This window comes from Legionella sp. km772 (genome assembly GCF_003989735.1).
GTDB lineage: Bacteria > Pseudomonadota > Gammaproteobacteria > Legionellales > Legionellaceae > Legionella.
This window is the reverse complement of record NZ_RZGQ01000008.1, coordinates 1-43,213: the sequence shown is the minus strand read 5'-3', so window position 1 is coordinate 43,213 and position 43,213 is coordinate 1. Positions and strand designations below refer to the sequence as shown.

Sequence of the window (43,213 nt, the reverse complement as noted above, 5' to 3'; positions counted from 1 at the left end):
AATCAAATAATCACTATAAAGATCAAGCATATCCATTTAATTCCCTCCCTAAAATTAAGGGCGGAATTCTAATGCTTTTTAGTCAAACTACAAGTTTATGTGCGTAACATGAGTTACTAAAAGTTTTTCTAAAATCTTAGGCGGCGATGTGACTATCGATAGTGAATACGGTAAAGGTTCGACTTTTACCCTCTTATTGCCGATGATGAGTACAGTAGGTGTTGAAAAAATAGCTCCAGGAAAATCAGCTCCGGTGACCATCGAAGAAAAGGCTGCAGTCAAAACAGTCTTAGTGGTGGATGATGACCCCAAAATACATCAATTAATGCAAGAATCTTTAGAGAAGGCCGGTATAAGAGTTCTACATGCTTTTCATGGCGAAGAATGTTTGTCTTTAGCAAGAAAATACCAACCCGACTTGATTACCTTAGATGTGATTATGCCGATGATGGATGGCTGGACCACTTTATCGGCTTTAAAATCAGATCCTGCTTTAGTAAACATCCCAGTGATATTAGCTTCTATGTTGTTGGAAAAAGATCTGGGTTTTGCTTTAGGAGCTGTTGATTATCTCAATAAACCGCTTGACCCCAATCTTCTATTGAAGAAAATTGAGCAGCTACTACCCCAGGATGCCATTAAATCAGTATTGATTGTCGATGATCAAGAAGATGCGCGCAATATTATTCGTCGGTTCATTAAAAAGTCGGGTTGGGAAGTCTTAGAGGCTAAAAATGGCCGCGATGCTTTAGCGGTTTTAGCTCACCATTTCCCCTCTATTATTCTCCTGGATTTAATGATGCCGGAGATGGACGGTTTTGCGGTCATTCGAGAATTGCAACAACATGAGAAATGGGCGCAAATTCCGGTAATTATTTTAACCGCGAAGGAATTAACGCAGGAAGAGCGTGATTTTCTAATGACTTCGAGCAAAGTGGTGTTGCAAAAAAATGCTTACAGTCGCGAACAACTTATTGCAACCTTAACTGAACAAATTGGGCATATAATTAAAAATCGTTAGGAGATAGTGCGATGACGATAAAAATATTAATTGTGGAAGATAATGAACTAAACCTCGATATGTTATCAAGGCGTTTGCAACGCAAGGGCTATGAAGTGATTAGTGCCATTGATGGTGAAAAAGGCGTGATGAGGGCCAAAACTGATAGCCCTGATCTCATATTAATGGATTTAAGCCTCCCCGTTTTAGACGGCTATGATGCTACCCGACAGCTCAAATCGGACTCAGATACCAAGGCTATCCCGATTATTGCCTTAACTGCCCATGCCATGGTTGGTGATCGGGAAAAAGCCGTAGCGGCAGGTTGTGATGATTATGAGGTAAAGCCAATTGAGCTACCACGGCTCCTTGAAAAGATTGAGAAATTAGTGAAAACTGGTTAATGAGATAGCTAACGTATTTAGGAATAACTAATGGCTTTCAATAAAAAGAAAGAGCTGGAGCTTGAGAACACGTCAATGCGGGAGCGCGAGGCCCTATTCGCCAGTTTGCGTAGTGAGTTCTCAACCCCACTAGATGTTATTGTCGGTTATTCTGAAATCTTAGTTGATGAACTTAGTTTCTATAAACTCGAGCACTATGAAGCTGATCTTAAAAAAATCCTTCAATCAGGAAAAATCTTACAAAATCGAGTCGATGAAGTATTAATTTTTGGCGCCAATACTCGGAATGCCAAAGAATTTAATTTAAAAAAATTTAGTAGTGAGTTGCAATTTAACTTACTTACCCCGCTGAATTCTGTTATTGGTTATTGTGAATTGCTACTCGACGAAGAGCTTACTCTTGCCCAAAAACCATTTTCCATCGACATTGAAAAAATTCTCGCAGCCGCTAAATTATTTGTTAACTATATCAATGAGATAGACAAATTAGCGCAAGTACAATGGCAAGGTACAGCCTTATTAGCAAAATTTGAAAAATCGAATCTTGTTGTTCATGATGTTATTATCTCTATTCCTCCACTTGAGAAGAAAAGTGCCTATAAGCCTAAGCCCGCTAAAGGCTCAATTTTGGTGGTGGAAGATAATGACCTGGCAAGGAATTTATTAATTCGTCGTCTTGAGCATTATGGATTTAATGCAACACCTTGTGCTGATGCTTCCAAAGTCCTCAACGAAATAGATAGAGGCAATTTCGATTTAATACTCTTATCGATAATCACCTCAGGAATAAGCGGTTTTGAGATTTTAAAACAAATCATGGCTCACAGTCGTTATTATTATCTCCCAGTGATTGTTATTTCTCCGCTAAAAGAAATTGATGCGGTAGTGCGTTGCCTCGAGATGGGCGCGGATGATTATCTTCTTAAACCATTTAATCCCGTGATTTTTAAAGCTCGGGTCGAGGCTTCGATAGAAAAAAAGGTCTTACGAGATAAAGAAAAACTTTATCTAGCCCAATTAAAAGAAGCCAAGAAAAAATCAGATGAGTTATTGCTCAGTATTGTACCGAGTGATATTGCCGAACGTTTGAAGCTGGGCGAGCAAACCATTGTGGAGCGATTTCCAGCGGCCACTGCAGTATTTATTGACATCGTAAATTTTTCCATTTTGGCTGATAAACTCAATCCAGATAAATTGATTAGGTTGTTGAATAAAATATTTTCAACCTTAGACGAGTTGACGGATCAATTTGAATTGGAAAAAATTAAAACAATCGGTGATTGCTATATGGCTGTGGCTGGTGCCCCCTTAGATGATCCCTTCCATGCCGAGCGGGTTGCTAATTTTGCCTGCCGCGTCCTTGAAAAGCTGCATACAATGAATGAACATGCCAAGTATCCAATCCAGGTACGGATTGGTATTAATTCTGGCGCAGTAGTAGCAGGGGTAATTGGTAAGAAAAAATTTGCCTATGACCTCTGGGGAAAAACAATTAACTTAGCGAGTCGGATGGAATCTCATGGCGAGCCCGATCGCATCCATGTCAGTGAGGCAAGTTATCAGCTTTTGAAAGATCGCTTTGTATTTGAAGCCCGAGGTGCTGTGTTGATCAAAGGGGTAGGGGAGATGGACACCTATTTTCTCCTAAGGCGAAAAACAGAGGGTGAGTAGCCGGATTCCGTCCATCCCCAGTCAGCTTAGTTTAATCTTATTCGACTAAAAAGCTTGGTTATTAAAACAACTAGATCTAATCTTCATAGTGTTTTTAAACCCACCAAAGGGAAGGCCACATCACTTCATCTCTTGCTTGGATGATGAGACACTTCATTTTATGAAAGTTCAATCTTTAATTTTGTTGTAGGCGGTAATTGTCTTTGTAATACATAAACCTTGAATTCCAGCCCCTAGTATGAGTACACTAGAATTTTGGGACTATTTTAATACTATGGATCTTCAAAATATTGCACATATTCTCTCTTTAACCTCCACGGATAAGACTGAGGTAACGGGTATTTGTACCGACAGTCGGCAAATAAAACCAGGGAATGTATTCATTGCTATTGAGGGAGAGCTCTTTGATGGCCATGCTTTTGTTCATGAGGTAGAAGAAAAAGGTGCGGCTGCAGTAATTGTGAAAAAAAGAATAACGGATGTTTCCATACCCCAATTCGTTGTTGCCGATCCCTTGATGGCTTTAGCACAAATTGCCACAGAACATCGTAAGCATTTCCCTTGTCCGGTTATTGCCTTGACGGGTTCAAATGGCAAAACCAGCGTGAAGGAGATGATTTCCGCTATTTTGCCTAAGCCTTCGCATGCCACCAAAGGAAATTTAAATAATCATATCGGCGCACCTTTAAGCGTACTCGCCTTAACTGCAGAGCATCGTTATGCAGTATTCGAATTAGGAGCGAATCATCCGGGCGAAATTGCCCATACGGTGGCGGTAGTACGGCCTGATGTGGCTTTAATTAATAACATTGCTCCTGCTCACATAGAAGGTTTTGGGTCGATAGATGGTGTGGCGCTTGCAAAAGGCGAAATTTATCAGGGTTTAACTGCGGAAGGGGTTGCGATTGTTAATGATGATGATCACTACGCTCATTTCTGGGATGAAACTCTGCTAAACAAAAAAATCATCCGTTTTTCTTTAGAACATCCTGCTGATGTCTATACAAAAGAGGTGCGTTTGGATGCGCAAGGTCGAGGTCAGTTTACTTTGGTTCTCCCTACCGGAACAATTGACCTGCACTTACAAGTCCCTGGTTTACATAATGTACGTAATGCTTTAGCTGCGGCCGCTTCCTGCTATGCCTTAGGAATTTCTCTTGAGGCTATTAAAAACGGCTTAACCCAATTTGGTGGAGTACAAGGAAGAATGACTATCCTTAATGGCAAAAACCATTCCACGATCATCGATGATACCTATAATGCTAATTTACGTTCGGTTTTAGCTGGTTTAGAAGTGTTGGCCAAACAGCCTGGGAATAAGATTTTTGTTTTTGGGGATATGGGTGAGTTAGGAAATTGGGCTGCAGAGCATCATGAAGAAGTGGGAATAGTCGCTCGTCGTTTAGGCATCAATCAATTATTGACTTGTGGTTCTTTCAGTAAATTAAGTTCGCAAGCCTTTGGTGAAGGAGGACTTCATTTTGCAAGCCAAGATGAGGTAGTTCGTTTTTTAGACAATAAGTTGGACTCTAATACGACTGTTTTGGTTAAAGGGTCAAGATCTAGCGCTATGGAAAAAATTGTTCAGAAACTGCTTAATTGATGGTATAGGTATATGATATGCTTTGCCGCTTTTCATCTTTGGCACAGCAAAGACCCTATTAAATAAGAGGAATCATTTATGCTCTATTGGCTAACGCAGTTATTTCAAGGACAGTATCATGCGTTAAGAGTTTTTCAATATTTAACTTTTAGATCAATTTTAGCAGCGCTAACCGCTTTACTGGTCGGCTTGTTATGCGGACCCTTAATGATTCGATGGTTAAGAGGTTTGCAAATTGGTCAAATGGTTAGAGATGATGGTCCTCAAACTCATTTGTCAAAAGCTGGTACTCCCACCATGGGCGGGGTACTCATATTACTTGCAGTCACCATTAGTTGTCTGCTCTGGTGTGACTTAAAGCAATCTAATTTGTGGCTCGTATTATTAGTGACCTTGGGTAATGGTATTGTCGGTTGGGTTGATGATTACCGTAAATTAGTTTTAAAAAACAGCAAGGGTCTTCCAGGGCGGTGGAAATATTTCTGGCAATCCATGATTGCACTCATGGCGGTTTTATATCTTTACCTGACCGCTAGTTTACCCGTTCATACCCAGTTGACTGTTCCTTTTTTTAAGACGATAGTTATTAATTTAGGAATTCTTTTTCCGGTTTTAGCCTATTTTGTTATCGTTGGTAGTAGTAATGCGGTGAATTTAACCGATGGTTTAGATGGCCTGGCGATTATGCCTATTGTCATGGTAGCCGGTGCATTGGGTATTTTTGCTTATGCGTCTAGTAATTCAGTTTATTCTATTTATTTAGGGATCCCTTTTGTCCCGAATACCGGTGAGCTTACCATTTTTTGTTCCTCCATTGTCGGTGCGGGTCTAGGCTTTCTTTGGTATAACAGTTATCCCGCTCAAGTGTTTATGGGCGATGTGGGTTCTTTAGCCCTCGGAGCTGCTTTAGGTATTGTTGCCGTCGTAATAAGACAAGAGTTAGTCCTGCTAATCATGGGCGGTTTATTTGTGATTGAAACCTTATCGGTTATTTTACAAGTGGGTTATTTTAAATATACGCATGGCAAAAGATTATTTCGGATGGCCCCTTTACACCACCATTTTGAATTAAAAGGATGGTCTGAACCAAAGGTGATCGTACGTTTCTGGATTATTACTGTGGTATTTGTATTGTGTGGTTTGGCTACTTTAAAACTTCGATAGGACATATATGATGAGTAATCCTTTTTATTTGGTTGCCGGCTTGGGTAAAACTGGTCTTTCAATTGCTCGTTATTTACATCGAAAAAATAAAGCTTTCGCGGTATTTGATACGCGTAAAGAGCCAGCGGGATTACAGGAGTTTCAGGCTGAATTTCCCCAGTGCCCCATTTATGTAGAGCATTTTCCAGAAGAATTATTACACCATGTAATAGATATTATTACGAGCCCCGGTTTGCCCATAGACCTTCCCTTGTTTAAAAATGCGCGCAAACAAGGCATTGCTATTTATGGGGATATTGAATGCTTAGCTCGAGAAATACATGTGCCGGTGGTGGCTATTACAGGTACCAATGGAAAATCTACTGTAACCACTTTAGTGGGAGAAATGGCTCAGGCGGCGGGTATCAAGGTCGCTGTAGCAGGTAATATTGGTACTCCGGTATTAGATAGGCTTAATGAAAACCAACATGATGATTTATGGGTTTTAGAGTTATCAAGTTTTCAATTGGATTTAACCAGCACTCTAAGTTCTATCGCCGCCACAATACTTAATATAAGTCCGGATCATCTTGACCGTCATCACAGTATGGATGGCTATATTGAGGCAAAACAACGGATTTATCATCAAGCGCAAACCATTTTATATAATCGAGATGATACCGCGACCTTTCCAAAAACCGCGGATCGACAAGCTGCTGAACGGATTATATCTTTTGGTAATGATAATCCTCCATCCATGAATGATTGGGGATTAGTGCCTAAGGACGGGAAAATTTATTTAGCGCAAGGCGAACACTGTCTTCTTGCCGTTGACAGCTTGCGCATTAAAGGCGTACACAATTGGCACAATGCTTTAGCTGCTTGTGCTCTCGCTGACGCGGTGGGTATTCCCGTGGCTGCGATGATTCAGGTTTTAAGCTCCTTCGCAGGGCTAAACCATCGTTGCCAATGGGTAAGGACTCTTGACGGCGTCGACTGGATCAATGATTCTAAAGGAACAAATATCGGTGCAACCATCTCAGCTATTAATGGAATAGGAGGTTCTATGCAAGGGAAAATTGTACTTATTGCGGGTGGGCAAGGAAAAGGCGCAGACTTTAAGGAATTGCGTCATTCTATAGCGGGCTTCGTACGTTCAATTGTTTTGATTGGTGAGGATGCAGATAAAATGGAGGCTGCACTGGCTGAGGTCGTCCCCATTTCTCGTGCTGTATCGCTGGATAATGCGGTTACTATCGCTAAAACTCAAGCCAAACCCGGCGATGTGGTTTTGCTCTCTCCGGCCTGCGCGAGTTTAGATATGTTCCGTGATTATAATCACCGCGGGGAAGTCTTTACTGCTTCCGTTAGGGGATTATAAACACCATGCGGCCAAGACATCTAAATCAACGAGGCATGCCGGTTAGTAAACCGATATCTCTTTATGATAAATGGTTAATAGCAACTATTTTTGGTTTATTAATTATTGGCTTGATGATGGTAGCTTCTAGTTCGGTTATGGTTTCTACGAAGTATTTCCATCAACCCTTTCATTTTCTTGTAAGACAAGCCTGCTATTTATGTGCAGGATTAGCGGTTGGTTTAATTATTATTCGTACCGACAGTAGTGTTTGGGAGCGAATTTCTATGCCAATGTTAATGATTTGTATTCTTATGCTGGTCATTGTCTTAATTCCAGGAATAGGCCGCTCTGTCAATGGAAGTCGTCGTTGGCTGGCTTTGGGACCCATTGGGGTTCAAGTGTCTGAAATGGCCAAATTAACGATGATTTTTTATTTGGCTGGTTATTTAGTCCGTCAACAAAAAGCAGTAAGTGAAAGTATTTTTGGTTTTATTAAGCCGATGGTTGTTTTAGCTATAGTGTCCTTTTTATTATTGTTGGAGCCCGACTTTGGTGCTACGGTAGTTATATCCGGTACCGTGATGGCCATGCTTTTTTTAGCGGGGGTAAGATTACGCTATTATGTAGGTTTAATGGTATTAGTAATGACCGCCCTGGCCTTTTTAGCGTTCTCCTCTCCTTACCGTGTAGCCCGTCTTACTGCTTTTCTTGATCCTTGGGCTGATCAATACAACAGCGGTTATCAATTAACTCAATCGCTCATTGCCTTTGGGCGAGGGGGCTGGTTTGGGTTAGGCCTAGGAGAGAGCATTCAAAAATTATTATATTTACCTGAAGCCCATACTGATTTCTTATTTGCGGTATTGGCGGAGGAGTTTGGCTTAGCAGGGATTTTAGTAGTAATGGGATTATATAGTATACTTGTCTATAGGGGGCTCAATATTGCTTATATCGCTCATAATCAAGAGCGTTTATTTGCATCGTACACTGCCTATGGCTTGACTTTTTGGTTAGCACTACAAGCAGCAATTAATATGGGCGTTAATGCCGGTTTATTACCTACTAAAGGCTTAACTTTACCATTATTGAGTTATGGTGGCGCAAGTATGGTGATAAATTGTGTGGTCATTGCTTTATTGTTGCGTATTGATCATGAAAATCGTTGGCAATCTTTGGGATTAGGGACTGCTAATGGGTAAGGGGGAAATCGTGAGTAATTCAAGACAATTTTTAGCGCCTAGAATGGGGCATGTAGAACAAATTCATTTTGTAGGAATCGGTGGTGTTGGCATGTGCGGCATAGCAGAAATGTTGCACAATGAAGGATATCGGATTACTGGGTCGGATTTAGGTGAAGGCTATACGGTTCAAAGATTAAAGTCCTTAGGGATCAAAGTATTCCAAGGCCACAAAGTAGAACATATTCAAGGTGCGGACGTCGTCGTTCGCTCTTCAGCCGTAGATATGAATAATCCCGAGGTTAGTGCGGCCAAAGAGCTGATGATTCCGGTTATTCCCCGAGCAGCCATGCTTGCTGAGTTAATGCGTTTTAGGCATGGGATTGCAATTGCTGGAACTCACGGTAAAACTACGACTACTAGCCTTGTGAGCAGTTTATTGGCTGAGGGTGGTTTAGATCCCAGCTATGTTATTGGTGGCAAACTAAATAGCTCTGGGGTGAACGCCCAGTTAGGCAGTTCACCTTATTTTGTAGCTGAGGCAGACGAAAGTGATGCGTCTTTTTTATTTTTAAAACCAATGATGGCTGTAGTAACCAACATTGATGCTGATCATATGGAAACCTATGATGGTGATTTTGATAAATTAAGAACGACTTTTCTTGAGTTTCTACATCATTTACCCTTTTATGGTTTAGCCGTGGTTTGCCTAGAAGATGAGGAAATTAGAAGCATTCTTCCTGCTATTGAACGACCAACCTTGACCTATGGTTTCAGAGAGGACGCCCATTATCGCGCAATTGACTGGACGCAAACCGGCATATTAAGTCAATTTACGGTCATTAGACCGGCGCCTCATAAACCGCTAACTATTCAATTCCAATATCCCGGCCGCCATAATGTGCTTAACGCTTTAGCTTCTATTGCGATCGCTACTGAAGTGGGCGTGGATGATCAATCAATTATTAATGGCCTAAAAAAATTCCAAGGGGTTGGCCGACGTTTCCAAATGCTTGGTGAAAAAACTTTTCAAAATGGCTCGGCGATGGTCGTTGATGATTATGGACATCATCCGCAAGAAATTTTATCGACTATTGATGCCTTTAGAAAGGTTTGGCCCGATAAGCGTTTAGTTCATGTCTTTCAACCGCACCGCTATACACGAACTAAGTCTTTATATAGCCAGTTTATAGACGTATTAAGCTTATCAGATGAATTATTGTTATTAGATATCTATTCAGCAGGCGAAAATGAAATTCCGGGGGTTAGTAGTGAATCTTTGGCTCAAGAAATTAGAACTAAAGACAAACGGGTAACTATGGTTAATGAAGAATCACTTAAAGCACGGTTGGATGAGTTTATTAAAGATGGTGATGTGATTTTAATGCAAGGGGCTGGCAGCATTGGTCAAATGGCTGTCAACCTGATGAAAAAAATATAAATATTTAGCGGGAAAACTTTGTCGCTACGGCTGATGTTGAAGCCTTAATTTATTTAGTGCAAACTATGTTCAAGAGCAATGAAAAATTGAACCTGTATGAAGTACATATTATTGGAGATCGCTAATGTCTAAACCCGTCAACCTTGTTTTACTTTATGGCGGAAAATCTGGCGAACATGAGGTATCCTTAGTTTCTGCTGCCTCTGTTCTTAGGTATTTAGATGCCGAAAAATATCATATTATCCCTATTGCTATGGATAAAAATGGTCAATTTCATGTACATGAATACACTAATTTATTAGCCTACAAAGACAAGCTTCCCGTTGTAACTAAAGAGTCTAAGCCCTTGCCCAGTTTGTTAGTGAACGGTCAACTGGCCGTTGATGCCTCTCTGGTGTTTCCAGTGGTCCATGGCCCCTTATATGAGGACGGGTGCCTACAAGGCTTGCTGGAACTTGCCGGGGTAGCTTATGTAGGTTGTGATGTATTAGCGTCTGCTATCGGTATGGATAAAGACATGGCAAGACGTCTTGCTTGCATTAATGGCCTAAAGTCAGCCCAATATCGCTTATTATCTTGGCATAGTACTGAGCAAGAGCGCCAGGATTTTTGCCACCAAGTTGCAGGTGAGCTAGGCTGGCCTTTATTTGTAAAACCTTGCTCTTTGGGTTCGAGTGTTGGTATCCACAAAGCAAAAAATATGGCCGAGCTTCGCAATGCTGTTGATGATGCCTTACGTTATGACGAGGAAATTCTTGTTGAGCAATATGTTGAGGGACGGGAAATAGAGTTATCTGTCTTAGAAAATACCAATCCCTCTGCCGCGCCACGAGTAAGTATTGCAGGGGAAATTCGGGTGAATCATCCTGATGGGTTTTATTCCTACACGGCTAAATATCTTGAGAGTGGACAAACTGATTTAATTATACCCGCTCAGTTAAATAATCAATTGCAAGAGCGGTTAAAAGCTGCTGCGGCCGATATTTTTACTCGTTTAAAGTGTAAAGGAATGGCACGGGTAGATTTTTTTGTTAATGACCGTACAGAAGAAATTTATTTTAATGAAATTAATACTTTACCTGGATTTACTTCCATTAGTATGTATCCAAAATTATGGCAAGCAACCGGGTTAGAGTATTCTCATTTACTTGATGAGTTGATCCATTTGGCTACAATTCATCAAAATTGTCGTAAACATTTGGTGACTAATTACTTGTGAAGCAACATCGAACTAATAATAAAAATAATGATGCCAGTGGATTGCGCTATGCCTGTATCTTGTCTTTATTGATACTTAGCGCTCTAGTATTAGCGGGGCGTTTGCTGTATTTATTTATAGCCGACGCCGAACGTTTTCCAATTACAACCATTAAAGTAGCTGCAAGTTATGATCACATTACCCATAAAGATTTGGAAACTATCTTAGCTAAATATGTGGGTGCCAGCTTTTTTGCCTTACCGGTGGGCCGTTTGCAAGATGAATTTAATAATTTAAATTGGATAGATACAGCCTATGTAGAACGGGTTTGGCCTGATACTTTAAAAATTAAACTTGTGGAGAAAAAACCGGTTGCAATCTGGGGCAATTCATTGATGACGCAAGATGGTCGTTTATTTAATGAAGGGAGTATTCCTAGTGATTTAAATGTGCCCCATTTAGATGGACCCATAGAACAACAAAATGAAGTCTTACAAGTTTACGAAAAATTGAGTAAGATATTATCATCCTATAGTTTAAATGCTAGCGGTTTACAGCTCCGAGAAAACCAAACTTGGGTTTTATCGCTAGTGAATGGTACAAAAATTTATTTAGGAAAGAAAGAGTTAGAGGCGCGATTACTGCGTTTTTGTAAAGCATATCCTGCAGTGTTTGCTGAAAAAGCAGACCAATTAGCTAGTGTGGATTTGCGTTATCCACGTGGAATGGCAGTGCAGTGGAAACAACAAACGGGACGATAATGGCTAAAAAAATAGAAAAAAATATCATCACAGGCTTAGATATAGGTACTTCAAAAATAATCGCTTTGATTGGTGAAGTAACTTCTGATGGGGCCATTGAAATTATTGGCATTGGCCGACATCCTTCCCGTGGTTTAAAACGAGGCGTTGTTGTCGATATTGAGGCAACCGTTAATTCCATTCAACGTGCTGTACAAGAGGCGGAGTTGATGGCCAATTGTGAAGTGCGTACCGTTTATGCTGGAATTGCAGGCAGTCATATTAGAAGCTTGAATTCTCATGGAATAGTTGCAATTCGCGATCAAGAGGTATCTAAAGCAGATGTTGAGCGGGTGATTGAAGCGGCTAAAGCAGTTGCTATTCCCGCGGATCAAAAAATCCTACATATTTTACCTCAGGAATTTATTATTGATAATCAGGGCAGTATTCGCGAGCCCATAGGTATGGCCGGTGTTCGCCTTGAATCACGAGTTCATATTGTCACAGGTTCAGTGAGTTCCGCCCAAAATATCGTTAAATGTGTACGTCGTTGCGGTTTAGAAGTAAGTGACATCATCCTTGAGCAACTTGCATCAAGCCATGCGGTATTAACGGAAGATGAAAAGGATTTGGGTGTTTGTGTGGTAGACATTGGTGGTGGTACGACTGATATTGCTATCTTTTGCGAGGGAGCTATTCAGCATACGGCAGTACTTCCTATAGCCGGTGATCAGGTTACTAATGATATTGCGATGGCATTACGTACTCCGACAAAATCCGCGGAATCCATAAAATTAACTCATGCTTGTGCATTACCTGAACTAGCTAACCCCAATCAAATGTTAGAGGTTGCAAGTGTGAATGATCGACCCGGCAGGAAGATTTCTGCTAAAGCATTATCGGATGTGGTTTCAGCACGTTACGAGGAACTTTTTTCATTAGTGCGTAATGAATTAAGACGTAGTGGGTTTGAAGATCGTATGGCTGCCGGTATTGTTCTTACTGGCGGCGCTGCCAATGTTCGTGGTGCGATAGAACTGGCGGAGCTCTGTTTTGAAATGCCGGTAAGAAAAGGCTGCGCCGATTATGTTTCTGGTTTAACAGAGGCCACTGAAAATCCTGCCTTTGCAACAGGAGTAGGTTTATTACTTCATGGCTACCAACAGCAATATGAAGGCGGTTATAGTGCTCCGGCAATGAATGATAATGCTAAAGGTATCTGGTCGCGCATGAAAGAATGGTTTCAAGGTAACTTTTAAAAAGAATAAAGGGGTTGCATTTAATGCAACAAAATAACGATTAATCAAAGAATAAAAGCAATGCAGCAAATGCACAGGGGAGCAGGTTATGTTTGAATTAATGGAAAGCAGCCAACATGATAATAATGCCGTCATCAAAGTTGTTGGTGTTGGTGGAGGCGGTGGTAATGCTTTAGAGCATATGGTTGCTGAAAACATTGATGGCGTAGAATTTATTTGCGCTAATACCGATGCACAAGCATTAAAGGCATCTAATGCTAAAATTCATATACAACTGGGTGAAGAACTTACTAAAGGACTTGGTGCTGGTGCTAACCCTCAAATTGGCCGTGAAGCAGCCGAAGAAGATAGAGAATTTATTCGCGAAATTCTTGCCGGTGCCGATATGGTTTTTATTACTGCTGGAATGGGTGGCGGTACTGGAACTGGTGCTGCTCCGGTGTTCGCAGAAATTGCTAAAGAACTAGGTATTTTAACCGTAGCGGTAGTTACAAAGCCGTTTGCCTTTGAAGGTAAACAAAGAGCTTTGGCGGCTGAAGAAGGTGTTCGTCGTTTAGCAGAACATGTCGATTCATTAATTACTATTCCCAATAACAAATTACTCAGTGTATTGGGTAAAAACATTAGTCTTTTGAATGCTTTTAAAGCAGCTAATAATGTTCTTCTAGGGGCAGTAAAAGGGATTTCTGACTTAATCACTCGCCCCGGCTTAATTAACGTAGATTTTGCAGACGTGCGTACTGTAATGTCCGAAATGGGCATGGCGATGATGGGAACCGGTAGTGCTACTGGTGAGCAACGAGCTCGTCAAGCAGCTGAAGCTGCTATCGCATCCCCTTTGTTAGAAGATGTTAACTTCTCGGGTGCGCGCGGAATTTTAGTAAATATTACTGCTGGTTTAGACATGTCTATTGGCGAGTTTGAAGAAGTGGGTGATGTTGTTAAAGAGTTTATTTCTGATGATGCCACGGTCGTTGTGGGTACCGTAATTGATCCTGATATGACAGAAGAAATGCGGGTAACCGTCATTGTAACTGGCTTAGGGGATGCGCGGCAACGCACTCCAGCCCAACAACAACCGCAACGCGCTCGAATCATGGAAACTACAAAAAGCGATGGCTCTTTAGATTATCAACAATTAGATAGACCTGCTTTAATGCGTAAGCAAGCACAGGCTGCCGCCTCAGTGCCCACTCCCCTAGCCACTAAAAAGCAACATAGCGATGTACCTGATGTAGATTACTTAGATATACCTGCTTTTTTACGTCGTCAAGAAGAGGAAGTGTAAAAAATACTATCGAGAAAAGATTGTGTTGAATGAATGTGTTTTGTAATATAGTGCGTTTTTTCATCCAATCTTTTTCTTTTAGATGGAAAATAAAGAGTGAGTGAAAAGCAGCAACTAGTTAAAAAGATGAAAAATTAGACTAATCAATAAATTGCTGTTAAAATTAAATGGTTTGTTGTAATCCGCTCAGGACCTCATGTTAATCTTAACTGAATGGTCTGCTTTAAGCATAAGTTGTAAGATAACCTTTCAAAAAAGCTTTGGATAGCCTGGCTGTTCTTTGTTTTTTTGAAAGGTTTTCTTGTACCTTGCGCAAAATGTAGATTTTCTGATTGAGGGGCTGGGTTGTTACATGATTTTTTGCGTGTAAATAAATACTGATGAAGGTGAGCACTGAATGATAAAACAAAGAACTCCTAAAAAGGTAATCCAAGCTACTGGTGTTGGATTGCATTCCGGTGAGAAAGTGCTCTTAACCTTGCGTCCAGCTCCGATAAATACAGGAATAATTTTCCGTCGTGTAGATCTCTCACCAGTAGTTGAAATCCCAGCCTCTTATGAATATGTCGGTGATACCATGTTGTGTACTACCCTTAATCATAATAATGTTAAAATTGCTACGGTGGAGCATTTATTATCGGCTTTAGCAGGCTTAGGTATTGATAATGCCTATATCGATGTGAATGGTCCAGAATTACCAATAATGGATGGAAGTGCTGCTCCTTTTGTGTTCTTAATTCAATCCGCGGGTATCCGTGAACAGAGTGCTGCCAAAAAATATATCCGTATTTTGAAACCAATCCGAGTAGAAGATGATGGTAAATATGTTCAATTTTTACCGCATAAAGGCTATAAAATTTCCTTTACTATTGATTTTGATCACCCCGTATTCAACGAACGCCCACAAACCGTAAGCTTTGATTTTTCGGGTACTTCTTATGTAAAGCAAGTATGTCGAGCCAGAACATTCGGTTTTCTATCCGATTATGAAAAATTACGCGAGTATGATCTTGCTAAAGGTGGCAGTTTAGATAACGCTATCGTTGTCGATAACTACCGTATTCTTAATGAAGATGGTTTACGTTTTGATTCGGAATTTGTTACTCATAAAGTTCTTGATGCTATTGGTGATTTATATCTCTTAGGTTCAAGCTTAATCGGCGCCTTTGAGGGATATAAATCGGGTCATGAACTAAATAACAAGTTATTACGTGAATTAATGGTGCGACAAGACGCATGGGAATACACTTATTTTGATTCGCCAGAGCATTTACCTGCAATGCAACCAGAATTCTACCCTCTAGAAGCTTGATCCTTATTTGTCGGGATCAAGCAGCCTGGCTAAGGAATGCTACATTATAATTCTTTTTTACAGCCTTAGTGCTTGAAAAACCATTCTCGCTGGCAAAGCTAAGCAATTTATCTACCAGGCCTTGAGTTTTATCTCTTAGGCTGTCTTTTTCATTTTTAAATCGCTGCTAAACTCGACAGTAGAAACAATCACTTATATTATTAAGATCGAATTTAAAATATAACCCAGTGGAGTTGCATTGATGAAATTGAATATAGGTCTTCTTAGCCTTTCTTTAGCTTTAAGTTCTTCCGCCTTCTCCACCGATTCACCGGTTAAAAGCGATCTGGAAAATGATCCCTTGCATTTGAATTGGATTAACAAACAAATAAAACCAAGTGAAGATTTTTATACTTATGCGAATGGTTCTTGGCAAAAAAATAATCCCATACCGCCGGAATATTCTTCTTGGGGCACGTTCAATATTCTTAATGAACGGGTTTTAGATATTATTCATCAAATGTTAATTAAGGCCTCTGAAAATAAGAACGCGAAACCTGGAAGTTTAGAGCAGAAAATTGGCGATTTTTATTATAGTGGTATGGATGAGAGCTTAATTAATAAAGAAGGTTTTACGCCATTAAATACAGAATTTAAAGCGATAGAAAACATAAAAAATTTAGCTGATTTACAAAAGGAAATAGCTCAATTACATCTCATCGGGGTAGACGCTTTATTTAATTTTGGCAGTATGCAAGATTTTAAAGACAGTAGCCTCGTAATTGGTGCGGTAATGCAAGGAGGTCTCGGCCTTCCTGATCGAGATTATTACCTAAAAGATGATCCTAAATTTAAACATATTAGGGATGCTTATTTAGAGCATCTCTCAAAAATTTTTCAATTGTTAGGTGATAAACCTGAAGCAGCGGCTAATGAAGCAAAGACAGTGATGAAGATCGAGACTGAATTAGCGAAAGCATCCATGTCCCAGATAGAACAACGCGATCCACATGCTATTTATCATATGAAGTTAGTTAATGAGCTTGGAAAAGATAGTCCTAATTTTAATTGGCCGGATTATTTTGCCGCAATGGGCCAGGGACAAATTAAAATGATTAATCTAGCTATGCCGCAATTTTTTGCTCGCCTGGATAAATTATTAACCGAAACCTCCAGCGATGATTGGAAAACCTATCTGCGTTGGCATTTGATTGACCAATACGCTTCCTATTTATCGCAGCCATTTGTCGAACAAAATTTTAAAATGACTCAAGCTATAACCGGTACAGAAAAATTGCTTCCGCGTTGGAAACGCGTGGTGGGCACAGAGAGTGCGGCCCTAGGTTTTGCGATAGGTAAAATCTATGTGGATAAGTACTTTCCTCCAAATTCTAAAAAAGAAGTGATGGGAATTTTGCAAAACATTCGGGCAGTTTTAAGTGAGGATCTCCAGACCTTAAAATGGATGACTCCTGCGACTCGTACGGCAGCTTTAAAAAAATTAGAATTAATGCAAGAGCGGATCGGTTATCCAGAGAAATGGCGCGATTATTCTAGTTTGAAAATTGACAGAGGTCCCTATGTACTTAATGTCATGCGGGCGAATCAATTCCTAGTCCAACGCGATCTTAAGAAAATCGGTAAACCTCTAGATCGCACCGAGTGGGCAATGAGCCCGCAAACAATTAATGCCTATTACGATCCCTCTATGAATAATCTTAATATGCCCGCTGGAATTCTTCAGCCCCCATTTTTTGATCCAAAAGCACCTGCAGCTGTAAATTACGGCTCAGTAGGTTTTGTCATGGGCCACGAAATGACGCATGGTTTTGATGATCAAGGCGCTCAATTTGATGGTAATGGTAATTTAAAAAATTGGTGGTCCCCCAGTGATTTAACCAAATTTAATCAAGCCACCCAATGCATCTCTGATCAATTCTCTAAATACGTGGTGGATGGCGATATGCATGTGCAAGGCAAATTAGTGGTGGGAGAGGCGACTGCCGATTTGGGGGGAATTACTTTAGCGTATAAAGCCTTTCATCGTTCTAGCGAATACAAGCAAGCTAAAGTGATTGATGGAATGACTCCAGACCAACAATTCTTCTTGGGGGTTGCGCATGTGTGGGCGAACAATATGCGTCCCCAACAAATGCGTAATCAAGTGACCACTGACCCTCACCCACCAGCACAATATCGGGTGAACGGTAGTTTGGCTAACATGCCGGAATTCCAAGCTGCTTTTGGTATTCCTGATGATAGCCCGATGGTTAATAAACCTCGATGTGTGATCTGGTAGTCGTTATTGTTTAATGAAGGAAATAGTTTCTGGCTCTAGGAAAGGTTTAAGTTTTTAGGGCCAGAGTAGGCAAATTGCTACATCACGACATACAGTAATACGGCTAAAAAATGACAAATACTTCCGGCTAAAACAAACAAATGCCAAAGGACATGACTAAATTTCAAACGCTCCCAAATAAAAAATATTACGCCAATGCTGTAGCATAATCCTCCGGCGACAATATAAGCTAATCCTCCTAAAGGCAGCAATTGGTAGAGAGGTTTTACAATCAGCAAAGCCATCCACCCCATTACCAGGTAAATAATCGTAGAAAGCAGCTCAAATTTATGGACAAAAAATAATTTAAACAAAACTCCGGCGAACGCTAAAGACCATATTAGAGTAAACATGGTCCACCCTAAAGAGCCTTTAAGCGTGACTAATACGAAGGGGGTATAACTTCCTGCTATTAACAAATAAATGGAGGCGTGATCAAGAATACGAAATACATGCTTTACTTTGGGATTGCTGATGCTGTGATAAATAGTGGAGCTTAAATACATCAACAATAAGGTAGAACCAAAAACAATACCTGAAATTAATTTAACTTTATCCGCTTGGGGTATAGAAACTAAAGATAATAGGATAATGGCGGCAATACTTAAAAGAGCTCCCAGCGCATGCGTTGACGCATTCCCAATTTCTTCTATTCGGGTTTGTACAGTATCTAATTTAATCCACATGATTAGTCCAACTAAACGGTTGACCCTGTTGGGAAGGTACAGGCTATTATAATGAGCGCTGTATAATTGTCCAAATTATTTTGCGCTAAAAATAAATTACTTTATCTAAGTTATTGCCTTTTATGCAATATTTGCTTAAATAAGCACATTAATGTACAATGCAGCTTTTTTATAGCTGGAGAGTATCAATGGCAAAAAATAAGCCTTTAACAACGAGTGATGTAATAGCAGAGTCAATTTTAGCTATGCCTGTTGGTGCCATACTTGGGGGCATCTCTGGAGTCTTAGGAAGAGGGGCTATCTCCTTTTTTAATCCCGTCGTTGCTGGTGCTGCTGGTACTTTTGGAACTTTTGCAGGTGTGGGCTTAATTGCACTGCCCTTAACAATTATTCCTAACTATATTACCAATCGTTTACTATCCCAAAGTGAATTTTTGAAAAAGCATCCTCGACTATCAGGTTTTCTTGCTGACACGGCAGAGTTTCTTATTACTCTAGGTGCTGTCGCTGCCGGTGCGGCCTTAGTAAGCAGTACGTTCGCTGCTACTTTAACTGCCGTAATGATTATTCCTGCAATATTATATGCGTTAAATACTTTATGTAATGTGATTAATGCCTGTTTAGGCGTAGAGGACGACTTAGAATCTACTGCTTCTGTTTCTTATCGCTAAGTAAAAAAGAACTAATTCAGGCTCTTGTCTGAGACTGGATTAGTTCTATTAAACTTTTCTAATAAATTCCTTCCCTAGCTTCAAAAAAAGGCTACAATAGATCCGATCTTATCCATCTGAGGAAAATACAATGTCTAAAGAAGAAATGATTTGTCGTATCGTCCGTTACATTACTAAACAACCTAGTGGCAATAAAAGTTGTTGTAGATAATGAACCTAGTACTTGCAGATGTTCTCGCCTACCAGAATTTTTTGGTGTTAAAACAATTTTGCCATACTCACAGCGAGTACTCTTTAACAGAGGCAGAGCAATTATTTAAGGATCTACTGGCTTGGTTTTGGTTAAGGGACCAACGTGCTAAAAAGAATAAAACCACTTATCTTTTTGGTCCTTTACTCATTTTAGATGAACTCTGGCATCTGTTTATTTTACATACTCGTGACTATTGCAATTTTTCCTTTCACTATTTTGGTGACTATGTACATCATGAGCCTGAGCCCCCTGGATTTGAACATCGTTTAACGCACGATGAATTAACTGATTATCTTAATGATTGTATTAATTATCTGGGAGAGGAGTGGGTCGCACGCCGTTTTGCCGAAGCCCTATCTTAAAACTAAGTCCCTTTTTTAGCAAAATTAGCTATTATTTACTTTCCTTCTGCCAAATGGATTAATGCTTTACGGAGCGGTTCGTAAGCGCAGTTTTGACTTTCGCTGAGGATACTTTCTTTGGCTTGTTGAGTTAATTCATAACTTTTTGATTTTTTGATTTTTTTATACTCCGATGTAGGTGCGTCAATGGTTACCTTAATGGAGGATAATTGGTACATTCCTGCTTTTCTTAGCTTATCGCGTAATTCGGGTAGGGCGTAGCGAATTTGCGAAGCCCAGACAGCATCCACCGCGCTTAAAATTAAACTACCTTTATTAAAACTGCTTACCCTACAATAGGGGGCTAACTCTTGCGGCAGTAAAGCATTAATTATTTGCGTAAATTCTTCTAGTTGAACTGATCGCTGACAAATTTCAGCAAGTTGCTTGTTTAAGCAGTATCTTATCGATTTCATTTAAGCTACTCTCTCGCCAAAACCTTTCTTTTGGGTATAGAATAACAAATTATTGAGAAAGACAATAGATGGAACATAAAGGTGCGGAATGACTGAAAATCTTAAAGAAACAGATGTGCTTTACTTTACACGCTTACATTGGATTATATTTTTCTGGCCTATTGTGGGCTTTTGTGTGCCCCTTGCCTTACAAATTTATTTTCCCCAGTTAAGCGATTTAAGTCTGTTCTTATTGGTTTTTGCCTTACTTTGGCTGGGGATGACTTGGGTTACCTATTATTTTTCATCAATCACGATTAAGAAAAGACAGGTCATATTGCGCACGGGAATTATTGTCCGCCAAACTGTCGATATGCCTTTAAGTAAAATTGAAACCATAGATATCCGCCAATCAATTTTAGGGAGTATTTTTCAATATGGTGCTTTAATTATTACGGGTACCGGTGGGACGCGACATCTAATCAATTACATTCATCGGCCCTTAACCTGTAGACGGTATATTGAGCAATTAATGAATGCACCGCAATAAGCAGTTCTTCTAGCTTAAGCGTTTATTATGACCTAGAGAGTCTAGGTCAAGCGAGGTCAGGCTAAACCTAAGATAGTTGCTGGTCTAATTTGGAAATGACTTAAGGGCCTTTGGAGCCCCAAATTGGCTTTATAAAAGGCCTTGTCGTGTAATTAGAGACTAGCAACAGATTCAGGATTTTCTAACTGACATAAAAGAAGCAGCCCAAGACTTGAATTCCTTGAACCGCTTAGTCATTATTCTGAGATGATTCATGCAGGTTGAAGACTATTCTTCCTTTTCTGAGTAACCACAGCCTTCTTTGGGACATAAAATTTGACGACCAACTTTTTTGTTTTCTTTAACCGTCAAAATAGGCCAACTGCATTGTGGGCAGGGACGGTCAATGGGTTCATTCCATAAGGCATAATCACATTTGGGATAATCACCACAAGAGTAGAAGATTTTCCCTTTACGTGATTTACGTTGCAAGATATGGGCGTGATTGCATTTAGGACAGGTAACCCCAGTATCTGCCGGTTTCTCAATAGGCTCCATGTGCTTGCATTGAGGATAATTGCTGCAGCCAATGAAGCGTCCATAACGTCCTGCTTTGATATGTAATTCATGATTACATACAGGACAGCTACGACCTTCGACTACTTCGCTCTCTTTTTTCTCGGCGTCTTGACCACTTAGATCTTGAGTGTAATCACATTCCGGATAGCCCGTACAACCGATAAAGCGTCCACGTTTGCCTAGGCGGATTGATAAGGGTTTGCTGCATTTAGGACATTGTTCTGCCAGTATTTCGGTTGTTACGTCCTTACGTTGTACCTGTTCATCGGTATCTTGAATTTGATGAAGGAAAGGCTTCCAAAAATCTTCTAAAACCGGTACCCATTCTTTTTCGCCCCGTGCAATGGCGTCCAAGGTGTCTTCAAGTTGTGCAGTAAACTTATAATCCACATAGCGAGTGAAGTAATTGGTTAAAAAACGATTAACGATCCGGCCGACATCGGTTGGCACGAAGCGTTTTTTATCGACTACGACGTATTCCCGTTGTTGTAGGGTGTGGATAATCGTGGCATAAGTGGACGGACGGCCAATATCATGTTCTTCTAAGGCTTTAACTAAAGTGGCCTCTGAATATCTAGGTGGTGGCTCAGTAAAATGCTGATTAGCTAAAATATCTTGCAGACTAACTTTGTCTCCCACACTGAATGCGGGCAGAATAGTCCCTTCACCGTCTTCTTTGTCTTTTGAATCATCACGGCCTTCTTCATACACCGTAAGAAAACCAGGAAAAGTTACTGTTGAACCATTGGCTCGAAAAATATTGCCTTTACCTGAGCTTAAATCTACTGCGACAGTATCCATAATCGCATCAGCCATTTGGCTTGCCACTGTACGCTTCCAGATCAGAGCATAGAGCTTGTATTGCTCCCCGGTTAGCGATTCTTGGATCATCTCTGGAGTACGTTTAACCGAAGTGGGCCGAATAGCTTCATGTGCTTCTTGGGCATTTTTCGACTTGGTTTTATAGGCTCTCACTTCTTTAGGGCAATTTTCTTTACCATACCGCGTATTAATAAATTCTCTAATTTCTTCAATTGCCTCATTAGCCAAGTTAACCGAATCGGTACGCATATAACTAATAAGACCAACTGTACCTGTGCCTATATCAATCCCTTCATAAAGCTGTTGTGCCACCATCATGGTTTTTCGGGCCGTAAAGCCAAGCTTTCGTGCTGCTTCTTGTTGTAAGGTAGAGGTAATGAATGGGGGGGAGGGTTTGCGTTTGCGTTGTTTTTTCTCGATTTCTGTAACACTGAGCACTCCCTTTGCTTCTTGAAGCAATAGCTCTTTTATTTGTTCAGCACTTTTTTGGCCTTGAATCGTAAATTGTTGCAGCTTTTCATTTTGATAGTGGGTTAGTCGCGCTTCAAAAGGAGCATTTTGGTGCTGACATTGCGCTATTATTTTCCAATATTCTTGGGATACAAAACGCTCAATTTCCTCCTCTCGCTCCACTATTAAACGTAGGGCTGGGCTTTGGACGCGGCCAGCTGAAAGGCCACGACGAATTTTTTTCCATAATAAGGGGGAGAGATTAAACCCTACTAAATAATCTAAAGCTCGCCTTGCTTGTTGGGCATTAACTAAATCCATGGATATTGCTCTGGGGTTGTTAATGGCCTCTTGAATAGCTGATTTAGTAATTTCATTAAAGAAAATTCGATGCACGCTTTTTTCTTTAACGAGATTTTTTTCTTTCATAAGTTCAAAAATATGCCAAGATATTGCTTCGCCTTCTCTATCCGGGTCCGTTGCCAGTAACAAGGAGTCTGATTTTTTTAGCGTTTTAGCAATGGTTTCAATATGGCGGGAATTTTTTTCCAAAGGGGCGTAGGTCATGGCAAAATGTCGCTCGGGATCTACAGAGCCTTTGCGTGGGGGTAAATCCCTGACATGCCCATAGGAGGCTAAGACCTCATAATCATTACCGAGATATTTTTGAATTGTTTTAGCTTTTGCGGGTGACTCTACGATCACCAAGTGTTTACTCATATCAAATAAACCTTTCCTTTAAATAAGTTTTATAATTATTTTGCTTAATGAATTTTGTTGCTAGGGCTAGTGCAAAGTTAATTCGTCTTCTGATTGGTATAGCACAAGATCAAGAAAAGCCAACTGTTCTTCATTAAAATTATTTGCTAAAACATTTCTAATGGTCCATTTAGCTTCTTGGAGAGTAACGATACGGGATTCGGAAAATTGCAATTGGTTCATTATGAGCTCAAGGGCATCATTATCAATAATACCTAATAATTTCATTTTCATCAGAAATTGATAGCTCGCTTTCGTTAGTTTCATTTGCTCATCATAGGTAAACACGCGAGTTGAACTTAAATGGGCGGTACGTATATACAAGGATTGATTCTCTGCATTAGGCGTTTCGTCATCAACTAACTCTACTGAGTCAGGATCGGCAGATTGGTGCTTTTTTTGTAATTGGGTTAGACTTTGTTCAAATAAATTTAATAAGAGTTCGAATAAATTATCTTTCATATTAACACCTTATGTAGCCGCCGGGGACAGCAGTAATGGTCCCTTGTAATTCTAATTCAGCAAGTTGATTAGTGATTTGTTCTAAAGAAAAACCACTGCGTACTACCATTTGATCAATGCTTGTCGTTTCAAAACCGATGAACTTTACTAGGTTTTCGCTCTCACTTGCAAGGGAAAAAAAAGATTTATCCGTTGCCAAGGGAGGACTGTCTAATCTAAGCTCATTTAAAACATCATTAATTGAGGTCACTAATTTAGCACCTTGTTGTAACAAGTAATGACAGCCTCGTGCTAAGGGGTTATGTATCGACCCCGGAATTGCTAGTACATCCCTATTTTGATCTAAAGCCATGCGTGCTGTAATTAGAGAACCACTCTTAATTGCCGCTTCAATAACCAAAGTGCATAATGATAGACCGCTTATTATACGATTTCTGCGTGGAAAATGTCCAGCGATAGGTGGGCTTTTTAATGGAAATTCACTCATTACTAAGCCTTTTTCCCTAATTTGTCCTGCGAGTTTTAGATGACGGCGCGGATAAATGCAATCAATTCCAGTTCCAAGCACTGCAATAGTTTGTCCTTGAGATGCAAGACAACCCAGATGAGCTTGGGCATCGACCCCTAACGCCAAACCACTAACAATAGTTACTCCTTGGTTTGCGATTTCTTTAGCGAATTGCTTAGCATTTTCACTTCCTGCTATGGAGGGGTTACGGCTTCCTACGACAGCCAAAGTCGGCTTTTTTAACGCTGATAACTGTCCTTGAGCATACAATACAACCGGTGGATCAGCTATTTCGCGTAATAGCGCAGGGTAGTCTGGCGACTCCCAACTTAGTAAATGGTTATCGCTAGCGGCATTTTGCCAGTTTAAGTCCTCATCAATTAAATTGAAATTAAATTGTTTAAGGGTATGAGCTAAACGAGTAGGTAGGCCGGCGTGTTCCATTTCGCTAAGTGATAATTCAAATAATTCCTCTAAATCGGGCCAACGTTCCTGTAATTTTAAGACGGTTCGAGGACCAACTTGATTCATCCTGTTTAGCGCGAGATAATAGACTAAATTTTTCATGGGTTTCCAACAGTATCCAACAAATAGACTGCTCGAGTCGAGCGGACGATTAAGGCAAAACTTGTTTTAGTGAACGGCCGAAAGACCATTGCCTCCCCTATCCGTTCGGGAGGAAGTTTTATCGAACGTAGATGATTTTTAGGATCGGGAACAACGCGCGCTTTGGCATAAACGCCTAGAACATCCCCAGCTTTCAGACCTGCGTCAGCACCGACATTTAATACAATGACATTGCCTACGGCGCCTTGCGTATTACCAGAAGGCATGCCATTAGGCATCTCAAGAATTAAACCATAAATGCTTGTGCTAGGGGCACTGGGCTCAAAATACAGCTCAAACTCTGGACTGTTGTTGATTAATACTTTATCTTCAATTTTAATTCCTTCAATAATATTGGTTAGCAATACTGTAGCAGGCTCACCACCGGCAATGAGCTCCCCATAGCCTACTAATTTAGCTTGATAACCCAAGAGTATTTTTCGAATAGGGTCGATATAACTTCTTCCAGTACGAAAGAGTGAATAAGCTATAGTCCCGCCCTCGGGTAAAATAGGCGAGCTATGGAGTCCTCTGACATAAACTTGATCTCCCTGTCCTCCTAGCATCCGCTCAGGCGGTAGTGCTATCACATAAGGCGCTCGACTTAACACATCCTCATCTAAGACTAATGATTCATTAAGATAGGGTTTTATATCCCCTAAAGGGATAGGAGGAATTTCTTCTTCTAGCGGTGTTGCGCGCATAGTTGGTGATAATTTAATTGTCCCATTGGATAAGACCCGCAAATAAGGTTTTTGGGCATGATAACCCAGGGCTATCACGGCACCAGCATATAAACGATCAGGATTTTTAATAGCAGGATTGGCACGCCATAATTCCTTCCATTCCCAAGGATTTTTTAAGTACTGACTTGCGATTGACCAGAGAGTATCACCGGGTCGTACTACATATTCTTTAGGCGCGTCCGCCCTTAAACTGAGTGCCTGACTCAGGGGTGATAAGAGGAAACAAATAATGAAAAAAAAGTATCTCATGCATCATTCCTTTGCTAAGCCTAGTATGGTGTAGCCTGGTTGCGGGCAAGCAGACTAGTTTTGCCAGTCATTGGATTCTAGCCTATTGACTGGTCATCTTTCCGTCAGATTAGGATGAAAGAGCTCACGTGCATCTTGCAGCCGTACTTTAGATCATGCGATAATAGCATGATAGTTATGTGGAGAACCAGATAGCAATGGCTATTCGTAAAATTCTTTATTTACCCGATGCACGCTTAAGAACTGTGGCTAAACCAGTTGTTAACTTCGATGACAATCTGCAAACCTTAATCGATGATATGTTTGAAACCATGTATGACGCACATGGCGTGGGGCTAGCCGCACCTCAAATTGGGGTTAGTCTGCGTTTATCAGTGATTGATATAATTGGCGATAAAAGCAAGCAATTAGTCATTATCAATCCTGAGATAATCGCCTCTGAGGGCGAGAAAAAATATGAAGAAGGTTGTCTCTCCGTTCCTGGCGCTTATGATACCGTAGTCCGCGCCCAAAAAGTTACTGTAAGAGCCTTAGATCGAACCGGAACCCCCTTCGAAGTAACGGGTGAGGATTTATTTGCAGAATGTTTGCAGCATGAAATTGATCACTTAAATGGCAAATTATTTGTGGATTTGTTGTCCCCTCTTAAAAGAGCCTTAGCTCGTAAAAAGCTCGATAAATTTAAAAGGCGCCAAGCTTCCAAATGAGTTCTTTAAATATAATTTTTGCCGGTACTCCTGAGTTTGGCCTGCCTTGTTTGACGGCTTTAAATCAATCGCCCCATCACCTAGCTGCTGTTTATACGCAACCTGATAGGCCTGCGGGTCGAGGGCGCAAACTTCAAGCCTCCGCGGTGAAGGAGTGGGCTTTAGCTCATAATATTCCTGTTTATCAACCCTTGAATTTTAAAACACAAGACGCGGTCGACGAATTGGCAGCCTTAAAACCGGATCTGATGGTAGTCATTGCCTATGGCCTTATTTTACCCCGCAAAGTGTTGGATATTCCACGCTTAGGTTGCATTAATGTCCACGCCTCCTTATTACCGCGTTGGCGGGGTGCATCGCCAATTCAGCAAGTTATTTTGCATGGTGAGAAGCAAACGGGTGTGACTATTATGCAGATGGATGTCGGCTTGGATACGGGGCCGATGCTGGCTAAGTCAAGCTGTGTCATTAACGCCACTGATACTGCCGGAAGCCTCCATGATAAATTAGCGGCTTTATCGGCTAAACCCTTGTTAGACACCGTCAATTTATTAGCTCATGGACAGGTACAAGCGGAAGTTCAAGAGGAACACCTAGCCACTTATGCTAAGAAAATTAATAAAGAAGATGGGTGTATCAATTGGCAAAATCCTGCCTCGTTAATTGATCAACAAATTCGGGCTTTTAACCCTTGGCCTATTGCTTATACTTTTTTAGACGATAAGCCCCTGAGAATCCACGAAGCCTCTGTTATTGAGCTGTCTGAAGAGTCAACTCCAGGAACTATAGTAAGCCTTGATAAAAAAGGGATGCTGGTGGCAACCACGCAAGGGGGATTATTGATTAAAAAAATTCAGTTCCCGAGTGCTAAAGCAGTCTCTATTGCCGATTGGTTAAACTCTGGAAAAACTCAATTGCATGTGGGTTTAATGTTTCCATGAGTCAGAATGAACGTCTGTCTGCCTTAAAAATTTTAGTGCAGGTTACCGAACAGCACCTTTCTTTAGCCCAAACTTTGCCTTCATCGGCAACGCCCATGACAAAAGAGCTTTGTTTTGGTGTCTGTAGGCATTACCTGCGCTTAAGTAAATTAGCTGATTTATTAGTCGACAAGCGGCCCAAAGCCGATGAAGTCTGGCTTGCCATTCTCATGGGCTTATATCAACTGCACTACATGAATTTGCCTGATTATGCGGTAGTGAAAGAGACAGTTGCTTTGGTTGAAAAAGTAAAAAAGCCTTGGGCCAAAGGTTTAGTCAATGCCGTATTGCGCAATTTTTGCCGTAAGCAAGCTGAGCTGCTGGCTACTTTAAACGATGATCCCCAATTTATTTATGGGCACCCACCGCATTTATTAGCACGAATTCAAAAGGCTTGGCCTCAGGATTGGCAAGCAATTGCCTTAGCTAATGATGCCCATCCGCCGATGACTCTGCGAGTTAATTTGCAACTAACTTCTGTTGAAGACTACCTCCATGAGCTGGAAGTACTAGGCATTGCGGCCAAAGCGCATCCCTTAGTGTCTTCGGCAATAACTCTAGTAAGTCCTTGCGATGTGCGTAACCTACCTGGTTTTACTGAGGGCAAGATCGCCGTACAAGATGCTGCAGCACAACTGGCTGCGTCCTTATTAGATTTAAAACCAGGTTTAAGAGTATTGGATGCTTGTTGTGCTCCGGGTGGAAAAACCTGTCATATTTTAGAAACCCAAAGCCAGTTGGCGGCTTGTGTTGCGGTGGATGTAGATAATAAACGCTTATTGCGAGTCAAAGAGAATTTAAATCGGCAGCAATTAACAGCAGAGATAGTGCAAGGAGATGCTTTAAACCCGCAGCAGTGGTGGGATAGTCAATTGTTTGATCGTATTTTGTTGGATGCTCCTTGTTCAGCACTTGGCGTGGTTCGTCGACATGCCGACATTAAACTGTTGCGCACCGAGGATGAGATTAAGGCGGTTGTTCACACTCAATACAGCATGTTACGCTCTTTATGGCCCTTATTAGCCCCTAAAGGTATCTTGGTTTATGCTACCTGTTCCATTATGCCGGAAGAGAATGAACAACAGATAGCGCAGTTTTTAAACGAACATGAAGAATGTACACTCCTTCCTATTGCAGCAGAATGGGGAAGAGCAACACCTCATGGCCGACAAATACTCCCAGGTGAACAGGGAATGGATGGGTTTTTTTACAGTATTTTACTTAAGGAGAAGTGATGGTAATTAACTGGCCCTTAGTGGTGGTGTTGTTTTGCTTATCAATCCCCGGTGTTTTTATTGCAATGACTCGCTTGGTTTATTTTTTATTACCCGACAATACCGAACCCGTAAAAAAGAAAGCGAGTCGCATGGTTATTTTCCAAGCTTTATTCACGGTTTTGGCCATGAGTTTTGCGGGCACGGTGTTATCGGTTCGCACCGGCTTAAGTGACCCGGTATTGGTGCCTTTATTGCAAGGTAAAGAAGTATTAAATACCTTTTTAGGGTCTTTACTGCCGACTTTTATGTATGCGCTAGTATGTTTCCTGGTTTTTTGTATTTTGTATTATGGTATTGTGCGTTCAATTTTAGATGAAAAAAGTTTGGCAATTATGGCTAAATTACGTGTTGCTTTAAAGCCTGATGGTTTATTGCTTTATGGCGGTGTGGTTGAGGAAATTATTGCTCGCTGGGGCTTAATGAATTTAGTTACTTTTTTCGCCTTGCTTTTTACTAAGCAGATGAATGATGGGGTGGTCTATGCATCCATTATTATCAGTGGTTTACTCTTTGTAATCGGTCAAATACCCATTTATATTGCTGCAGGGTGTAATTCTTACCGTCGTTTAATTTATTCCTTAGTGCTTTTAAGTCTTTGCCAGTCTATATTTTTTGGCCTGGTATTTTGGCTTTATGGCCTTTTGGCTGCTATTATGGCCCATGTTTTATTCCATCTTTTTTGGTGCATTTATGAACGTAAATAGACAGGGCTTAAATAACCATTACTACAGGCGCTAAGAATTCTTAGCGCACAGCTAGCTTGCCATTCTTAATTATTAATCAAGACCTGAGGCGGTGTTATAGACATCTCTTCCCCCATGGATAAATGGGGTATTTTATAGCTGATGCAACGATTCACATTAACGGATTTAGTTAAAGTAAGGTAGCAATTAATGACTTCTCCTTTTACGTTATACATCAACAAATCCACATTACCGGGACAATCGCCACTAAGGTTAATTTTATAATGCTCTGGGTTGGCAACTTCCTTATCAAACACCTTGGCTACGCATCTGACTAATTGTTCACCCTTTACCTGATTGGGGTTTTTATAGCAGTCTTTGATAACTGCCAGCGTCATGGTCAATAGGGCTTGCGAATAAGCAGTTGGTGATTTGGGTTGCACCTTCTCAGTAGCTAGAGCCTGAAAGGAAAAAGAGCTAAGCACACTAAATAAAATAATTTTATAAAACATGGGTTCTCTAATTTATAAGGATTATAGAATATATTCTAAATGGAAATAACTTCTATTAGCAAATTCGTCTTGTTGGCTATTATTTACTGAGTCATACTAAGCTCATTATTGGTTATCATGAGCTAAAGTTTAATCCATGCAGCCTGAATTATTTTTTTTACCTATCACGAGTTTAGTGGCAGGCCAGTATCAGCCCCGACAGGACTTTAATTCTGCGGGTTTACAGGAATTAGCACAATCAATAAGTTCACAAGGGTTGATTGAGCCTTTAATTGTTCGTGCCATTGCTAAACAACGTTATGAAATTATTGCCGGGGAAAGGCGTTGGCGTGCTGCGCAATTAGCGGGCTTGGACAAAGTACCTTGTTTGGTGGGGGAGTATAGTGATAAACAAGCTTGTGCGCTAAGTTTAATAGAAAACATCCAACGGCAGAATTTAAATTTAATTGAAGAGGCGGGCGGTTACCGTCGCCTCATTGAGGAGTTTAATTACCAGCAAGATGAAATTGCTGTTTTAGTGGGTAAATCGCGTAGTCATATTGCTAATCTTTTGCGTTTATTGAGTTTAACCCCCCAGGTAAAAGCCTTGATTACTGAACAACTCCTTTCTTTAGGACATGCCCGCATGCTTGTAGGCCTTGAGCCTCTCCAGCAAGAATATTTCGCCCAATTAGTTATTAATGAGCAGTGGTCGGTGCGTCAACTTGAACAGGAAATTAAATTATTTAAATCGAAAACACCTTTAAAAAATGCCAAGAAAGATCGGGATGTTGAACGTTTACAACGTATTTTAGCAGAACAAGTGGGCGCTCCTGTACAAATAATAAACGACGGGGGCGATGGCGGCTGGCTTAAAGTTAAATTTTTTGACAATGATACGCTCGCAGGGCTTTTGGAGAGGTTAGGCTTGCGTTATGATTAGCCTATTCTTGTTTCATAAGGAACTACCTGGATGAAAGGGACACTTACTGGCCTTTGTTTAGGGATTTTATATTCTACTTGTGCTTTAAGTTTAGGGCTGCCCAATGGAATAGATAAGTTAATTACTAAGGTCAACCCTAAAGTAAATTTAGGGGCGGTGGTTATTGATTTAACCTCAGGGGAGACCATTTATCGCCGAAATGCCGATCGTCTTTACATCCCAGCTAGTAATATGAAATTATTCTCTGAAGCGGCAGCTTTAATGGCTTTAGGCCCTGATTACCGCTTTAAAAATCAACTCAGCACGAATGCTACGCAATTAGAGAATGGCATTTTAAAAGGCAATCTTTATGTTCATTTAAGTGGTGATCCTTCTTTTTCTCGCGATGATTTAAGGCATCTTTTAGCCTCGCTTCGTGACTGGAATATAACCAGCATTCAAGGCAATATTTATATTGTTAGTAGCTTGGCTGCGGTGGATGCTTATCCTCCTGGCTGGTTGAAATCTGATTTAGCTTATAGTTATGGGGCGCCTATCGCACCCTTAATGTTAGACGCTAATCGGCTCACAGTAACCGTAAACCCGGGTGCCCAAGTGGGTGCCCCGGCTTTAGTTGAAGCAGATGATGGCGGTGGGGTGATTGCTGTGACCAATCAAGCGAGCACCAAGGCGAGCGAGAAAGGATGTGGGGTTGGTTTTTCTTTAAATCAGGATAACCAATTAGTAGCCCGCGGTTGTGTGGGTTTAGGCCAATGGGCAGTACAACAACGCCTAGCCATTAAAAATCCCTTAAAATACGCCCAAGGCGTTATTCGCTCCATCTTAGCTAAGGAGCATATCGCTTTTAATGGTCAAGTTGAGCTTGGCAAGTCACCAACAGGCACTTTACAGATCGCGACCCAATATTCAAGGCCCTTATCCCATTTAATGGCTGACACTTTAAAGCCTTCTGACAATCTCTATGCCGATAGCCTCTATTTACATGCAGCAGCTAAAATCCATGGCTCCCCGCTAAATTGGAATGATGCGCAAGCGGTGGTAAAAAACTTCTTACAACAGCAAACGGGCATTGATCTTAAAAACGCAACCTTTACGGATGGATCGGGTTTATCACGGTATAATTTAGTCACACCGCAACAAACTATTTCCTTATTAACTTTTTTATACCAACGTTTCCCTATGTCCTATGAATACATTGCTGCTTTACCTATATCGGGACGTGATGGCACTTTGCAAAAACGATTCAAAACACCGCAACAACAAGGTTTTGTGCGGGCGAAAACCGGTACAATGACGGGGATGAACAGCCTATCTGGATATTTATATACTACCAATGGACATACTTTAGCTTTTGCGTTATTTATAAATCGCCTGCCTGGCTCTAATGCGGGCCCGGGACGACCATTATTAGATGCTTTATGCACCTATCTTTTACAATTAAATCCAAGCAGTAACCGTTTGGCCCGCGTTTTTGCTCCTCATAGCCGTATTAAATTCCAATCAAATCCCACTCAAGCAGAGGTGCAAAGAAGCCAGCAGGCCAAATGGCGCCATGTAGAAGCAGGGATACGTTTAGCGCTTAGAGGGCAGCCGGTGAGTATTGCTTATCGCAATCATGAATTGGTCATTACTGATAACCAAGCGGATTCCGGTAAGGTATGGCTCGCATTAAAAGCCGCGGCAAAAAAATATTCGTTTGCAGTAGCTTTGACGGCGGCTGAAAAAGTCGTTGTTGCCCCGAATGACAAACCTTTAATGTTATGGATTCAAGCGCCAGCGGTAGCTACTCAACGTACTTGGGTCATTAGGCAAGCAGTTTAGATTACTTAGATTAAAATTGGTTTGGAGCTTTTGCTATGCGTGTACTTCTCTTAATCGCATTATCGACCTTCTGGGTAATGAATGCCTTTGCAGGACCGCAATTTCTTATTCTGACAGATATTCATTATGGCGCCGATAATAATGCTCGCGATGGCGAAGATACCGGGCCTGCTTTTTTGAAAATCGCTTTAAGGCGAATGGAACAGCTGAGTAAAGAGGTCGATTTTATCCTGAATTTAGGCGATCTTCCTACTCATATGCAGATTTTTACCTCTAAAAAGGGGCAGTATGAGCGAACTTTATTCCATGAGCTGTTTGCAGCAGACTCATTCACTAAACCCATGTTTTATATTCCCGGGAATAATGATTCATTAGGGGGTAATTATCAACCTTTTGAGGTAAATGGTGAATCACCACTTTCTTACGCCAATGATTGGGATGGGGCTTGTGTTGACTGTAAAGAGCTGCTTATTGATCCAAGTAATATGCGTCATGGAGGCTATTATTCTTCTTATGTGATACCCAATAACAAAGAACTTATCCTTTTTGCTTTAAACTCTGCCCCCTTTGTTAAAGTTCCCTTACTAGCTTCAAACTATCCGCACCAAGAGGAAGATGCTGAAGCAGAGTTAGCGTGGCTTGAGGAACAATTACAACAACATTCCGCCAAACAGTTATTAATCGCGATGCATGTGCCGCCGGGGATTAATTACAAAGGTAATCCCTTTTGGAATGAAAAAGCTTTAAGCCGTTTTATTGCGCTTTTAGACCATTATTCGCCTTCCTATGGCGAAATAACTTTGCTTTCTGGACATACCCATATGGACGAGTTAAGGAAATTGACCTTAGCTAATGGGCGGTCTATTTATGACTATTCTACCCCTGCTATCAGTCGTATTCATCATAACAATCCAGGAATGAAGATTATCAGTTTAAACGATAAGTTGGCAGTAAGTAATTATACGACCTACTACACAAGCGAATTAAATAATTGGGGTAATGAGCACTATCAGGCAAGGGGAACTGAACTTGCTATTTTTCCTAATTGCCATAGCGATAATTTGGCAGCCTGTTTGAATGCCTTAACTACCCAACAAGCCTGCGCAGACTTAGAAAAAGGCCTATTTTATGGCTCAAAAAGTGATCGCGTTCCTCAAGATGTTTGTCATTATACTTATGTCATCCAAGAGCGCTTCAAGTAAATAAAATAGTTGGGCCTTTGGCCCAACTTAGATTTAATAGTATCAGGGAAAGTACTTATTAGGCGGTGATGGAATCAACGCCGCCATCTGCAGGCATAGTGCGAATACGTTGGGCTTCTATAACTAATACTTTAAAATAGTCATAAGACATATAGAAGTTTCCTTTATCGCCTAGTTTGTCACCCCAAGAATTACGTAAGGTAAATAAGCCTTTGTGTTGATTACCTTTTTCATCCGTTGCGATAGCGTCATCATCATAGCCAGTAATAACCATTTCATGCCCACCAAACATAGGGCGTAAATAAATATCCCGTGCTATTTCAGGAGTTAAAATCCAGGTATCAAAAGTACTATGGTGAGAACCCACTGCGCCCATCATCCCTAAATCAAAATCCAATAAAAGCACTCCAAAAGTGACGCGATCTTTTTCATTTAAAGCTTGTTTAATATCCATTAAAGTTTTATCGGTATCAACTCGGTCTAAGGCGGTGAAAATATCTAAAATAGGGGACCAGCTTACTTTATCATTAATTGATTCGCTCATTTGGTGATAGTCTTCTGGACTAATAGATGAGGCAGGGATAGGCTTACCTACATTTGGATATTCGGTCAAGCCGCCACAGCCAAGCGCTTCTTGTTGTTTTTTACTCACAACACCATAAGACTCCATCTGACTTAAAACGGTACGACCTAAAGAGCCATCCCAGCCACTTACATTATAGCCATTGGTTTCCAAATAATTTCCTAATTGTAATTGGCAAAGTTGGCTGACGTAATCCCCTTGCCCTAAGGCGGCATTGATTGCTGCGGTGCTTGCAAAAGTAACGCAGGTACCAAAGCTTCCCTGATCCAGGACGGGCACGTTATTCATGCCTAAATCTACTTTGCTCGGAAAATGAGAAGGGCTTAGATGTACTTTTTTACTGGTGACGAGGCTAGTTCTTTTGCTAATTGCTGTTTCTGCCGGTTTACTAAGTTCTACTTTAAGAAGCTTAATGGAGCGGGAGGGCGATGCTTTTAATAGATGAGTATGGCCTATAGTTTTAAAACTATGGCTTAGAGTTCCAACTATTTTGATATCTTGAGCATACATAGGGGTGCTAAAGGCTGCGGCTAATAACAGCAACTTATGGACTTGCATTAATCATTCTCCTGAATATTGATGCTTGAAAAGGATGTTTATAATACTCTATGTGTTAAAATTTGGCAATATTGGCGATGCGCTATCTTATTTTCTGTGAGGATTTTAAATATAAAATGTAACGCAAAGGGAGGGATATCGAAGATTATTTTATCGAAAGAATACCCATTAGCAACCGCCTCGTTGCTAATGGGTATCTACAGATCTATTAACCTGGGCCACCTGATAGTTGGATGGTTGGATCGTCCGATAAATCTAAATCTCTATCACGCTCAACTTGGGGGGCAGTGGATTTTCTTGCTTCTTGCGCTAGGTGTCTTAGTTCTCTTTGTCTACTGAAGTCTAAAGGCACAATGCTTTCTTGATGAGGCGCATGCACTGCTTGATGCTGGGCTTCTAGTTCTGCTTTAGCGCCCTCTACTAATTGTCTGTTATTTTCCTGAATGGCATCAAATCGGGTTTGAGTAGCTGCTTCTCGTGATGCCCACCATTTAGGTAAAACTTTAAATAAAGTATAGGCGAGTAGGGTTACACCAGCAGCAGCTGCTATAACTAATCCCGCTGGTGGAAATCCTGCAGTAATTCCCACCGCCGCTGCTATGCCTAAACCAATCCCTGTGGCGCCTATTGCTGCTGCCACTGGTTTTAAAGCACCTTTCATTTCTTTTAGCCAACTAAATTTTTGAACCCCATTAAACTCAGCTAAAACATTATCCGTAAGGCCCTTATGACATTGCCATTTAGAAGCATTTTTTACATTAGTGTGGACTGGCTCGGCTGAATTCGTATTGAGCAATTCACCCTTAGTGGACAATTTAGCATGTCCGCCTTGATCAATAAAACTAATAAGAGCTTGAAAGCCTTCTAAATTTAAAGAACCATATAGAGTATTCATATTTTTAGTGATATTGGGAAGATCACTGTGTTGAATAGCTGTTTCTAATCCGTCAGTGGCGGTTTTAAGCTCTTTTGCTTCCTCTTTAGAAAGATATTTATCCAGCAAAGCATCACGGGTTGCTTTATCTAAACTTACAAAGTCTAAAATAGCCGCGCGGCCATTCACCGCTTGGGCGCGTTCATTCGCGCTTTTACAGCCCCCAATGGATGCATTTTCGGCAAAAACAGAAAGGGCTTGATAAGTAAAGCCATTATCCAAGTCATTAAACGCTTTGGCTTTAAACAAAGCTGCCATAGCATGTTTCGCATCACTGAGAAATTCAGCACGATGATCTTCTAATGCGGTTGCAAGTCGCTGATCTCGTTGTGCTGCCGATTCATCAACCGGTATTACTACTTCTACCATGGGTTTTTCTGGTTTAGCCAGAGGGGGTGATGCTTGTATGGTAGCCAATTGTGCAAGAGTTGGGGTGTTATTTTTAACCACATAGTCATAAAAAGAGGTTTCAGGGGTAGTTAAAAATTGTTTATAGTCGGCAAAGATTTTTTGGGCATTGTTTTTGTCCTCTACCGAAAGCGTATCGTAAATGGTATGTAAGGCTGCTAATTGCCCCATTAGCGCGGCTTCATTAACTATGGAGGGGTTGCTTGGATCGATGTCTATATTGTGCCCCCATCCGTTTACCGGAACATTTTGTACTAAGCAAAGAGGCGCTACGGGATTATTTCTATTGTATTCATGGGCTGCTTTAAGTATATGGTCAGCGCTTTGGGTTTGTTTATTATTGCGTTCATCATACCATTCTGCAGGATGAGGCATCTTAGTTGAACCGTCGCCAGTACGATTAAGGCTAGTGTATAAGTTGTAGACAAAAGCTTTTGGTATCGGCCCTCTATCGATATCACCAAGTTGGTATTTACTCTGTAAATGCTGGATCTTCTGTGCCGTGTCGGTTACGATCATGGCATTAAATGCATCTAACCGGCTTACTGGTTTTTGGGGAGTGGCTTTAGCAAGCTCATTTCGCATAAGCTCATATTCAGCCTTAATTTGCTCGATTTCCGGTGCAGAAAGAGATTTATCTTTAGCTAATTTTTGAATTCTGGTGTCTATATCATCAAGAAGAAGTGGTTCTTGAAGTCCTTTTTTCTGAGCTTTTTCAGCTTTTGCGTGATGTTTATCATCTTGATCGAGTAATTTTTCTGTGTATTTGTGTAACACTTTAACTGCTAAAGCGGGAACTCGAACTTGTTGGCGATGAGCCAATGCTTGTACTACACCACTTTCTTTCAAATGATGAGAGTACAGGGTTTGATCAGCAACATACTTAGCACCTACCTGTTGATGATGGGACGTTTTCTCACTCGCCCCTATATAACTAATTGCCCCCGTACCCCTACTAATATGAACCGTATCATTCAGGCTTGCACTAGTGGATTTAGCTAGTTCTTTTGTTAAATGTTGCGTGATGTCTTTGTCAAATTGAATCCCTGTTGCTTTAATCAATTCAACCCGAACTGCTTTTGCGATTTCTGGTAAAATTTTCTTTCTTGCGGCATCGAGTTCTTTATTTAATGCCTTTTGGAAAGCTTCTTCATCAAAGGGATCTGTTTTGCTCACTTTTTTATAGGCTGTTACGAGCGCTTTGGCTTCCAATGCCTGTATTTTTTCATTCAATTTCAATAAGGCATTATCTAATCCTTTTTGAAATAATTCATCTTTATCGCCAAAGGGCGCATCTCTACCTGCACGATCTACAGCAGTTCTTACCATACGACCGATTAGGTGGGCATGGAAATGAGTTTCTTGATGTAAACTTATAATTCGCCCTTTAGCAAGATTTTGATATTGCGCAATAATTTGCTCTTTGCTTTCATCTATTTTTAATCGATCAGCCTCACTTAGTTTCTCGGGATTTTTCTTCCCTTGCAGAACAGTCACTAAACTGGATTCAAGTTTAGCTTTAAACAGTGGATTTAATGGCTCTTGGCTTCCCGTTTGGATATCATAACTAACTGAGGTTGTGGCGGTAACAGGGTGCCCTAACAATTTCTCAAATTCTTGTTTAAAGGCCGCTAAATTATATTCCGCGGGTAGAGGATCTTCTGCTTTTATTTTCTTTTGAGCGCGGTATATTTTTTCCCATGCATTAGCATCCAGTTTGACCTGTAACAGTACTCTTCCTTGGGGATCAATCGGCAATTTTGCTTTATCCCGCTCATAAATAATTTTTGCTTGAGCATTTACTTCTTCTAGATAGCGTGCTTGTGCTTGGGCGCGTTCAGCTGGTGTAGGCATAGGAGTCTCTCACGAATATCCATTCATTATATTTAGTTTATACCAGATAACTTAACTATTTATTAAGCAAATTAAGTTTAGTAGAAATTTTTATATAAGTGAAAATGAGTGTCTTTCGGGCTATTACCAGCCGTCATAACCTTAACCGATTTTTTTAAAGCGGAGCTGCTATAATTAACCTGGATAAGAAAACCGTAGAAAGCTAGATGCGAGAGAAATTAAGTACCAGAGGAGTTAGGAGCATGGATAGATCTAAATTTTTAAGCAAAGTCATTGGCTTTTATTTGATTATAGTTAGTTCAGTGATGCTCGCTAACATGCCTTCTTTTTATCATCATATAAATGAGGTAGTGAGTAATAGCTCCCTGATGTTCGTAACCGGTTTTTTTACCCTTATGTTGGGCTTACTCATGGTAGTAGCTCATAATATATGGGAATGGAATTGGCGTCTCATTATTACTCTTACTGCTTGGCTGGTGGTATTAAAGGCTTTGAATCTTATTATATTTCCCGATGCACTTGATCAAGTGACCAAGTTATTTTTGAACAATAATTCTTTAGCGTATGGAATTGCGAGTTTAGATTTTGTCCTTGGAATAGTGTTGGTGTATTTTGGTTTTAGGCGTTAGATGCGGTTAACTAACTAGTAAATGCAACCTAAGCCGATACTTTTGAGCGTGCTAGTTAGCCATGACCCCGATACGGCCAAAATTTTAATCTAAATAATCCCTTCTTGGAATGATAAGTAAAAATGGCTTACACTCTTTAGGCATTATCATCCTATTAATTTTCACCTAGTACACAGGAGTGTGTTCATGTATGGATATTTTAGTTGCGCAATTCGTCTTATATTAATTGGAGCTATGGGCTTGGGGACTGCAACAGCGGCAACACCACCTCAAAAAGTTCTACCTAGCTTTAAGGCCGCAGCAGTTGCTTATGATCCTGCTTGGGGTGATTTAGAGGGTAATATCCAACGCATGGTAAAAGGTGTGGAGGAAGTAGGGAAGCAAGGGGTCAAGTTAGCGGTGCTCCCGGAAACCGCAAATATGGGGTATATCTTTGATAATTTTGCGATGGCAAAACCTTTTCTTGATACAGTCCCAGGAAAAACGACCCAGGCCCTTGCTGAAATTGCTCGGAAATATCATATGTACATCGCGGTAGGATTGGGTGAACTCGATCCCGTCAGTGGTCTAGGTTACAATACTTCAGCCTTAATAGGGCCTGAAGGCTATATTGGTAAATATAGAAAACATGGTTTGAACCCCCAAGATCAACGCTGGGTCTCAGATGGAAACTTAGGGTTTCCGGTCTTTGATACTGAACTAGGACGGATTTCCTTACTGATCTGTTACGATGATACTTACTGGCAGTACGCACGTTTAGCTCTCTTACACCAAGTGGATATCATTGCCTGGTCAAGCGTCTCCGATCGCGTTATGCCTGGCACACCAGTGGCTCAAGCTAAGGGTGACCATTCTACCATAGCGAGTGTGCAGCATCTTTCAGCAGATACTGGCGCTTGGGTCGTGGCTGCCACTCGTAATGGAATAGAAACTAATCCCCTTACTCAACAACAGTTATATTATAATGGTGGTTCCAGTATTTGGGATCCTGCTGGAAATAAAGTCGCACAGCTTCCTGTAGTAAAACCAGAAGTATTGCCCTCAGGTGTTCATGGTGTGGCCATTACTACCATTGAGCCCGCTAAATCTGCGCCGGTGCGCGCAAGTCTTATGGCACGAAGAAGACCAGAACTTTATGGCGTGCTTGCCTTACACCGAGCTCCGACCGATCCCTCTAATGGAACAGTGCTAGCGAGAACAATAACTATAACTATTGAAGCTGGAGATCTTGCTCATGCCAATCAAAACACCTGGGTTGCGCCCCGAAAAAATGGTATAGCTGTATTACCGATGTTATTTCACTACGGACCAAATCGTTCAGCTGATGAGTATAAACGCCTTGCCGAGAAGCAAAATGGCCCTTCAGAAGCTATTATTTCCCAACTTGCTCAAGAGGGACAAGGTTATGTTGCTGGCAGTTATCCTGAGCGTTCAGGTGATAGCGTCTATCATACTATTGCTTTAGCAAATCCCACAGGAGCAATTATTGCCCGTTATCGAGCAACCCATTTAGGTCTTAATTCTTGGGCTAAAGAGGGTGATGAGTTTGTGGTTGTGACTACACCTATCGGTCGTATTGCCTTGGCTTTAGCTGAGGAGCTTGTGGTTCCTGAAGTTTATGGAGTCTATTCAGCCTTAAGAGCGGATTTATTAGCGGCTCCTTCAGGCAGTTGGGATAAAGCGATTTTATTACAAATCGATCCGCAATTATATGACAGTTCTTATCCACCTGGAACTCCATACGCACCCTATTCTGCAGCAAAAATGGGCCAACTGTGGGTTGCTGCCGCTGGATGGGGCAGCTCCTCACAAGCTTCCGCCTTCCTATTAGGGCCAGAGCCGGTAGTCGCTACACCACCGAAGGCGGTACAAGGCGGACAAGTACTACAAGCAGAAGTGGTTGCTCCTTGGGCAGGAACCTGGATTAATCAGCAGCAATTAATAGGAGGGCAACAACCCTGGAATACCATTCCGTTAGTCCTCTTAAACGATAATCCTTGCTTCAATACTTGGAGTAAGGCTGCAGGTTGGCAGCCCGTTTGTTGGTAAATACAGGGCTAATTGAGCAAGATACTTTGCTATTTAAATTTATAGCTTATATTGGCTGTTGATTGAGGAGCCGTTTATTCTGGCTCCTCTTAAGATAAATGAAGTCAACCTAGGTTAGGCTTTAATAAAAATCTATGGTAGTTGTGGTTACATCAATGGGTTCAACATAATCCACTAAAACTGGCTCTATTACCGGACTCACTACTCTAGTTACCACGGGGCGTACTGGGACGACCTTAACTTTCGTCACCACCGGTACATAAGATACTTTTTTTACAGGAACCACACTAACTTGTTGATATTCAACGACGCCAGTGCTACAACAACCGGTAGTTAAAGCGATAATCCCTGCTAGTATTGTCCATTTCATAATGAGCCCCAATTGTTATATTGTTAAACAAATTGTAGTTTATTTGATCTTTTTTTTCCAGGAAAATCGCAGGTCTTAAGGCTTATTATTTTTTTGGTTTTTTGCCATTAACATGATAAAGAAAGACGAGTATTTGGGCGACCGCTTGATACAATGAACGAGGGATTTCGTCATTAAGGCGTACTTTGGACAATAAGGCCGTTAACTCATCGTTTTTTTGCAAAGGAACACCATTAGCCAAAGCGGTATCAATAATTTTTTGCGCAATGCGTCCTTCCCCTTTCGCGGTAACTCTTGGTGCAGAACTGCCATCGTATTTTAATGCGACGGCTTTTTGTTTGTTTTTTTTCATATCCGGATATCCAATAAGTGTAAATTCTCAGTTTGAATTTTGTTATTTTCTAAACCTAATTTGAGATTAAAACCACCTAAGTTTAAACCCAGCTCTTTAAGGAGATCTTGCATATCCCCTTGGTAGTGATTCAAGGTATCAATAGTTTCTTGTTTATCGGTATTAATCTTTACACTAACCTCAGTACCATTTAAGGTAACCGTACCTTGAAGGTCTCCTAATTCAGACAGACTAACCGCAAAAGACATCGACCATTGGCTTGGTTCAGTGGCAGTTGCTTTTCTTTGTTTAATCATTAAAGGGATCACATCGATGTCATTTTGTGGAGTTTTGACCGGTATATCTAACATAATAAGAAAACCGGATTTATTATCATCCTGTTGCGCCATTTGGGTAAGATGAGTTACTTGGTTGGCGGTAATGCGAGATAGGGCCTGATTGACCTGTTCGTGAATGACCGTTTGGATGGTTTCTGGGGTTTTATCACTAAGATTTAGAATGGCATCCTTATGCAAGGGTTGAGGGATTGCACCGGGTAAGGGTAGCGGGTCACGTTGCAAGGTCGGGTTAGCATTATCTTGCGTTTCATTTTTAATGCTCATTAAGAAATTATTTTTGAGCTCAATTGGCAGGCTATTGAGTAGCTTAAGATATTGGGCTTTAAAATCGGTCTGTACAGGAGCGGTAGGCATGCCTGGTTGCCATTGCAATAAAGTTGATTCTAAGAACACCCCACTTTGGTTAATGGCTTTAGATAATTGCTGGGGTAATTGCGCGATAGCGGGAATGTTCGCTAATAAGGTTTTTATTTGTTGCATAATCGCTGGTGGGAGTTTATCTGTTTGTCCCACTTGGCTGGACTGTACTAACTGCTCTAAATTTTCTAAGAGATTGGTGGGTGGCGCTTGTTTGGGTAAGTTTTGCATCAAAGCATTTTGTAAAATAGTTTTTTGTAAGGCAGGCGCGTTTTGGGGCTGTTGCTGTACTTGAAGAACTATTTCATCGTCTGTATTGACGACCTTAACATCTAAGGTTTCACCGGGAGTAAATTGGTGGGAAGTTTTTGCATTGATATTTTGGCCATTGATATTAATAGTGACTTCACCATCATTTAACGGAGTAAGGACGACCGCTTTCAAGGCTTGGCCTAAATAAAGCGCCAAATCGAGTTTAGATAATTTAATTTCTTGGGACGTCAAGGCCACTGGGCCCGACGGTCAGGGCCACCTCATGAAAAAAATCTAGCTTAAATCGGTAAATAATGAGAGGCTAGCTTCATTTAAATGGATATAGGAATGAAGCTGGAAGAAGGATTTTTAGATTTTTTTATTTCACTTGA

At 40.9% G+C, this 43,213-nt stretch carries 38 protein-coding genes; 26 read left to right on the top strand and 12 right to left on the bottom strand.

The window, feature by feature from the left end; genetic code table 11:
- The first annotated feature begins 148 nt into the window (after positions 1–148).
- The 14 genes from ELY15_RS01990 (at position 149) to ELY15_RS01925 (ending at position 17,878) form a co-directional block, all read left to right on the top strand.
- Positions 149–1,021: a PleD family two-component system response regulator gene (locus ELY15_RS01990; protein ID WP_127097987.1), complete on the top strand. Its 873-nt coding sequence runs from the start codon at positions 149–151 to the stop codon at positions 1,019–1,021.
- Positions 1,022–1,032: 11 nt separating this feature from the next.
- Complete coding sequence (locus tag ELY15_RS01985; RefSeq protein WP_127097986.1) at positions 1,033–1,404, top strand: response regulator; 372 nt, start codon at positions 1,033–1,035, stop codon at positions 1,402–1,404.
- A 30-nt stretch (positions 1,405–1,434) separates the two neighbouring features.
- Positions 1,435–3,075 carry an adenylate/guanylate cyclase domain-containing protein gene (locus ELY15_RS01980; RefSeq protein ID WP_127097985.1) on the top strand — a complete coding sequence of 547 codons (1,641 nt, stop codon included), beginning with the start codon at positions 1,435–1,437 and terminating at the stop codon, positions 3,073–3,075.
- 274 nt (positions 3,076–3,349) lie between these two features.
- The gene (gene murF / locus ELY15_RS01975) at positions 3,350–4,678 is read left to right on the top strand and encodes a UDP-N-acetylmuramoyl-tripeptide--D-alanyl-D-alanine ligase (protein ID WP_127097990.1); all 1,329 of its coding nucleotides are present in this window, start codon (positions 3,350–3,352) and stop codon (positions 4,676–4,678) included.
- Positions 4,679–4,756: 78 nt separating this feature from the next.
- Positions 4,757–5,842, top strand: a complete 1,086-nt coding sequence (mraY, locus tag ELY15_RS01970) for a phospho-N-acetylmuramoyl-pentapeptide-transferase (protein ID WP_127097984.1) — start codon at positions 4,757–4,759, stop codon at positions 5,840–5,842.
- 10 nt (positions 5,843–5,852) lie between these two features.
- A complete protein-coding gene (murD, locus tag ELY15_RS01965; RefSeq protein ID WP_127097989.1) occupies positions 5,853–7,202 on the top strand; it encodes a UDP-N-acetylmuramoyl-L-alanine--D-glutamate ligase in 1,350 nt (449 codons plus the stop codon).
- A 5-nt stretch (positions 7,203–7,207) separates the two neighbouring features.
- Entirely contained in the window at positions 7,208–8,383 is a 1,176-nt protein-coding gene (gene ftsW, locus ELY15_RS01960; protein ID WP_199744143.1) for a putative lipid II flippase FtsW, read from the top strand.
- A 10-nt stretch (positions 8,384–8,393) separates the two neighbouring features.
- Positions 8,394–9,803, top strand: a complete 1,410-nt coding sequence (gene murC, locus ELY15_RS01955) for a UDP-N-acetylmuramate--L-alanine ligase (protein ID WP_127097982.1) — start codon at positions 8,394–8,396, stop codon at positions 9,801–9,803.
- Positions 9,804–9,927: 124 nt separating this feature from the next.
- Positions 9,928–11,022, top strand: coding sequence for a D-alanine--D-alanine ligase family protein (locus ELY15_RS01950; RefSeq protein ID WP_127097981.1), 1,095 nt, complete (start codon positions 9,928–9,930; stop codon positions 11,020–11,022).
- The gene (locus ELY15_RS01945) at positions 11,019–11,762 is read left to right on the top strand and encodes a cell division protein FtsQ/DivIB (RefSeq protein ID WP_127097980.1); all 744 of its coding nucleotides are present in this window, start codon (positions 11,019–11,021) and stop codon (positions 11,760–11,762) included. Before ELY15_RS01950 ends, ELY15_RS01945 begins: the two co-directional genes overlap by 4 nt.
- Positions 11,762–13,000, top strand: coding sequence for a cell division protein FtsA (gene ftsA / locus ELY15_RS01940; RefSeq protein WP_127097979.1), 1,239 nt, complete (start codon positions 11,762–11,764; stop codon positions 12,998–13,000). Before ELY15_RS01945 ends, ftsA begins: the two co-directional genes overlap by 1 nt.
- An 88-nt stretch (positions 13,001–13,088) precedes the next feature.
- Positions 13,089–14,288, top strand: a complete 1,200-nt coding sequence (ftsZ, locus tag ELY15_RS01935) for a cell division protein FtsZ (RefSeq protein ID WP_127097978.1) — start codon at positions 13,089–13,091, stop codon at positions 14,286–14,288.
- A 397-nt stretch (positions 14,289–14,685) separates the two neighbouring features.
- Positions 14,686–15,600 carry a UDP-3-O-acyl-N-acetylglucosamine deacetylase gene (gene lpxC / locus ELY15_RS01930; RefSeq protein ID WP_127097977.1) on the top strand — a complete coding sequence of 305 codons (915 nt, stop codon included), beginning with the start codon at positions 14,686–14,688 and terminating at the stop codon, positions 15,598–15,600.
- 241 nt (positions 15,601–15,841) lie between these two features.
- Complete coding sequence (locus tag ELY15_RS01925; RefSeq protein WP_127097976.1) at positions 15,842–17,878, top strand: M13 family metallopeptidase; 2,037 nt, start codon at positions 15,842–15,844, stop codon at positions 17,876–17,878.
- A 77-nt stretch (positions 17,879–17,955) separates the two neighbouring features.
- Here the strand turns inward: ELY15_RS01925 and ELY15_RS01920 are convergent, their stop codons facing one another.
- Positions 17,956–18,603 carry a hemolysin III family protein gene (locus tag ELY15_RS01920; RefSeq protein ID WP_127097975.1) on the bottom strand — a complete coding sequence of 216 codons (648 nt, stop codon included), beginning with the start codon at positions 18,601–18,603 and terminating at the stop codon, positions 17,956–17,958.
- A gap of 188 nt (positions 18,604–18,791) precedes the next feature.
- On the opposite strand from ELY15_RS01920, the gene ELY15_RS01915 reads away from it, so the two are divergent.
- Both ELY15_RS01915 and ELY15_RS01910 read left to right on the top strand, forming a co-directional pair.
- Complete coding sequence (locus ELY15_RS01915) at positions 18,792–19,274, top strand: hypothetical protein (protein ID WP_127097974.1); 483 nt, start codon at positions 18,792–18,794, stop codon at positions 19,272–19,274.
- A 210-nt stretch (positions 19,275–19,484) separates the two neighbouring features.
- Positions 19,485–19,889, top strand: a complete 405-nt coding sequence (locus ELY15_RS01910) for a hypothetical protein (RefSeq protein ID WP_127097973.1) — start codon at positions 19,485–19,487, stop codon at positions 19,887–19,889.
- Positions 19,890–19,924: 35 nt separating this feature from the next.
- Here the strand turns inward: ELY15_RS01910 and ELY15_RS01905 are convergent, their stop codons facing one another.
- Positions 19,925–20,344: a DUF721 domain-containing protein gene (locus tag ELY15_RS01905; RefSeq protein ID WP_127097972.1), complete on the bottom strand. Its 420-nt coding sequence runs from the start codon at positions 20,342–20,344 to the stop codon at positions 19,925–19,927.
- A gap of 88 nt (positions 20,345–20,432) precedes the next feature.
- Between ELY15_RS01905 and ELY15_RS01900 the strand changes: the two genes are divergently transcribed.
- Positions 20,433–20,873, top strand: a complete 441-nt coding sequence (locus ELY15_RS01900; protein WP_127097971.1) for a PH domain-containing protein — start codon at positions 20,433–20,435, stop codon at positions 20,871–20,873.
- Positions 20,874–21,140: 267 nt separating this feature from the next.
- On the opposite strand, the gene topA is transcribed toward ELY15_RS01900, so the two are convergent.
- From topA to ELY15_RS01880, 4 genes are all read right to left on the bottom strand, one after another.
- Entirely contained in the window at positions 21,141–23,423 is a 2,283-nt protein-coding gene (gene topA / locus ELY15_RS01895) for a type I DNA topoisomerase (RefSeq protein ID WP_127097970.1), read from the bottom strand.
- A gap of 66 nt (positions 23,424–23,489) precedes the next feature.
- Positions 23,490–23,924 (bottom strand): DUF494 family protein, encoded by a 435-nt coding sequence (locus tag ELY15_RS01890; protein ID WP_127097969.1) that lies wholly within the window; start codon positions 23,922–23,924, stop codon positions 23,490–23,492.
- A gap of 1 nt (position 23,925) precedes the next feature.
- Entirely contained in the window at positions 23,926–24,999 is a 1,074-nt protein-coding gene (dprA, locus tag ELY15_RS01885; protein ID WP_127097968.1) for a DNA-processing protein DprA, read from the bottom strand.
- Positions 24,996–26,033, bottom strand: coding sequence for a LysM peptidoglycan-binding domain-containing protein (locus tag ELY15_RS01880; RefSeq protein WP_127097967.1), 1,038 nt, complete (start codon positions 26,031–26,033; stop codon positions 24,996–24,998). The genes dprA and ELY15_RS01880 overlap by 4 nt, the downstream gene beginning before the upstream one ends.
- 197 nt (positions 26,034–26,230) lie before the next feature.
- Here ELY15_RS01880 and def point away from each other — a divergent pair, with 197 nt between their 5' ends.
- Genes def through ELY15_RS01860 form a run of 4 tightly spaced genes read left to right on the top strand, consistent with a single transcriptional unit; the run spans position 26,231 to position 29,701 of the window.
- Positions 26,231–26,740 (top strand): peptide deformylase, encoded by a 510-nt coding sequence (gene def / locus ELY15_RS01875; RefSeq protein ID WP_127097966.1) that lies wholly within the window; start codon positions 26,231–26,233, stop codon positions 26,738–26,740.
- Positions 26,737–27,681 (top strand): methionyl-tRNA formyltransferase, encoded by a 945-nt coding sequence (gene fmt, locus ELY15_RS01870; protein ID WP_127097965.1) that lies wholly within the window; start codon positions 26,737–26,739, stop codon positions 27,679–27,681. Before def ends, fmt begins: the two co-directional genes overlap by 4 nt.
- A complete protein-coding gene (gene rsmB, locus ELY15_RS01865) occupies positions 27,678–28,955 on the top strand; it encodes a 16S rRNA (cytosine(967)-C(5))-methyltransferase RsmB (protein ID WP_127097964.1) in 1,278 nt (425 codons plus the stop codon). Before fmt ends, rsmB begins: the two co-directional genes overlap by 4 nt.
- On the top strand, positions 28,955–29,701 hold the full coding sequence (locus ELY15_RS01860; RefSeq protein WP_127097963.1) for a CPBP family glutamic-type intramembrane protease: 747 nt from the start codon (positions 28,955–28,957) through the stop codon (positions 29,699–29,701). Before rsmB ends, ELY15_RS01860 begins: the two co-directional genes overlap by 1 nt.
- A 65-nt stretch (positions 29,702–29,766) precedes the next feature.
- Here the strand turns inward: ELY15_RS01860 and ELY15_RS01855 are convergent, their stop codons facing one another.
- On the bottom strand, positions 29,767–30,192 hold the full coding sequence (locus tag ELY15_RS01855) for a hypothetical protein (protein ID WP_127097962.1): 426 nt from the start codon (positions 30,190–30,192) through the stop codon (positions 29,767–29,769).
- A 136-nt stretch (positions 30,193–30,328) separates the two neighbouring features.
- On the opposite strand from ELY15_RS01855, the gene ELY15_RS01850 reads away from it, so the two are divergent.
- The 3 genes from ELY15_RS01850 to ELY15_RS01840 are packed head-to-tail and all read left to right on the top strand — an operon-like array spanning position 30,329 to position 34,137.
- Positions 30,329–31,114: a ParB/RepB/Spo0J family partition protein gene (locus ELY15_RS01850; protein ID WP_127097961.1), complete on the top strand. Its 786-nt coding sequence runs from the start codon at positions 30,329–30,331 to the stop codon at positions 31,112–31,114.
- A 30-nt stretch (positions 31,115–31,144) separates the two neighbouring features.
- A complete protein-coding gene (gene dacB / locus ELY15_RS01845; RefSeq protein ID WP_127097960.1) occupies positions 31,145–32,935 on the top strand; it encodes a D-alanyl-D-alanine carboxypeptidase/D-alanyl-D-alanine-endopeptidase in 1,791 nt (596 codons plus the stop codon).
- 35 nt (positions 32,936–32,970) lie between these two features.
- A complete protein-coding gene (locus ELY15_RS01840) occupies positions 32,971–34,137 on the top strand; it encodes a metallophosphoesterase (RefSeq protein ID WP_127097959.1) in 1,167 nt (388 codons plus the stop codon).
- A 58-nt stretch (positions 34,138–34,195) separates the two neighbouring features.
- Here ELY15_RS01840 and ELY15_RS01835 read toward each other — a convergent pair whose 3' ends face one another.
- Together ELY15_RS01835 and ELY15_RS01830 are read right to left on the bottom strand one after the other, a co-directional pair.
- Positions 34,196–35,278: a C1 family peptidase gene (locus ELY15_RS01835; RefSeq protein ID WP_127097958.1), complete on the bottom strand. Its 1,083-nt coding sequence runs from the start codon at positions 35,276–35,278 to the stop codon at positions 34,196–34,198.
- A 208-nt stretch (positions 35,279–35,486) separates the two neighbouring features.
- Complete coding sequence (locus tag ELY15_RS01830) at positions 35,487–38,474, bottom strand: hypothetical protein (RefSeq protein ID WP_127097957.1); 2,988 nt, start codon at positions 38,472–38,474, stop codon at positions 35,487–35,489.
- Positions 38,475–38,716: 242 nt separating this feature from the next.
- Here ELY15_RS01830 and ELY15_RS01825 point away from each other — a divergent pair, with 242 nt between their 5' ends.
- A complete protein-coding gene (locus ELY15_RS01825) occupies positions 38,717–39,103 on the top strand; it encodes a hypothetical protein (RefSeq protein WP_127097956.1) in 387 nt (128 codons plus the stop codon).
- A 186-nt stretch (positions 39,104–39,289) separates the two neighbouring features.
- Positions 39,290–41,152 (top strand): carbon-nitrogen hydrolase family protein, encoded by a 1,863-nt coding sequence (locus ELY15_RS01820; RefSeq protein WP_199744142.1) that lies wholly within the window; start codon positions 39,290–39,292, stop codon positions 41,150–41,152.
- 121 nt (positions 41,153–41,273) lie between these two features.
- Here ELY15_RS01820 and ELY15_RS01815 read toward each other — a convergent pair whose 3' ends face one another.
- The 3 genes from ELY15_RS01815 to ELY15_RS01805 all read right to left on the bottom strand — a co-directional run bounded on the left by ELY15_RS01815 (position 41,274) and on the right by ELY15_RS01805 (position 43,073).
- Positions 41,274–41,522: a hypothetical protein gene (locus ELY15_RS01815; RefSeq protein WP_127097955.1), complete on the bottom strand. Its 249-nt coding sequence runs from the start codon at positions 41,520–41,522 to the stop codon at positions 41,274–41,276.
- Positions 41,523–41,607: 85 nt separating this feature from the next.
- Entirely contained in the window at positions 41,608–41,874 is a 267-nt protein-coding gene (locus ELY15_RS01810; RefSeq protein WP_127097954.1) for an EscU/YscU/HrcU family type III secretion system export apparatus switch protein, read from the bottom strand.
- Positions 41,871–43,073: a flagellar hook-length control protein FliK gene (locus ELY15_RS01805; RefSeq protein WP_370449366.1), complete on the bottom strand. Its 1,203-nt coding sequence runs from the start codon at positions 43,071–43,073 to the stop codon at positions 41,871–41,873. The genes ELY15_RS01810 and ELY15_RS01805 overlap by 4 nt, the downstream gene beginning before the upstream one ends.
- Positions 43,074–43,213 lie beyond the last annotated feature (140 nt).

Coding starts and splice junctions, on each gene's coding strand:
- ELY15_RS01950 (WP_127097981.1), top strand. CDS start 9,928: ATGTCTAAACCCGTCAACCTTGTTTTACTTTATGGCGGAAAATCTGGC.
- ELY15_RS01880 (WP_127097967.1), bottom strand. CDS start 26,033: ATGAGATACTTTTTTTTCATTATTTGTTTCCTCTTATCACCCCTGAGT.
- ELY15_RS01815 (WP_127097955.1), bottom strand. CDS start 41,522: ATGAAATGGACAATACTAGCAGGGATTATCGCTTTAACTACCGGTTGT.
- ELY15_RS01860 (WP_127097963.1), top strand. CDS start 28,955: ATGGTAATTAACTGGCCCTTAGTGGTGGTGTTGTTTTGCTTATCAATC.
- ftsZ (WP_127097978.1), top strand. CDS start 13,089: ATGTTTGAATTAATGGAAAGCAGCCAACATGATAATAATGCCGTCATC.
- mraY (WP_127097984.1), top strand. CDS start 4,757: ATGCTCTATTGGCTAACGCAGTTATTTCAAGGACAGTATCATGCGTTA.
- rsmB (WP_127097964.1), top strand. CDS start 27,678: ATGAGTCAGAATGAACGTCTGTCTGCCTTAAAAATTTTAGTGCAGGTT.
- ELY15_RS01840 (WP_127097959.1), top strand. CDS start 32,971: ATGCGTGTACTTCTCTTAATCGCATTATCGACCTTCTGGGTAATGAAT.
- ftsW (WP_199744143.1), top strand. CDS start 7,208: ATGCGGCCAAGACATCTAAATCAACGAGGCATGCCGGTTAGTAAACCG.
- topA (WP_127097970.1), bottom strand. CDS start 23,423: ATGAGTAAACACTTGGTGATCGTAGAGTCACCCGCAAAAGCTAAAACA.
- dprA (WP_127097968.1), bottom strand. CDS start 24,999: ATGAAAAATTTAGTCTATTATCTCGCGCTAAACAGGATGAATCAAGTT.
- ELY15_RS01830 (WP_127097957.1), bottom strand. CDS start 38,474: ATGCCTACACCAGCTGAACGCGCCCAAGCACAAGCACGCTATCTAGAA.
- murF (WP_127097990.1), top strand. CDS start 3,350: ATGGATCTTCAAAATATTGCACATATTCTCTCTTTAACCTCCACGGAT.
- ELY15_RS01980 (WP_127097985.1), top strand. CDS start 1,435: ATGGCTTTCAATAAAAAGAAAGAGCTGGAGCTTGAGAACACGTCAATG.
- ELY15_RS01915 (WP_127097974.1), top strand. CDS start 18,792: ATGGCAAAAAATAAGCCTTTAACAACGAGTGATGTAATAGCAGAGTCA.
- ELY15_RS01910 (WP_127097973.1), top strand. CDS start 19,485: ATGAACCTAGTACTTGCAGATGTTCTCGCCTACCAGAATTTTTTGGTG.
- ELY15_RS01905 (WP_127097972.1), bottom strand. CDS start 20,344: ATGAAATCGATAAGATACTGCTTAAACAAGCAACTTGCTGAAATTTGT.
- ELY15_RS01825 (WP_127097956.1), top strand. CDS start 38,717: ATGGATAGATCTAAATTTTTAAGCAAAGTCATTGGCTTTTATTTGATT.
- ELY15_RS01850 (WP_127097961.1), top strand. CDS start 30,329: ATGCAGCCTGAATTATTTTTTTTACCTATCACGAGTTTAGTGGCAGGC.
- ELY15_RS01985 (WP_127097986.1), top strand. CDS start 1,033: ATGACGATAAAAATATTAATTGTGGAAGATAATGAACTAAACCTCGAT.
- fmt (WP_127097965.1), top strand. CDS start 26,737: ATGAGTTCTTTAAATATAATTTTTGCCGGTACTCCTGAGTTTGGCCTG.
- ELY15_RS01810 (WP_127097954.1), bottom strand. CDS start 41,874: ATGAAAAAAAACAAACAAAAAGCCGTCGCATTAAAATACGATGGCAGT.
- ELY15_RS01820 (WP_199744142.1), top strand. CDS start 39,290: ATGTATGGATATTTTAGTTGCGCAATTCGTCTTATATTAATTGGAGCT.
- ELY15_RS01835 (WP_127097958.1), bottom strand. CDS start 35,278: ATGCAAGTCCATAAGTTGCTGTTATTAGCCGCAGCCTTTAGCACCCCT.
- ELY15_RS01855 (WP_127097962.1), bottom strand. CDS start 30,192: ATGTTTTATAAAATTATTTTATTTAGTGTGCTTAGCTCTTTTTCCTTT.
- ELY15_RS01925 (WP_127097976.1), top strand. CDS start 15,842: ATGAAATTGAATATAGGTCTTCTTAGCCTTTCTTTAGCTTTAAGTTCT.
- murD (WP_127097989.1), top strand. CDS start 5,853: ATGAGTAATCCTTTTTATTTGGTTGCCGGCTTGGGTAAAACTGGTCTT.
- lpxC (WP_127097977.1), top strand. CDS start 14,686: ATGATAAAACAAAGAACTCCTAAAAAGGTAATCCAAGCTACTGGTGTT.
- dacB (WP_127097960.1), top strand. CDS start 31,145: ATGAAAGGGACACTTACTGGCCTTTGTTTAGGGATTTTATATTCTACT.
- ELY15_RS01900 (WP_127097971.1), top strand. CDS start 20,433: ATGACTGAAAATCTTAAAGAAACAGATGTGCTTTACTTTACACGCTTA.
- ELY15_RS01920 (WP_127097975.1), bottom strand. CDS start 18,603: ATGTGGATTAAATTAGATACTGTACAAACCCGAATAGAAGAAATTGGG.
- def (WP_127097966.1), top strand. CDS start 26,231: ATGGCTATTCGTAAAATTCTTTATTTACCCGATGCACGCTTAAGAACT.
- ftsA (WP_127097979.1), top strand. CDS start 11,762: ATGGCTAAAAAAATAGAAAAAAATATCATCACAGGCTTAGATATAGGT.
- ELY15_RS01890 (WP_127097969.1), bottom strand. CDS start 23,924: ATGAAAGATAATTTATTCGAACTCTTATTAAATTTATTTGAACAAAGT.